General features: G+C 70.3%; 52 protein-coding genes (2 of these 52 cut by a window edge). 27 read left to right on the top strand and 25 right to left on the bottom strand.

The window, feature by feature from the left end; all coding sequences use genetic code 11:
* The 4 genes from AAHG03_RS13680 to AAHG03_RS27095 form a co-directional block, all read left to right on the top strand.
* Positions 1-601 carry the 3' portion of a sensor histidine kinase gene (locus AAHG03_RS13680; RefSeq protein ID WP_342151220.1) on the top strand. 1130 nt of this gene lie to the left of the window's left edge, so only the last 601 of its 1731 coding nucleotides appear in the window; the start codon falls outside the window, past its left edge; its stop codon occupies positions 599-601.
* A 48-nt stretch (positions 602-649) separates the two neighbouring features.
* Positions 650-2293, top strand: coding sequence for a B12-binding domain-containing radical SAM protein (locus AAHG03_RS13675; RefSeq protein ID WP_342151219.1), 1644 nt, complete (start codon positions 650-652; stop codon positions 2291-2293).
* 10 nt (positions 2294-2303) lie between these two features.
* Positions 2304-2576, top strand: coding sequence for a type II toxin-antitoxin system ParD family antitoxin (locus AAHG03_RS13670; protein ID WP_342151218.1), 273 nt, complete (start codon positions 2304-2306; stop codon positions 2574-2576).
* Positions 2577-2672: 96 nt separating this feature from the next.
* Complete coding sequence (locus AAHG03_RS27095) at positions 2673-2879, top strand: type II toxin-antitoxin system RelE/ParE family toxin (RefSeq protein ID WP_412759746.1); 207 nt, start codon at positions 2673-2675, stop codon at positions 2877-2879.
* 11 nt (positions 2880-2890) lie between these two features.
* On the opposite strand, the gene AAHG03_RS13660 is transcribed toward AAHG03_RS27095, so the two are convergent.
* Complete coding sequence (locus AAHG03_RS13660) at positions 2891-3133, bottom strand: hypothetical protein (RefSeq protein ID WP_342151216.1); 243 nt, start codon at positions 3131-3133, stop codon at positions 2891-2893.
* 561 nt (positions 3134-3694) lie between these two features.
* Between AAHG03_RS13660 and rplJ the strand changes: the two genes are divergently transcribed.
* The 4 genes from rplJ (at position 3695) to rpoC (ending at position 13421) form a co-directional block, all read left to right on the top strand.
* Complete coding sequence (gene rplJ, locus AAHG03_RS13655; RefSeq protein WP_091951031.1) at positions 3695-4213, top strand: 50S ribosomal protein L10; 519 nt, start codon at positions 3695-3697, stop codon at positions 4211-4213.
* Between the two features lie 60 nt (positions 4214-4273).
* Positions 4274-4651: a 50S ribosomal protein L7/L12 gene (gene rplL / locus AAHG03_RS13650; protein ID WP_342151215.1), complete on the top strand. Its 378-nt coding sequence runs from the start codon at positions 4274-4276 to the stop codon at positions 4649-4651.
* Between the two features lie 262 nt (positions 4652-4913).
* Entirely contained in the window at positions 4914-9041 is a 4128-nt protein-coding gene (gene rpoB / locus AAHG03_RS13645; RefSeq protein ID WP_342151214.1) for a DNA-directed RNA polymerase subunit beta, read from the top strand.
* 162 nt (positions 9042-9203) lie between these two features.
* On the top strand, positions 9204-13421 hold the full coding sequence (rpoC, locus tag AAHG03_RS13640; protein ID WP_342151213.1) for a DNA-directed RNA polymerase subunit beta': 4218 nt from the start codon (positions 9204-9206) through the stop codon (positions 13419-13421).
* Positions 13422-13659: 238 nt separating this feature from the next.
* Here rpoC and AAHG03_RS13635 read toward each other — a convergent pair whose 3' ends face one another.
* Complete coding sequence (locus tag AAHG03_RS13635) at positions 13660-14769, bottom strand: polyamine ABC transporter substrate-binding protein (protein WP_342151212.1); 1110 nt, start codon at positions 14767-14769, stop codon at positions 13660-13662.
* Positions 14766-15125 carry a RidA family protein gene (locus AAHG03_RS13630; protein WP_056237534.1) on the bottom strand — a complete coding sequence of 120 codons (360 nt, stop codon included), beginning with the start codon at positions 15123-15125 and terminating at the stop codon, positions 14766-14768. Before AAHG03_RS13630 ends, AAHG03_RS13635 begins: the two co-directional genes overlap by 4 nt.
* Before the next feature lie 254 nt (positions 15126-15379).
* Here AAHG03_RS13630 and AAHG03_RS13625 point away from each other — a divergent pair, with 254 nt between their 5' ends.
* Entirely contained in the window at positions 15380-15649 is a 270-nt protein-coding gene (locus AAHG03_RS13625; RefSeq protein WP_342151211.1) for a GlsB/YeaQ/YmgE family stress response membrane protein, read from the top strand.
* A 104-nt stretch (positions 15650-15753) separates the two neighbouring features.
* On the opposite strand, the gene AAHG03_RS13620 is transcribed toward AAHG03_RS13625, so the two are convergent.
* The 5 genes from AAHG03_RS13620 to AAHG03_RS13600 form a co-directional block, all read right to left on the bottom strand.
* Complete coding sequence (locus AAHG03_RS13620) at positions 15754-15987, bottom strand: YgaP-like transmembrane domain (protein WP_091951019.1); 234 nt, start codon at positions 15985-15987, stop codon at positions 15754-15756.
* Between the two features lie 76 nt (positions 15988-16063).
* Positions 16064-16696, bottom strand: a complete 633-nt coding sequence (locus AAHG03_RS13615) for a glutathione S-transferase family protein (RefSeq protein WP_342151210.1) — start codon at positions 16694-16696, stop codon at positions 16064-16066.
* A gap of 105 nt (positions 16697-16801) precedes the next feature.
* Positions 16802-17083: a hypothetical protein gene (locus AAHG03_RS13610; protein ID WP_412759745.1), complete on the bottom strand. Its 282-nt coding sequence runs from the start codon at positions 17081-17083 to the stop codon at positions 16802-16804.
* Positions 17084-17303: 220 nt separating this feature from the next.
* Positions 17304-17684, bottom strand: a complete 381-nt coding sequence (locus AAHG03_RS13605) for a DUF6481 family protein (protein ID WP_342151209.1) — start codon at positions 17682-17684, stop codon at positions 17304-17306.
* 250 nt (positions 17685-17934) lie between these two features.
* Positions 17935-18144 carry a cold-shock protein gene (locus tag AAHG03_RS13600; protein ID WP_056238742.1) on the bottom strand — a complete coding sequence of 70 codons (210 nt, stop codon included), beginning with the start codon at positions 18142-18144 and terminating at the stop codon, positions 17935-17937.
* Between the two features lie 528 nt (positions 18145-18672).
* Here AAHG03_RS13600 and AAHG03_RS13595 point away from each other — a divergent pair.
* On the top strand, positions 18673-19188 hold the full coding sequence (locus AAHG03_RS13595) for a peptide deformylase (protein WP_342151208.1): 516 nt from the start codon (positions 18673-18675) through the stop codon (positions 19186-19188).
* A 260-nt stretch (positions 19189-19448) separates the two neighbouring features.
* A complete protein-coding gene (locus tag AAHG03_RS13590) occupies positions 19449-19814 on the top strand; it encodes a hypothetical protein (protein WP_342151207.1) in 366 nt (121 codons plus the stop codon).
* 29 nt (positions 19815-19843) lie between these two features.
* Here the strand turns inward: AAHG03_RS13590 and AAHG03_RS13585 are convergent, their stop codons facing one another.
* Positions 19844-20767 carry a manganese catalase family protein gene (locus AAHG03_RS13585; RefSeq protein WP_342151206.1) on the bottom strand — a complete coding sequence of 308 codons (924 nt, stop codon included), beginning with the start codon at positions 20765-20767 and terminating at the stop codon, positions 19844-19846.
* Positions 20768-21029: 262 nt separating this feature from the next.
* On the opposite strand from AAHG03_RS13585, the gene AAHG03_RS13580 reads away from it, so the two are divergent.
* A complete protein-coding gene (locus AAHG03_RS13580) occupies positions 21030-22772 on the top strand; it encodes an L-lactate permease (RefSeq protein ID WP_342151205.1) in 1743 nt (580 codons plus the stop codon).
* 80 nt (positions 22773-22852) lie between these two features.
* Here the strand turns inward: AAHG03_RS13580 and AAHG03_RS13575 are convergent, their stop codons facing one another.
* Positions 22853-23272, bottom strand: coding sequence for a DUF983 domain-containing protein (locus AAHG03_RS13575; RefSeq protein WP_342151204.1), 420 nt, complete (start codon positions 23270-23272; stop codon positions 22853-22855).
* A 177-nt stretch (positions 23273-23449) separates the two neighbouring features.
* Here AAHG03_RS13575 and AAHG03_RS13570 point away from each other — a divergent pair, with 177 nt between their 5' ends.
* From AAHG03_RS13570 to AAHG03_RS13560, 3 genes are all read left to right on the top strand, one after another.
* Positions 23450-23980, top strand: coding sequence for a GNAT family N-acetyltransferase (locus tag AAHG03_RS13570; protein WP_342151203.1), 531 nt, complete (start codon positions 23450-23452; stop codon positions 23978-23980).
* Between the two features lie 171 nt (positions 23981-24151).
* A complete protein-coding gene (locus tag AAHG03_RS13565) occupies positions 24152-24805 on the top strand; it encodes a response regulator transcription factor (protein WP_342151202.1) in 654 nt (217 codons plus the stop codon).
* Between the two features lie 135 nt (positions 24806-24940).
* A complete protein-coding gene (locus tag AAHG03_RS13560; protein WP_342151201.1) occupies positions 24941-25438 on the top strand; it encodes a hypothetical protein in 498 nt (165 codons plus the stop codon).
* Here the strand turns inward: AAHG03_RS13560 and AAHG03_RS13555 are convergent.
* Positions 25414-26262, bottom strand: coding sequence for a LysR family transcriptional regulator (locus AAHG03_RS13555; protein WP_342151200.1), 849 nt, complete (start codon positions 26260-26262; stop codon positions 25414-25416). The genes AAHG03_RS13560 and AAHG03_RS13555 overlap by 25 nt on opposite strands.
* Positions 26263-26360: 98 nt before the next feature.
* Here AAHG03_RS13555 and AAHG03_RS13550 point away from each other — a divergent pair, with 98 nt between their 5' ends.
* Positions 26361-26765, top strand: a complete 405-nt coding sequence (locus AAHG03_RS13550; protein ID WP_342151199.1) for a tautomerase family protein — start codon at positions 26361-26363, stop codon at positions 26763-26765.
* 11 nt (positions 26766-26776) lie between these two features.
* Here the strand turns inward: AAHG03_RS13550 and AAHG03_RS13545 are convergent, their stop codons facing one another.
* A complete protein-coding gene (locus AAHG03_RS13545) occupies positions 26777-28642 on the bottom strand; it encodes an ABC-F family ATP-binding cassette domain-containing protein (protein WP_342151198.1) in 1866 nt (621 codons plus the stop codon).
* Positions 28643-28936: 294 nt separating this feature from the next.
* Here AAHG03_RS13545 and AAHG03_RS13540 point away from each other — a divergent pair, with 294 nt between their 5' ends.
* The 3 genes from AAHG03_RS13540 to AAHG03_RS13530 all read left to right on the top strand — a co-directional run bounded on the left by AAHG03_RS13540 (position 28937) and on the right by AAHG03_RS13530 (position 33284).
* Positions 28937-30163 carry an acyl-CoA dehydrogenase family protein gene (locus AAHG03_RS13540; RefSeq protein ID WP_342151196.1) on the top strand — a complete coding sequence of 409 codons (1227 nt, stop codon included), beginning with the start codon at positions 28937-28939 and terminating at the stop codon, positions 30161-30163.
* Positions 30164-30455: 292 nt separating this feature from the next.
* Positions 30456-32420, top strand: a complete 1965-nt coding sequence (mutL, locus tag AAHG03_RS13535) for a DNA mismatch repair endonuclease MutL (RefSeq protein WP_342151195.1) — start codon at positions 30456-30458, stop codon at positions 32418-32420.
* A gap of 33 nt (positions 32421-32453) precedes the next feature.
* Entirely contained in the window at positions 32454-33284 is an 831-nt protein-coding gene (locus AAHG03_RS13530; protein ID WP_342151194.1) for a Uma2 family endonuclease, read from the top strand.
* Positions 33285-33290: 6 nt separating this feature from the next.
* Here AAHG03_RS13530 and AAHG03_RS13525 read toward each other — a convergent pair whose 3' ends face one another.
* Entirely contained in the window at positions 33291-33428 is a 138-nt protein-coding gene (locus AAHG03_RS13525) for a hypothetical protein (RefSeq protein WP_342151193.1), read from the bottom strand.
* 79 nt (positions 33429-33507) lie between these two features.
* Here AAHG03_RS13525 and AAHG03_RS13520 point away from each other — a divergent pair, with 79 nt between their 5' ends.
* Together AAHG03_RS13520 and AAHG03_RS13515 are read left to right on the top strand one after the other, a co-directional pair.
* Entirely contained in the window at positions 33508-33840 is a 333-nt protein-coding gene (locus AAHG03_RS13520; RefSeq protein WP_342151192.1) for a cupin domain-containing protein, read from the top strand.
* 111 nt (positions 33841-33951) lie between these two features.
* Positions 33952-36180 (top strand): glycosyltransferase family 2 protein, encoded by a 2229-nt coding sequence (locus tag AAHG03_RS13515; protein WP_342151191.1) that lies wholly within the window; start codon positions 33952-33954, stop codon positions 36178-36180.
* Between the two features lie 7 nt (positions 36181-36187).
* Here the strand turns inward: AAHG03_RS13515 and AAHG03_RS13510 are convergent, their stop codons facing one another.
* Positions 36188-37081, bottom strand: a complete 894-nt coding sequence (locus AAHG03_RS13510; protein WP_342151189.1) for a LysR family transcriptional regulator — start codon at positions 37079-37081, stop codon at positions 36188-36190.
* 114 nt (positions 37082-37195) lie between these two features.
* On the opposite strand from AAHG03_RS13510, the gene AAHG03_RS13505 reads away from it, so the two are divergent.
* Both AAHG03_RS13505 and AAHG03_RS13500 read left to right on the top strand, forming a co-directional pair.
* The gene (locus AAHG03_RS13505) at positions 37196-37411 is read left to right on the top strand and encodes a hypothetical protein (protein WP_342151187.1); all 216 of its coding nucleotides are present in this window, start codon (positions 37196-37198) and stop codon (positions 37409-37411) included.
* Positions 37412-37663: 252 nt separating this feature from the next.
* Positions 37664-38416, top strand: coding sequence for a sulfite exporter TauE/SafE family protein (locus tag AAHG03_RS13500; protein ID WP_342151186.1), 753 nt, complete (start codon positions 37664-37666; stop codon positions 38414-38416).
* A gap of 15 nt (positions 38417-38431) precedes the next feature.
* Here the strand turns inward: AAHG03_RS13500 and AAHG03_RS13495 are convergent, their stop codons facing one another.
* The 4 genes from AAHG03_RS13495 to AAHG03_RS13480 form a co-directional block, all read right to left on the bottom strand.
* The gene (locus AAHG03_RS13495; protein ID WP_342151185.1) at positions 38432-39226 is read right to left on the bottom strand and encodes an AprI/Inh family metalloprotease inhibitor; all 795 of its coding nucleotides are present in this window, start codon (positions 39224-39226) and stop codon (positions 38432-38434) included.
* 11 nt (positions 39227-39237) lie between these two features.
* Positions 39238-40209, bottom strand: coding sequence for a 2-hydroxyacid dehydrogenase (locus AAHG03_RS13490; protein ID WP_342151184.1), 972 nt, complete (start codon positions 40207-40209; stop codon positions 39238-39240).
* A gap of 288 nt (positions 40210-40497) precedes the next feature.
* Positions 40498-42438 (bottom strand): AI-2E family transporter, encoded by a 1941-nt coding sequence (locus tag AAHG03_RS13485; RefSeq protein ID WP_342151183.1) that lies wholly within the window; start codon positions 42436-42438, stop codon positions 40498-40500.
* A gap of 214 nt (positions 42439-42652) precedes the next feature.
* Entirely contained in the window at positions 42653-43045 is a 393-nt protein-coding gene (locus tag AAHG03_RS13480; protein WP_342151182.1) for a response regulator, read from the bottom strand.
* 129 nt (positions 43046-43174) lie between these two features.
* Between AAHG03_RS13480 and AAHG03_RS13475 the strand changes: the two genes are divergently transcribed.
* Together AAHG03_RS13475 and AAHG03_RS13470 are read left to right on the top strand one after the other, a co-directional pair.
* On the top strand, positions 43175-44563 hold the full coding sequence (locus AAHG03_RS13475) for a pentapeptide repeat-containing protein (protein ID WP_342151181.1): 1389 nt from the start codon (positions 43175-43177) through the stop codon (positions 44561-44563).
* Positions 44564-44574: 11 nt separating this feature from the next.
* Positions 44575-46950, top strand: coding sequence for a hybrid sensor histidine kinase/response regulator (locus tag AAHG03_RS13470; protein WP_342151180.1), 2376 nt, complete (start codon positions 44575-44577; stop codon positions 46948-46950).
* 4 nt (positions 46951-46954) lie between these two features.
* Here AAHG03_RS13470 and AAHG03_RS13465 read toward each other — a convergent pair whose 3' ends face one another.
* From AAHG03_RS13465 to AAHG03_RS13455, 3 genes are all read right to left on the bottom strand, one after another.
* Positions 46955-47179, bottom strand: a complete 225-nt coding sequence (locus AAHG03_RS13465) for a hypothetical protein (RefSeq protein WP_342151179.1) — start codon at positions 47177-47179, stop codon at positions 46955-46957.
* Between the two features lie 231 nt (positions 47180-47410).
* On the bottom strand, positions 47411-48100 hold the full coding sequence (locus AAHG03_RS13460; protein ID WP_056238620.1) for a DUF1013 domain-containing protein: 690 nt from the start codon (positions 48098-48100) through the stop codon (positions 47411-47413).
* A gap of 482 nt (positions 48101-48582) precedes the next feature.
* Positions 48583-49464, bottom strand: coding sequence for a LysR family transcriptional regulator (locus AAHG03_RS13455; protein WP_342151178.1), 882 nt, complete (start codon positions 49462-49464; stop codon positions 48583-48585).
* Positions 49465-49600: 136 nt separating this feature from the next.
* Between AAHG03_RS13455 and wrbA the strand changes: the two genes are divergently transcribed.
* Entirely contained in the window at positions 49601-50200 is a 600-nt protein-coding gene (gene wrbA / locus AAHG03_RS13450) for an NAD(P)H:quinone oxidoreductase (protein WP_342151177.1), read from the top strand.
* Between the two features lie 264 nt (positions 50201-50464).
* Here wrbA and AAHG03_RS13445 read toward each other — a convergent pair whose 3' ends face one another.
* Positions 50465-51451, bottom strand: a complete 987-nt coding sequence (locus tag AAHG03_RS13445; RefSeq protein WP_342151176.1) for an L-threonylcarbamoyladenylate synthase — start codon at positions 51449-51451, stop codon at positions 50465-50467.
* A gap of 200 nt (positions 51452-51651) precedes the next feature.
* On the opposite strand from AAHG03_RS13445, the gene AAHG03_RS13440 reads away from it, so the two are divergent.
* Positions 51652-53415 carry an acyl-CoA dehydrogenase gene (locus AAHG03_RS13440; protein ID WP_342151175.1) on the top strand — a complete coding sequence of 588 codons (1764 nt, stop codon included), beginning with the start codon at positions 51652-51654 and terminating at the stop codon, positions 53413-53415.
* Between the two features lie 196 nt (positions 53416-53611).
* Here AAHG03_RS13440 and AAHG03_RS13435 read toward each other — a convergent pair whose 3' ends face one another.
* From AAHG03_RS13435 to AAHG03_RS13425, 3 genes are all read right to left on the bottom strand, one after another.
* Positions 53612-54460, bottom strand: coding sequence for a TetR/AcrR family transcriptional regulator (locus AAHG03_RS13435; RefSeq protein ID WP_342151174.1), 849 nt, complete (start codon positions 54458-54460; stop codon positions 53612-53614).
* 71 nt (positions 54461-54531) lie between these two features.
* A complete protein-coding gene (gene proC / locus AAHG03_RS13430) occupies positions 54532-55359 on the bottom strand; it encodes a pyrroline-5-carboxylate reductase (RefSeq protein WP_342151173.1) in 828 nt (275 codons plus the stop codon).
* A 31-nt stretch (positions 55360-55390) separates the two neighbouring features.
* On the bottom strand, positions 55391-55682 hold the 3' portion of the coding sequence (locus tag AAHG03_RS13425; protein WP_091941058.1) for a type III secretion system chaperone family protein. It continues 215 nt past the right edge of the window; only the last 292 of its 507 coding nucleotides appear in the window; its start codon lies off the right edge, out of view; it ends in the stop codon at positions 55391-55393.

Raw genomic sequence — 55682 nt, 5'->3', positions numbered from 1 at the left:
CCACCGGGTGAAGAACACGCTCGCCACCGTGCAGTCGCTCGCCCGCCAGTCGCGCGGGGGCGAGGAGCAGGTGGTGCAGTTGGAGAACCGCATCCTGGCGCTCTCCAAGACCCACGACCTGCTGACGCGCCGCGACTGGACCCGCGCCCCCCTGCGGCAGGTGCTGGAGAACGAACTCTCGCCCTACCGCTCGGGCGAGGACCACGTGACGCTCATCGGCGAGGAGGTGGAGCTGCCGCCGCGCTACGTGCTCGCGCTCGGCATGACGGCGCACGAACTCACCACCAACGCCGCCAAGTACGGCGCGCTCTCCACCGACGAGGGCCGCGTCAGCGTGACGTGGCGGGTCGGCCGCGGCGAGTCGGGCCGCGAGCGCCTGCATATCGAGTGGCGCGAGACGGGCGGGCCGCCGGTCTCCCAGCCCCGCCGCCGCGGCTTCGGCAGCCGCCTCATCACCGGCGGCATCGCCCGCGAGCTCGACGGCGACGTGCGGCTCGACTTCGCCCCCGAGGGCCTGCGCTGCATCATCGACGTGCCGCTGGAGTGCGAGGCGGCCCCGCCGATCGCCTTCGTCAGTCCAACGCGCCGCACCGCAACGTGACGCCAAAGGGGGGAGGCCAACGCCTGCGGCTGTGCTAGATAGGGCGCCATGCGTTGCACCCTCCCCATCTCGTCCCGCCGGCGCATCCTCTGCGTCTTCCCCGCCTACACGCCGTCCTTCGGGACGTTCTCACACGCCTACCCGTTGATGGGCGGCGTGAAGGCGTTCATGCCGCCCCAAGGCCTCCTCGTCATCGCGGCCTACATGCCCGAGACCTGGGAGTGCCGCTTCGTCGATGAGAACATCAAGCCGGCCTCCGCGGAGGAATTCGCCTGGGCCGACGCAGTGTTCGTCTCCGGCATGCACATCCAAGAGGGCCAGATCCACGACATCGGCCGCCGCGCGCACGCCGCCGGCAAGGTCGCGGTGCTCGGCGGTCCCTCCGTCTCCGGCGCTCCCGAGAAATACCCGGATTTCGACTATCTCCATGTCGGCGAGATCGGCGACGCCACCGACCGCCTGATCGAGATTCTGGACCGCGACCTGTCGCGCCCGGACCAGCAGGTGGTGCTCGACACCAAGGACCGGCTCGCGCTCGCCGACTTCCCCGCGCCCGCCTACGAGGCGGTGCCGCTCAAGCGCTACCTGATCGGCTCGCTTCAGTTCTCCTCGGGCTGCCCCTATCGCTGCGAGTTCTGCGACATCCCGCAGCTCTACGGCCGCCAGCCGCGGCTGAAGTCGCCGGAGCAGATGTGCGCCGAACTCGATCGGATCGTCAGCCAGCCCGGCCATCCGGCGGTGGTCTACTTCGTCGACGACAACTTCATCGCCAACCGCAAGGCCACCCGCGAGATGCTGCCGCATCTCGTGGAATGGCAGAAAAAGAACAACTACCCGCTCCAGTTCGCCTGCGAGGCGACGCTGAACATGGCCAAGCAGCCCGAGATCCTCGAGCTGATGCGGCAGGCCAACTTCATGACCGTGTTCGTCGGCATCGAGACGCCGGAGGCGGACGCGCTCAAGGGCATCGACAAGACCCACAACGCCGCCGTGCCGATGTACGAGGCGATCGCGACGCTCAACTCCTACGGGCTCGAGGTGACCTCGGGCATCATCCTCGGGCTCGATTCCGACACCGACAAGTCGGAGCAGAACCTGATCGACTTCATCGACAAGTCGGCGATCCCGGTGCTGACCATCAACCTGCTCCAGGCGCTGCCGAAGACCCCGCTGTGGGACCGGCTGGAGCGCGAGGGCCGGCTCCTGCACGATGCCAGCCTCGAATCGAACGTGCTGTTCAAGCGCCCGCACGACACCGTGGTGGCGAGCTGGCGCCGCGCCATCGCCCACGCCTACGGGCCGGAGAACCTGTTCGAGCGCTTCAAGCACCAGTGCGACGTGACCTACGGCAACCGCATCGTCACGCCGACCGCGGGCAAGCTCACCTTCACCAACCTGCGCCGTGGCCTGATCCTCGGCTTCAATATCATCACCCGGGTCGGGATCTTCTCGGATTACCGCAAGCCGTTCTGGCGCGCGGCGGGGCATGCCCTGCGAAAAGGTCAGATCGAGGCGGTGTTCAACATGGGCTTCGTCGCCCACCACCTGATCCGCTTCACCCGCGAGGCCCTGCGCGGCGAGCACAACGCCTCGTTCTACGCCGCCAAGGCCGCCGAGCAGGAGGCCGCACGCCAGCGCAGCTGGTGGGAGAACACCCGGCGGAAGTTCACGCCGGAGCGCGAAGCGGCGTGAGGAGGACGCGATGACGGAGGTCGATCTCGGCAGCCATTTCGACGGCTTCGTGCGCGAGCAGGTCGCCAGCGGCCGGTTCCGAGACGCCTCCGACGTCGTGCGGGCCGGCCTCGACCTTCTGGAACGGCGGGAGCGGGACCGGGCGGCACATCGGGCAACGCTCGAACGGGAATTGGCTGCCGCCTACGACGATCCATCTCCCGGTTTGAGCATCGACGAGGTGTTCGACCGGCTCGAACGTCGACATGCAGCCCGCATGGCTGCGGCCTCCGATGCCCCTTGAGATCGACTTCCGCGAACAGGCGATCGGCGATCTCGAACGGCTCTACGACCACATCGCGCAGGACGATCCCGGACGCGCGCGGGCCTTGTTGGCCGCATCCGGGATCGATGCACCCGCCTCGCCGATTTCCCCGATGTCGGTCGGCGGCGGGACGACATACGGCCGAACCTGCGCCTCGTCGCCTTCGAGCGTCGCGTCATCATCGTCTACGCCTTCGACGCAGCCCGCTTGCGAATCCTTTGCATCTTCTACGGCGGACGCGATGTGGAGACCTTGCTCGCCGAGGGCGCTGCGGACGACTGAGCCGGCGGGCGTCACCCGAGCGTTTGCTCGGCCTCCGCCAGCACTTCCGCCTTCACATCCCACAAGTACCGCGTCAGCCGCGCCTGCGCGGCCGGGTCGGCGCACTGGACCCAGAAACTCGCGCTGCGCACCGCGGCCCCGAGGCCGCGCAGCACGTCTTCCGCCGGGCCCGCCGCGGCGCGCTCCGAGGGGCTTGCGAGATGGCGCAGGCCGGCAGGCGTAGCGATGACGATGGCAACGGTGGCGGGCGTCATCGGGGCAGCGTAGTCCGCTCCGCGGCAAGAGGAAAAGCGGGGCGATGCCGCAGCCATGATGTCTGTTGCCTGCGGCGGAAAAGTCGCGGGCTGGGGCGGAGCAAGGGCTTGGCAAGGGGCTTGCACGCCGCTATAGACCGCGCTCCTATCAATTCACCCATTGGATAAGGGATCGGCCGATCGGTCGGTTTCCATTCGAGATGTCGCTCGGGCAACCGGGCGGCGATGGCCGGAAGGGTCTTCGGGGCATCCCTGCCGCGGAGCCTTCGTCCGGCCATGTCCTGTCCGAGACTGCAGGCGCCGGGCGACCGGCTTAATCGGCGACAGCCTGCACAGACGGGGAAGACCGAATCTTTGTCAGTCTCGCCGGGGCGCCCTTCAGCGCCGCGGAGAGACTTCGGTTTGAACCAATCTCACCTGCGAGGTGCCAGCCGGCGCTTCAAGGGGACAGGGCCGTGAGACGTCGCCCGCGACGGATCCGGCTTCGCGCCAGATCCGTGGCCGGGCGGCATGTGCAACCGGCGGACCCGTTCCGGGTTCCGCCAACCGGAGAGAGCACCAGTGGACAGGACAGCTAAAGCTGATCTCGTCTCGACGCTCAACGGCGTGTTCACCACGAACGCCGTCGTCGTCGTGGCCCACTACAAGGGCCTCACGGTCGCCGACATGCAGAAGCTGCGCGCGCAGATGAAGCAGGCCGGCGCCACCGTGAAGGTCGCCAAGAACCGGCTCGCCAGCATCGCTCTCGATGGCACGGACGTCGCCTCCATCAAGCCCCTCCTGAAGGGCCCGACCCTGCTCGCCTATTCGAGCGATCCGGTCGCGGCCGCCAAGGTTGCGGTGGACTTCGCCAAGACGAACGACAAGCTCGTGATTCTCGGCGGCGCCATGGGAACGACTGCCCTGAACCCCGACGGCGTGAAGGCTCTGGCCACCCTGCCGTCCCTCGACGAACTGCGCGGCAAGCTCGTGGGCCTCATCCAGGCGCCCGCGACCAAGATCGCCCAGGTCGTCAACGCGCCGGCGGCCAAGCTCGCCCGCGTGTTCGGGGCCTATGCCAAGAAGGACGAGGCGGCCTGAGCCGTTTCATCCCCTCGCAAAACCATCCGTTCGAACCGATATACCTGAAGGAACACGCACATGGCTGATCTCGCCAAGATCGTCGAGGACCTCTCCTCGCTGACCGTTCTCGAGGCCGCCGAGCTCGCCAAGCTCCTCGAAGAGAAGTGGGGCGTCTCCGCCGCTGCCGCCGTCGCCGTCGCCGGCCCGGCTGCCGGTGGCGCCGCTGCCCCGGCCGCCGAGGAGCAGACCGAGTTCACCGTCGTCCTGGCCTCGGCCGGCGACAAGAAGATCGAGGTCATCAAGGAGGTCCGCGCGATCACCGGCCTCGGCCTTAAGGAAGCCAAGGACCTCGTCGAGGGCGCGCCCAAGCCCGTCAAGGAAGGCGCGACCAAGGACGAGGCCGAGAAGCTCAAGGCCCAGCTCGAGAAGGCCGGCGCCAAGGTCGAGCTCAAGTAAGACCACGATGGGCCGCCTCCGGCCCATCACCGCACGGAAGGTTCTGTCGAGCCTTCCGTGACCGGAGCCCGCGGGTCCTCACCCGCGGGCTAAGGTCGCTTCTACGGCAAGCGATCGGCGGACCCCGGATCAGGTCCGCGGCGAGGGCGGGAATTTTTGTTACGGGGCAGGCGGTCCGGCGGGACGCGTCTGCCGGTCCGGCGCGGGAGGCGATCAGCCTTCCCCGGGCAACCAGGACGCGGGAATGGTGGAGCGAGGTCTCATGGCCAACACGCTGGTCGGTCGCAAGCGCATTCGCAAGTTCTTCGGCAAGATCCGGGAAGTCGCCGAGATGCCGAACCTCATCGAGGTTCAAAAGGCGTCCTACGACCAGTTCCTGATGGTGGACGAGCCGGAGGGCGGGCGCGGCGACGAGGGCCTGCAGAGCGTCTTCAAGTCGGTCTTCCCGATCTCCGACTTCGCCTCGACCGCTCTGCTCGAATTCGTCCGCTACACCTTCGAGCAGCCGAAATACGACGTCGACGAGTGCCGCCAGCGCGGCATCACCTTCGCGGCCCCGCTCAAGGTCACGCTGCGCCTCATCGTGTTCGACGTGGACCCGGATACGGGCGCCAAGTCCGTCAAGGACATCAAGGAGCAGGACGTCTACATGGGCGACATGCCGCTCATGACGGACAACGGCACCTTCATCGTCAACGGCACCGAGCGCGTCATCGTCTCGCAGATGCACCGCTCGCCGGGCGTGTTCTTTGACCACGACAAGGGCAAGACGCATTCGTCCGGAAAGCTGCTGTTCGCCGCCCGCATCATCCCGTATCGCGGCTCCTGGCTCGACGTCGAGTTCGACGCCAAGGACATCGTGCACGTGCGGATCGACCGTAAGCGCAAGCTGCCGGTCACCTCGCTGCTGTTCGCGCTCGGCCTCGACGGCGAAGAGATCCTCTCGACCTTCTACAACCGCGTGGAATACGTCCGCGACGGCGCCGACTGGCGCGTGCCGTTCGATGCCGAGCGGCTGAAGGGCTTCAAGGCCTCGGTCGATCTCATCGACGCCGATTCCGGCGAGGTGGTGCTGGAGGCTGGCAAGAAGCTCAACGCCCGCAATGCCCGCCTCATCGGCGAGAAGGGCACCAAGTTCCTGCGTGCGACCGACGAGGATCTCGTCGGCCAGTACATCGCCGAGGACCTCGTCAACATGAAGACGGGCGAGATCTGGGCCGAGGCCGGCGACGAGATCTCCGAGAAGATGCTCAAGGCGCTCGAAGAGGTCGGCGTCACCGAGCTGCCGGTGCTCGACATCGACCACGTCAATGTCGGCCCCTACATCCGCAACACGCTGGCCGTGGACAAGAACGCGGCCCGCGAGGGTGCGCTGTTCGACATCTACCGTGTCATGCGCCCCGGCGAGCCGCCGACGCTCGACACCGCGGAGGCGATGTTCCACTCGCTGTTCTTCGACGCCGAGCGCTACGACCTCTCGGCGGTCGGCCGCGTGAAGATGAACATGCGCCTTGACCTCGACGCCGCCGACACGGTGCGGACGCTGCGCAAGGAGGACATGCTGGCGGTCGTCAAGGCGCTGGTGGACCTGCGCGACGGCAAGGGCGAGATCGACGACATCGATCATCTCGGCAACCGCCGCGTCCGCTCCGTCGGCGAGCTGATGGAGAACCAGTACCGTCTGGGCCTCCTGCGCATGGAGCGCGCCATCAAGGAGCGCATGTCGTCGGTCGATATCGACACGGTGATGCCGCAGGACCTCATCAACGCGAAGCCCGCCGCGGCCGCGGTGCGCGAGTTCTTCGGCTCGTCGCAGCTGTCGCAGTTCATGGACCAGACCAATCCGCTCTCCGAGGTGACGCACAAGCGCCGCCTGTCGGCGCTCGGCCCGGGCGGTCTGACCCGCGAGCGCGCCGGCTTCGAGGTGCGCGACGTGCACCCGACGCATTACGGCCGCATCTGCCCGATCGAGACGCCGGAAGGCCCGAACATCGGCCTCATCAACTCGCTCGCGACGTTTGCCCGCGTGAACAAGTACGGCTTCATCGAGACGCCGTTCCGCAAGGTGAAGGACGGCGTCGTGACGAACGACGTGTCTTACCTCTCGGCGATGGAGGAGGCGAAGTACTACGTCGCCCAGGCCAACGCGCAGATGGACGCCGACAAGCGCCTCACCGAGGAGCTGGTGGTCTGCCGCCGCGCCGGTGAAGTGATCGTCGTCGGCCCCGAGCGCGTCGACCTCATGGACGTGAGCCCGAAGCAGCTCGTGTCGGTGGCCGCGGCGCTGATCCCGTTCCTCGAGAACGACGACGCCAACCGCGCCCTGATGGGCTCGAACATGCAGCGCCAGGCGGTGCCGCTGGTTCGCGCCGACGCGCCCTTCGTCGGCACCGGCATGGAGGCCGTGGTCGCCCGCGATTCGGGTGCCGCCATCGCGGCGCGCCGCTCCGGCATCATCGATCAGGTGGACGCCACCCGTATCGTCATCCGCGCCAACGAGGAGACCGACCCGACCAAGCCCGGCGTCGACATCTACCGCCTGCAGAAGTTCCAGCGCTCCAACCAGTCGACCTGCATCACGCAGAAGCCGCTGGTGCGCGTCGGCGAGCAGGTGAAGAAGGGCGAGATCATCGCCGACGGTCCCTCGACCGAGTTCGGCGAGCTCGCGCTCGGCCGCAACGTGCTCGTCGCGTTCATGCCGTGGAACGGCTACAACTTCGAGGACTCGATCCTGCTCTCCGAGCGGATCGTGAAGGATGACGTGTTCACCTCGATCCACATCGAGGAATTCGAGGTGATGGCCCGCGACACCAAGCTGGGTCCGGAGGAGATCACCCGCGACATCCCGAACGTCTCGGAAGAGGCGCTCAAGAACCTCGACGAGGCCGGCATCGTCTATATCGGCGCCGAGGTCCATGCGGGCGACATCCTCGTCGGCAAGATCACGCCGAAGGGCGAGAGCCCGATGACGCCGGAGGAGAAGCTGCTCCGAGCCATCTTCGGCGAGAAGGCCTCCGACGTGCGCGACACCTCTCTGCGGGTGCCGCCGGGCGTCACCGGCACGATCGTCGAGGTCCGGGTGTTCAACCGCCACGGCGTCGACAAGGACGAGCGCGCCCAGGCGATCGAGCGCGAGGAGATCGAGCGTCTCGCCAAGGACCGCGACGACGAGCAGACCATCCTCGACCGCAACACCTACGCGCGTCTGGCCGACGTGCTGATCGGTCAGTCGCCGGTCGCCGGCCCGAAGGGCTTCCGCAAAGACACCACCCTGACGCGGGAGATCATCAACGATTATCCCCGCTCGCAATGGTGGCAGTTCGCCGTGGTCGAGGACCGTCTGATGACGGAAATCGAGGCGATGCAGAAGCAGTACGACGAGTCGAAGAAGCGACTGGAGCAGCGCTTCCTCGACAAGGTCGAGAAGCTGCAGCGCGGCGACGAGCTGCCCCCCGGCGTCATGAAGATGGTCAAGGTCTTCGTGGCGGTGAAGCGCAAGATCCAGCCCGGCGACAAGATGGCCGGCCGCCACGGCAACAAGGGCGTCGTGTCGCGCATCGTGCCGATCGAGGACATGCCGTTCCTCGAGGACGGCACGCATGCCGACATCGTGCTCAACCCCCTCGGCGTGCCCTCGCGCATGAACGTCGGCCAGATCCTCGAGACCCACCTCGGCTGGGCGGCTGCGGGTCTGGGTCGCAAGGTGTCCAAGGCGGTCGATGCCTATCTGAAGACGCAGGACATCGGCCCGCTGAAGGAGGAGATGAAGGCGATCTACTCCCCGGCCGAGCTGGAGGGCCTGTCGGACGAGGATCTGGCGGAAGCCGGAAACAACGTGCGGCGCGGCGTGCCGATGGCGACCCCGGTGTTCAACGGCGCCAAGGAAGCCGACATCGAGACGATGCTGGAGATGGCCGGGCTCGACCGCTCGGCGCAGTCGACGCTCTACGACGGGCGCACCGGCGAGCCCTTCGACCGCAAGGTCACCATGGGCTACATCTACATGCTGAAGCTCCACCACCTCGTGGACGACAAGATCCACGCCCGCTCGATCGGCCCCTACTCGCTCGTCACCCAGCAGCCGCTGGGCGGCAAGGCGCAGTTCGGCGGCCAGCGCTTCGGCGAGATGGAGGTCTGGGCGCTGGAGGCCTACGGCGCGGCCTACACGCTGCAGGAGATGCTGACGGTGAAGTCGGACGACGTGGCCGGCCGCACCAAGGTCTACGAGGCGATCGTGCGCGGAGACGACACCTTCGAGGCCGGCATCCCCGAGTCGTTCAACGTGCTCGTCAAGGAGATGCGCTCGCTCGGCCTCAACGTCGAGCTCACCTCCTCGAAGCGGGACGCCAGCAACGACCAGATCGAGCCGCCGGCCGAGGCGGCCGAGTAAGCCGAACGACACCTCCCGCGGCGGCGATGAGCCGCCGCGGTCGAGCCGGGAGGGGCAGGGCCTCCCGACGACGGCCGGCGGTGCCCGCGAAGGCGCGGTGCATCAAAAGATTTCAGTCGCGATCGCCCAGGCGCGGGGCATCGTGCGAGCAAGGAGCGGATCATGAACCAAGAGGTCATGAACCTTTTCAACCAGCAGGCCCAGCCGCAGAGCTTCGACCAGATCAAGATCTCGATCTCGTCGCCGGAAAAGATCCTCTCGTGGTCCTACGGCGAGATCAAGAAGCCCGAGACGATCAACTACCGTACCTTCAAGCCCGAGCGCGACGGCCTGTTCTGCGCGCGCATCTTCGGACCGATCAAGGACTACGAGTGCTTGTGCGGCAAGTACAAGCGCATGAAGTACAAGGGCGTCATCTGTGAGAAGTGCGGCGTCGAGGTCACCCTCGCGCGCGTCCGGCGCGACCGCATGGGCCATATCGAGCTGGCCGCCCCCGTCGCCCATATCTGGTTCCTGAAGTCGCTGCCGAGCCGCATCGGCCTGCTGCTCGACATGGCCCTCAAGGACCTCGAGCGCATCCTCTACTTCGAATCCTACGTCGTCATCGAGCCGGGCCTCACCCCCCTCAAGGAGCGTCAGCTCCTGTCCGAGGAAGAGTACCTGCGCGCGCAGGAGGAGTACGGCGAGGACTCGTTCACGGCGATGATCGGCGCCGAGGCGATCCGGCGCATCCTGATGGAACTCGACTTGGAGGGCATCGCGGCCTCGCTCAAGGAGGAGATCGCGACGACGACCTCCGAGCTGAAGCCCAAGAAGCTGATGAAGCGCCTCAAGATCATCGAGGCGTTCCAGATGTCGGGCAACCGGCCCGAGTGGATGATCCTGACGGTCGTGCCGGTGATCCCGCCGGACCTGCGCCCGCTGGTCCCGCTCGACGGCGGCCGCTTCGCCACCTCCGATCTCAACGACCTGTATCGCCGCGTCATCAACCGCAATAACCGCCTCAAGCGGCTGATCGAGCTGCGCGCGCCGGACATCATCATCCGCAACGAGAAGCGCATGCTTCAGGAAGCGGTGGATGCGCTGTTCGACAACGGCCGCCGCGGTCGCGTCATCACGGGCGCCAACAAGCGTCCGCTGAAGTCGCTCGCCGACATGCTGAAGGGCAAGCAGGGCCGCTTCCGCCAGAACCTGCTCGGCAAGCGCGTCGACTACTCGGGCCGCTCGGTCATCGTGGTCGGCCCGGAGCTGAAGCTGCACCAGTGCGGCCTGCCGAAGAAGATGGCTTTGGAGCTGTTCAAGCCGTTCATCTACGCGCGCTTGGACGCCAAGGGTTTCTCCGCCACGGTGAAGCAGGCCAAGAAGCTCGTCGAGAAGGAGAAGCCGGAGGTTTGGGACATCCTCGATGAGGTGATCCGCGAACACCCGGTGATGCTCAACCGCGCGCCGACGCTCCACCGGCTGGGCATCCAGGCGTTCGAGCCCAAGCTGATCGAGGGCAAGGCGATCCAGCTCCACCCGCTGGTCTGCGCCGCGTTCAACGCCGACTTCGACGGCGACCAGATGGCCGTGCACGTGCCCCTGAGCCTCGAGGCTCAGCTGGAAGCGCGCGTCCTGATGATGTCGACCAACAACATCCTGCACCCGGCCAACGGTCAGCCGATCATCGTGCCGAGCCAAGACATCGTGCTCGGCCTCTACTACCTGTCGATCGTCGCCGACGGCGCGGTCGGCGCGCACATGCCCGGCGACAAGAACAACCCGATGCAGGGCGTGTTCGGCGATATCGGTCAGCTCGAGCACGCGCTCGCGGCCAAGACCGTCTCGCTGCACTCCAAGATCAAGTGGCGCTGGCGCGGCCTCGGCCCCGACGGCGAGCCGGTCTCGCGCATCTACGACACCACGCCGGGCCGCGTGATCCTGTCGGGCGTGCTGCCGATGCACCCGAAGGTGCCCTTCGACGTCGTCAACAAGCTGATGACCAAGAAGGAAATCTCGGCGATGATCGACACCGTCTACCGCCACTGCGGTCAGAAGGAGTCGGTGATCTTCTGCGACCGCATCATGGCGCTCGGCTTCAGCCACGCCTTCCGCGCCGGCATCTCGTTCGGCAAGGACGACATGGTCGTGCCGGAGAACAAGTGGTCGATCGTGGACGACACCCGCGCGCTGGTGAAGGACTACGAGCAGCAGTACAACGACGGCCTGATCACCCAGGGCGAGAAGTACAACAAGGTGGTCGATGCCTGGGCCAAGTGCTCGGACAAGCTCGCCGCCGAGATGATGGGCCGGATCTCCGCCGTCCAGAAGGACGACAAGGGCTCCGACAAGCAGATCAACTCGATCTACATGATGAGCCACTCCGGCGCCCGCGGTTCGCCGGCGCAGATGAAGCAGCTCGCGGCGATGCGCGGCCTCATGGCCAAGCCCTCGGGCGAGATCATCGAGACTCCGATCATCTCGAACTTCAAGGAAGGCCTCGACGTTCTCGAATACTTCAACTCCACCCACGGCGCCCGCAAGGGCCTCGCGGACACGGCGCTGAAGACCGCGAACTCGGGGTATCTCACCCGCCGCCTCGTCGACGTGGCGCAGGACGCCGTCATCCGCGAGACGGATTGCGGCACCACCAACGGCATCAAGATGCGCGCCATCATCGATGCCGGCCAGGTCGTGGCCCCGCTCGCCATCCGCATCCTGGGCCGCGCCACGGCCGAGGACCTGATCGCGCAGGACGGCAGCGTCATCGTCAAGACGAACGAGACGATCGAGGAGAAGCACCTGCCGGCCATCGCCGCCGCGGGCATCCAAGAGGTGAAGATTCGCTCGGTGCTGGTCTGCCAGACCAAGAGCGGCGTCTGCGCCACCTGCTACGGGCGCGACCTCGCCCGCGGCACGCCCGTCAACATGGGCGAGGCCGTCGGCGTCATCGCGGCGCAGTCGATCGGCGAGCCGGGCACCCAGCTCACCATGCGCACCTTCCACATCGGCGGCGCGGCGCAGATCGCGGATTCGTCCTTCGTCGAATCGAGCTTCGAGGGCACGATCAAGATCCGCAACCGGTCGCTGGCCAAGAACTCCGACGGCGACCTCATCGCCACCGGCCGTTCGGTGGCGGTGGTGATCGTGGGTCCGGACGGCACCGAGCGGGCGGTCCACCGCCTGCAATACGGCGCCAAGGTGCGGGTCGACGAGGGCGACACGATCAAGCGCGGGCAGCGGATCGCCGAGTGGGATCCCTACACCCGTCCGATCGTCGCCGAAGTCGACGGCATCGTCGGCTACGAGGATCTGAACGACGGCCAGTCGATCACCGAGACGACCGACGAGTCGACCGGCATCGCCAAGCGCGTGGTCATCGACTGGCGCGGTTCCTCGCGCACGTCCGACCTCAAGCCGGCGATGCTCGTGCTCGACCGCGACGGCAAGCCGATCAAGCTGCCGCGCGGCTCGGACGCCCGCTACTTCCTGCCGGTCGATGCCATCATCGGCCTCGACCCGGGTGCGAAGGTGAAGGCCGGCGACGTGCTCGCCCGCGTCTCGACCGACTCGGCCAAGACCCGCGACATCACCGGCGGTCTGCCGCGGGTGGCGGAGCTGTTCGAGGCCCGTCGTCCGAAGGACGCGGCGATCATCGCCGAGAAGTCCGGCTCGATCGCCTTCGGCCGCGACTACAAGAACAAGCGCCGGCTCACGCTGACGCCGCATGACGGGTCCGATCCGGTCGAGTACCTGATCCCGAAGGGCAAGCACATCCACCTTCAGGACGGCGACGTGGTCGAACTCGGCGACTACATCGTCGACGGCAACCCGGCGCCGCACGACATCCTGGCGATCAAGGGCGTGGAGGAGCTCGCTGCCTACCTCGTCAACGAGATCCAGGAGGTCTACCGGTTGCAGGGCGTGTCGATCAACGACAAGCACATCGAGGTGATCGTTCGCCAGATGCTGCAGAAGGTCGAGATCACCGACGGCGGCGACTCGGACATCCTCACGGGCGACCAGATCGACCGTACCGAGCTGGCCGACTTCAACGAGAAGCTGCTCGCCGAGGGCAAGAAGCCGATCCAGGGCGTCCCCGTCCTGCTCGGCATCACCAAGGCGTCGCTGCAGACGAAGTCGTTCATCTCGGCGGCCTCGTTCCAGGAGACCACCCGCGTCCTCACCGAGGCCGCGGTCAACGGCAAGGTCGACACCCTGGAAGGCCTCAAGGAGAACGTCATCGTCGGCTCGCTCATCCCAGCCGGTACCGGCTCGCTCGCGGCGGACATCCGCTCCATCGCGCGCCGCCGCGACAGCCTGATCCTGCAGCAGCGCTCGTCCGAGAACGCGGCCAACGCCGCCAACCTCAGCGAGCTGCCCCCCGCGGCGGCCGAGTAATCGGCCGCTCCTTCGGGATCGCGACAGCAAACGAAAAGGCCCCCGGCTCGCGAGAGCCGGGGGCCTTTTCGTTCAAGAAGCCACCTCGATCCCAACCATCCCCTCATCCTGAGGTGCCCGCGCAGCGGGCCTCGAAGGAGGGCTCCAGCGAATCGCGCGATCTCTGGAGCCCTCCTTCGAGGCTCCGCTTCGCTCCGCACCTCAGGATGAGGGGGAGGGGTGGGATATCGGGCGGTGTTCAGCGGCCCGTCCGCACCCGCGTCCAAGCCCGCGTGACGAACCGCTGCGTCGTGTCGTTCCACGCCGTGTTGGTGGAAAGCCGCTGCATCGTCGCCTCGTCCGGGTAGATGCCGGGGTCCTTCAGGATCTCCGGCCGCACGAACTTCTGCGAGGGCAGGTTGCCGTTGGCGTACGACACGAAGTTGGTGTTGGCCGCCGCCACTTCGGGGCGCATCATGTAGTCGATGAAGGCGTAGGCCTCCGCCGGATGGCTCGCGTCCTTCGGGATCGCGAAGGCGTCGAACCACATCAGCGTGCCCTCCTTCGGGATGAAGTAGGCGATCTCGACGCCGTTCTTCGATTCCTCGGCCCGCTTCTTGGCCTGAAGCACGTCGCCCGAATAGCCGACCGCGAGGCACAGGTCGCCGTTGGCGAGCCCGTTGACGTATTCGGACGAGTGGAATTTCCTCACCGACCCGCGGACCTTGTAGAGCGCGTCGGTCACAGCCGTGATGTCGTCCCAGCGCTTGGAATCGACCTTGTAGCCGTAGAACGGCAGGATCGACGGGATCAGGTCCTCGGGGGAATCGAGGAGCATGACGCCGCAATCCTTCAGCTTGGCCATCGCCCCCGGGTCGAGCACGAGGCTCCAGCTGTTGAGCGCGCGGGTCTGCCCCAGCCGCTCGCGCACCGCCGCGACGTTCACGCCGAGCCCGGTCGTGCCCCACATGTAATCGACGGCAAACGTGTTGCCGGGGTCGTAGGCCTGCAGCCGGTTGGCGATCTCCGGCCAGACGTTCTTCAGGTTCGGGATTTTGGTCTTGTCGAGCGGGAGGAACACGCCGGCCTTGATGAGGCGCTGCAAGAACGGGCCTGAGGGCACCACCACATCGTAGCCGGACTTGCCGGCCAGGAGCTTCGTCTCCAGCACCTCGTTGTTGTCGTAGGTGTCGTAGACGACCTTGATGCCGGTCTCCTTGGTAAAGTCTTCCAGCACCTTCGGGTCGATATAGTCCGACCAGTTGTAGATGTTGACGACGCGCTCCTCCGCCCGCGCGCCGCCGGCCACGAGGAGGGAAAGGGCAGTCAGTGCCGCCAAGAACCCTTGCAGGAGGCTCCGCCGGATCACGGCTCGCCTCGCGCGGCCACCACCACGATCTCGACGAGGTATTCGGGCGCGGCGAGCTTCGCCTCGACGGTGGCGCGCGCCGGCGGGTTCTCGCGATCGACCCAGGCGTCCCAGGCGGCGTTCATCTCGGCGAAGGTGGCGATGTCGGCAAGATAGATCGTGGTCGAGAGGATGCGGGACTTGTGGCTGCCGGCCTGCGCCAGCAACCGGTCGATCTGCTCCAGCACGGCTTGCGTCTGCACGGTGACGCCGTTGCCGACCGGGTCGGCGGCCACTTGGCCGGCCAGGAACACGAGCCCGCCATGGGCGGCGCCCTGGCACATGCGGGGTCCGGTCTCGTAGCGCTCGATGGTCATGATGTCGGCGATGGCCTCGGTTCAGGGAAAATGCCCGGACCCTTCTGCCGCCGGGAGCGGTTCCCCGTAAAGGCCCCGCGTTTTTTGCTGCACCGCGCGCGACTTGAGGCAACCGCCCGCTCCGCTCGCGCGTTTGTCACCCGATAACGGCCAAGGCTCGGCGAAGGACACGGCCCCCAGCCCGTCCGCCCCTGTGCCCCTGCCTCGATCAACCCTCGATTCGGCAAGCTTCCCAAGCTTTTGAGAGGTCGGACATGAGCATTCTCTGGACCATCATCATCGGCTTCGTCGCCGGCGTGATCGCGAAGTTCATCATGCCGGGCAACCGGTACGAGCCGTCGGGCTTCATCATGACGACGATCCTCGGCATCGTCGGCGCCGTGCTCGCGACCTTCATCGGTCAGGCGATCGGCTGGTACGGCCCCAACGAAGGGGCCCGCTTCATCGGCTCCATCGTCGGCGCCTGCGTCGTGCTCGCGATCTACGGCTTCATCGCCGGCCGCACCAGCAACCGCACCTACTGATCCCATCTCGGCTCCGCCCCGCGGCGGAGCCGAACCGTACTGGCTTAAGAGAAAGGGGCGCCCCGCGAGGAGCGCCCCTTTCTCGTTGTGGTGTGCCGAAGGCGTCAGGCGAGGCGGTCGTGATCGCCGTGGGTGAGCGACTTGACGGCGCAGTGGCCGGTGGCGCCGCGCACGGCGAGGCCGACGCCGACCACGAGGGCGGCCAGCGACAACCACTTGTTCGGCCGCGGCTGGGCGGCCGCCGCCGCGATGCCGAGCCCGAGCGCCACGGACACCGCCCGCTCGGTCATGCTCAGGTTCGGCGTGCCGCTGAAGATGTCTTCGATCATCTCGTTCATGGTCTTATCCGCATCCTCGTTGGGTCAGGATTCGCGGGGCGAACGCGGCGGCGGCGCGGGCGTTCCGGCGGAGCAGCTATGACGCGGCCTGCTGCGCCAGGAGCCCGTCGTCGATCTCCCGCGCCCGCACGGCCGCGGGCCGGGCGGCGTGGCGGTCGGCATAGGCCTCGAAAGCCGGGCGCCGGGGAAGCGTGCCGAACTGCATGCCCCAGCCGAGATGCGACGCGAGATAGAGGTCGGCGGCGCTGAAGCGCTCGCCCGCGACGAATTTCCGGTCCGAGACCGCGCCTTCGAGCGTGTCGAGCACCGCCTCCAGGCTGCCGTAGCCGACCATGCCGCGCATCCGTGGATCGTCCGGCACGGTGACGCCGAGCACCTTGTTGGTGACCGCCGCCTCGACCGGGCCGGCGCAGAAGAACAGCCAGCGGTAATACGCGCCCCGTGCCGCCGGCTCCGGCGCCAGCCCCGCCTCGGGGCAGGCATCGGCGAGATAGGCCAGGATCGCCGCGCACTCGGTCACCACCGTCGCGCCGTGGGTGAGCGCGGGCACCTTCCCCATCGGGTTGATCGCCCGGTAGGCCTCCGCCTTCATCGCCGGCCCGAAGCCGACGAGTTCGGTGCGGTAGGGCCGGCCCACCTCCTCCAGCATCCACCGCACGATCCGGCCGCGGGACATCGGCGAGGTGTAGAACACGAGGTCGTCGGTCATGGCGCGCTCCGGCAGGCGGGCGGCCGTTCTACCGCCGCGGATTCCGGCGTGGAAGCGGGCGCGGGCCGTGACGTCCCGAGACCGGACCCGAGTCGATCGTCCGGATCAGCGGTGGCGCCGGCGGCGCTGGCTCTTCTTCGTCGGAGCGGCCTTGCGCTGCATGCAGGAGGCCCAGATCCGGCGGCCGATCTCGTGCAGGCCGAGATTGAGCGGGTCGGGCGCCGAAAACACCTGCGCCTTCGCCTCGCTGCGGCAGAAGGCGTCCTCGGCGCTGCGGATCGGCGGCTCGGCGCGGGCCCCCGTCGCGATCAGCGACAACCCGGCCGCGGCCGACAGCAGGGCGAGCTTCCCGGCCCGCTCACGGGCGATTCGCCGGATGGTTGGCAAAGCGATCCTCCCCTCGTCACGGTGTGATCCGCGTCGTTGGGGGAAGTGGTGCCGACAAAGCCCGGCCTTGCCAAGCGCCGCCGGGCGAAATCCCGAGGAGATTGCGTAGTTTGCCCAGAGGTTCGCGGCGCCTCGCGCCGTTGTGTTCGGGCCAAAAGAAAACGCGCCGGGCTCGAAGCGTCCGGCGCGTGCGATCGTGTCGGTGGGTAAGAACCGCCCGTCAGCGGCGGATCTTCACCTTGGCCTTGCGGGCCGCGTAGCGGGCGTCGCGGGCGGCCTTCTTCTCGGCGGCTTCCGCCGCCTTGCGCTCGGCCGTCGCGGCGGCCTCGGCGGCCTCGCGGGCGATCTGGGCGGCGAGTTCCGCCTCCTCGCGCAGGCGCTTCTCTTCCGCCGCCTTGCGCTCGGCCTCGATGCGGGCGCGCTCACGCTCGCGGGCCCGCTCTTCGCGGGCGCGGGCGACTTCGGCGCGGGCCTGGGCCTTGGCGACCAGTTCCGGATCGTCCGACGGCGGACGGGCCTTGAATTTCTCGAGCAAGGCTGCCTTGGCAGCCTGGGAGTTCTGACGACGATCCTCGAAGTTCCTGAAGTCGAATGCGCTCATATGGCCTTTCTCGTGTGGTGGTCGGGCCGGCCGCCGGATGGCTCGTGCGTTCCGTCAGGAACGCACGAATCGGGTTGTGGGACCGGGCGGCCGGGACTCGGCGCGAGCCTTATGCAACCGGCGCAGTGGATGCACCAGTGCGCCGCAACACGCAACAGAGTCGGAAGGTTCCGTGCGCGGCTCCGATAACATTTTCAGCGCTGTTGCGGCAAATCTTCGGTCATCGTGAATGCCGCAGCGCCGTCGGACCTCAGGACGCCTGGAGGTTGATCGCCGCCGGCTTGCCGCTGCGACGGTCGTTCTCGATGTCGAACGTCACCTTCTGGCCCTCGGCGAGGCCGCGCAGGCCCGCCTGCTGGACGGCGGAGATATGGACGAACACGTCCTTGCCGCCGTCGTCGGGCTGGATGAATCCGTAGCCCTTGATCTCATCGAACCACTTCACGGTGCCGTTGCTCATGCGGGTCTCTCCTTCCCCGTCGTCGGGGTCCGCACGGGTTGCGTCCCGGCCTCAAGGCCGTCCCGATCGTCGAAGCGAGCGAGGGGAGTGGTGCCGGAGCCGCATCCCGTTCGGGATATCGGGACGGTCTCGCAAAGACCGACCTTCGATCGACGGGGCAAACGTATGATCGAAGAGGCAAACCTGCAACCCGGCCGAAGGTTTCACAGCCGGGCGGGCGTTCTTCGTCGCGGCGCAACCTTGGCCGTAGACGGCGGGATCGTGCGCGGGCCGGGGCCATGACACGAAAGACCGGCTTGGCGACCTACCATTTCTTATGGTGAAGCCTGCCTCGGCACCACCGCTACACCGATTCGCAACAACCTTTGCTGTTCTGCGTGCCGGCCGACGCGAGAAACGTCCCACGCCCGACGCATGGGGCCCCCTCGGCGGGCGCCGAATGGGTCGGCGGCGAAGTTAAGAAAAATTGTGTCGCGGCGCGCCGTGGGGGATGGCTCGTCCCGACCTTTTCCGGCACCGGAACCCGCCATGCCCGTCCGCCCGCTCGTCTTCCATCCCGATCCGCGCCTGAGCCGCCCGGCCGCGCCGATGACCCTGTCGCCGGAGGCCGTGCGCGCGCTCGCCGACGACGTGCTCGACACGCTCGGCGCGGTCGGGGCGATGGGGCTCACCGCCCCGCATCTCGGCGTCCCCGAGCGGATCGTGGTGATCCGCCTCCAGCCGGACGAGCCGGCCGCGACCTATGTCGATCCGGTGGTGGTCTGGGCCTCCGACGAGCGCGCGGCGCACCCGGAGGGCAGCGTCTCGATGCCCGGCGTGATCGAGCCGGTCGAGCGGCCCGCCCGCGTGCGGGTGCGCTACCGCGACCTCGACGGGGCGGAGCGGGAGGAGGAAGCCGAGGGCCTGCGCGCGGCCTGCCTCCAGCACGAGATCGACCAGCTCGACGGCGTGTTCTGGACCGAGCGCCTGACCCGCTTGCGCCGCGACAAGGCGCTCAAGCGCTTCGCCAAGCTGAAGGGGCAGGCGGGGCGGAAGGGGACGTGAGACGGTCTTCGGCGAACTCTCTGCGCCGTCATTCCGGGTCGCCGAAGGCGAACCCGGAATCCACGACTGGCCGCGACAGTTCGATTGCGACCGGGTATCCCGCATCACGGGTGGATTCCGGGTTCCGCTGCGCGGCCCCGGAATGACGGCGGAGGGTTATGGGCAGAAGGAGGGTGCGGGAGCGCACCGGGCCGATGGGCGGCGTCATCCGACCTGGATCGCGGCGTGGTAGGTGAAAGCGATCGTCCGGGATTTTTCCGATGCGCCGCTCCCTGCCCCTTCTGGCCCTCCTCGCCGTGACCTGCGCCGCCGCGCAGGGCGCGCCCGCCAAGGCGGCGTCCGAGCCGGTGATCGGCTGCACGTCGCTGGCGAACCTCCGCAGTCTCCTGCGCGACACCAAGGGCGACGCGGCCGCGGCGCTGGCGACGATCCGCGATCCGAAGTCCGATCTCGGCTGCAGCACGGTCGAGCGCGCGAGCGTGACCGAGATCACCGACCACGCCGCGCTCGGCGGACGCGCCTACGATTGCCTCGCCCTCAAGGGCACGGCGGTCTGCCACTGGGTGGTGGCCGGCAGCATGGCGCCGCCCGAACCGAAGGCAGCGCCGGCCAAATCCAAGAAATAGCCGGGGAGGGGGCCTCCCCGGCGTCGGTGTCAGCGGGCCTTCTTGGTCAGCTTCTGGGCGATCTCGAACATCTCTTCCGGCGCGTAGTCCGGCGTGAAGGCCGAGGGAACGCCGGTGAGCTGGTGGATCTTGCCGCCGTCCGGCATGCCCTCGACCACCTCCAGCTCGCCCGGCGGATCGCCCGGCAGCGCCTGCTCGCCGTTGCCCCAGAGGCCCGCGATCTCGCGGTAATCCTTCGGGCTCCACGTGTAGAGCCGGCGGTGCGAGCCCTCCGCCAGGTACTTCTGACTCTCGGGAATCTTCGAGAGATCGATGTTCGGGGTCGGCAGGAATTTCTCGATCTCGACGCCGGTGATCTTCTTCAGCGCGAGCGCGTAGGCGTGCGCGTGGACCGAGCCGCGCACGAGCAGATAGCCGCAGACCTCGCGGCCGGTCGGGTCGGTCAGCGTCTCGTAGACCCTGAGCTTGTGCAGCCGCGCGCCGCATTCGAGGTGGAAGTTGTGCAGCAGGTCGACGACGACGTTGCCGGTCGAGGTGATGAAGTCGTTGTTCCACGAGGCGCCGTTGCTGTTGATCGGCGCCGCGCCGCCCCCGCCCGAGAGGAAGGCGGCCGCGAGGCGGATGTCCTTCATGTCCTCGAACGGCGCGCCGGAGATGTCGCCGCCGTCGCCCGTATCGCCGTCGTTGTCCGGGCCGTTGTTGAGCATGGCGACGCCGTTGCTGACGAGCTCGACATGGCCCAGCTCCTCCGCGGTGATGCTGGCGACCAGGCTGTAGAACGGCTTGAGCTTGTCCTTGCTGCGGAAGTTGAAGCTCTGGAACATATAGTTCCCCAGCGTCGACATCTCGCCGTACTTGCCGCCGAGCAACTCCTGCAGCGCGGCCGCCGCGTTGGGATCGCGACGCTTGGGGGCGGGCAGTTCGGCCTGCAACTGATCGACGCGCATGAACATGGCAGAAGGCTCCTTCGCCGTCGCGATCCGTGAGGGGTCGCGATCTGGGAATCCCCTTGGGAACCCCACCCGAAGGCGCCCGTATCCGAGCCGCCGGACGATTTACGCAGGTTAACCGCGTGCCCCGGCCCTAACCTGTTGCAAGGTCACGACACTTCCCCTGGATACATGATACCGCGCGTTGAGCGGACCAGACGGCTCTGCTAGCACCCTCCGACAAGGTCGGGACGAAAAGATCCCGGCACGGAGGAGGGCAACGCCCGTGACACCCTGGAATCAAGTCTACGACCCATTCGGGAATCAATGGGTCTCGACCTTCGTGGCCTCGCTGCCGGTCATCGCCCTGCTGGGCATGATCGCCAGCGGTAAGATCAAGGTCCACATCGCCGCCGTGCTGGCGCTGGTCGTCGCCTTCCTCGTGGCGGTGGTGGCCTTCGGCATGCCGACCGACCTCGCGGTGCGCGCGACCATCCTCGGCATGGTCACGGGCATGTTCCCGATCGGCTGGATCATCCTCAACGTCATCTTCCTCTACCGCCTGACGGTGGAGAAGGGCTGGTTCGGCACGCTCCAGCAATCGGTCGCGGGCATCACCGAGGACCGGCGCATCCAGCTCCTGCTGGTGGCCTTCGCCTTCGGCGCCTTCTTCGAGGGCGCGGGCGGCTTCGGCACCCCGGTCGCCGTCACCGGCGCCATCCTGATCGGTCTCGGCTTCTCGCCGCTGGCCGCTTCCGGCCTCTCGCTCATCGCCAACACCGCCCCCGTCGCCTACGGCGCGCTGGGCGCTCCCGTTCAGGGCCTTGCCTCGGTGACGGGCTACGATCCCTACGTGCTCGGCGCCATGATCGGCCGGCAGCTGCCGTTCTTCTCGGTGATCGTGCCGTTCTGGCTGATCTGGGTGTTCGCGGGCTTCCGCGGCATGATGGCGATCTGGCCGCCGATCGCCGTCTGCGGCATCTCGTTCGCCGCCGCGCAGTTCCTGATCTCGAACTACGTCAACCCGTGGATCGTCGATATCGGCGCCTCGCTGGTCTCGATGGCCGCGCTCGTCGCCTTCCTGAAGGTGTGGCGCCCGGCCCAGGTGTGGACCTCGCCGGCGCTTCGCGGCCACGACCCGTCCCTCGGCTACGGCGAGCCCCGTCCGGCCTCGCTGGGTGCCGGCGTGCCGAGCGACCTGCCGAAGGTCAACCTCGGCGGCCGCACCGCCACCTCGCAGGAGATCTTCATGGCTTGGCTGCCGTGGATCATCCTCTCGATCATCGTCGCGATCTGGGGCACCGGCTGGTTCAAGGACCTCGTCAACCCGAGGTTCTCGTGGAAGTACGAGGTGCCGGGCCTGCACAACATGATCATGAAGGTGCCGCCCGTGGAGGCGAAGCCGAAGGCCGAGGCGGCGATCTTCAACTTCACCTACATGTCCTACACCGGCACGGGCGTGCTGTTCGCCGCGATCATCTCCGGCTTCATCATGCGCTTCTCGCCGGTGCGTCTGATCACCGCCTATTTCGAGACGATCTGGGTGCTGCGCTACTCGCTCATCACCATCGCGGCGATGCTGGCGCTGGGCGTCCTCACCCGCTACGCGGGCGTCGACGCCACGCTCGGCCTGGCGTTCGCCGGCACCGGCATCCTCTACCCGTTCTTCGGCACCCTGCTCGGCTGGCTCGGCGTGGCGCTGACGGGGTCGGACACCGCCTCCAACGTGCTGTTCGGCGGCCTGCAGCGGATCACCTCCGAGCAGCTCGGCCTGTCGGGCATCCTGATGGCCTCGGCGAACTCCTCCGGCGGCGTGATGGGCAAGATGATCGACGCGCAGTCGATCGTCGTCGCCTCGACCGCCACCGGGTATTTCGGCCAGGAGAGCAAGATCCTGCGCTTCGTGTTCTGGCACTCGATCGTGCTGGCCTGCCTCGTCGGCGGCCTCGTGATGCTCCAGGCCTACGTCTACCCGTTCACCGAGATGGTGATCCACCCGCCGGCCGGCCTCGCCCCCGCCGCGCACTGAGCCGGACGGGAACGACCCGCTAACAAGAAGGCCCGCCCCGTTACCCACGGGGCGGGCCTTCTTGTTCAAGTCCCAAGAAATCAGGCCGGGCCGGACGAGTCCGGCCGCGCGGGTGCCGCCGGGGCGGGGCGGGCCAGCCGCCCTTCCGCCGCCCGGTGGATGTACTGGCTCGCCACCAGCCAGCCCTTGAAGAAGCGCAAGGGGAGCGTGCAGGTGATGAGCACCACGGGCAGCGTCAGCACGAAGTGCAGCCAGACCGGCGGGTCGTAGGTCAGCTCCAACCACAGGCCGAAGGCGACCGCGGGGATCGCCGTCGTCATCATCACGAAGAAGGCCGGGCCGTCGGCGGGGTCGGCGAAGGAGAAGTCGAGCCCGCAATTGTCGCAAGCCGGCGCGACCTGCAGAAACCCATTGAACAGGTGGCCGCGGCCGCAGCGCGGGCAGGCGCTGCGCATGGCGCAGGACAAGGGCGACTGGGCGGTGAAGGCTGGATCGGGCATCGGACCTCTCTTCGCACGGGCAACGGGATGCGGCGGCGATGGTTCGCTCCCATCGCGAGCCCGCGACATCCCGGCAAGGGCCGGACGGACCCGGCTGGTATACGTCACCGGGCTGGGATTAGACCCGCGTCTCTGGACGTGCCTTTCCGTCCCGCCGCACGCGCCCACATGCCAAAAATGTGGTTCCGGCGCGCCCGTCCCGAAAGTCTGCTCGACCTGCCGCGGATCGAGACCGAGCGGCTGGCGATCCTTGCGCTGGAGCGGGCCGACGCGCCGGCCCTGCACCGCCTCACCGACGATCCGGCGATCACCAGCGCCATCGACTTCCTGCCCGATCCGTTCACGCTGGCCGATGCCGAGGGGCTGATCGCGGGCGGGCGGCACGGGCGCGACCGCTTCCTCGGGGCGTGGCTGCGGGAGGACGGGACGCTGGCCGGCGTCGTCGGCGCGCATCTGCGCGGGGAGGGCGCGATCGAGATCGGCTACTGGATCGGCGGTGCGGCCCGCGGGCGCGGCTTCGGCGCCGAGGCGGTGGGCGGCGTGCTCGGCCTCTTGCGGACGCGCTTTCCCCGCCGGGCGATCCTGGCCGAGTGCCGCCCCGGCAACGTCGCCTCCTGGGGCCTGCTGCACAAGCTGGGTTTTCGCGACACAGGCTCGGAGGGACACCGTCCGGGCCGGCGCCAGCTCGTGTGGGAGGGCGGCGCGTGATTGGACGAAAGCACGGGCAGCCAGCTCTACCGAATTACCCTAGGATTCGGGACTGAGACCGGGCCGTATCGGCCCACCGGAAAGCGTGACCCTGCTATGATGGCCAGCGCAGCAACCGATCCGGCCCATGACTCTGCCCATGGGCTCGCCCCGCGCGTGGGAGAGAGTACCTTGCGGCTCCTTCTCGTCGACGACCACCCGCTGTTTCGCGAGGCGCTGGCGAGCGCCATCGCCCTGGCCTTTCCCGGCGCCGAGCTGCACGAGGCCGACGGCATCCGCGGCGCCTGCGACATCCTCGACCGCAACCCCGCGATCGACCTGACGCTGCTCGACCTGACGATGCAGGGCGTGGCCGGCTTCGACGGGCTCGTCACCATCCGCACCCGGTTTCCCCGCGTGCCGATCCTGATCGTCTCGGGGCTGGAGGAGCCGCGCATCATGCACGAGGCCGTGCGCCACGGCGCGGCGGGCTTCGTGCCGAAAGCCGTCGACAAGGCGACGCTGACGCGGGCCATCTCCGAGGTGCTCGGCGGCGCCCTGTTCATGCCGGCCGATCAGGTGCCGCCGGCGCCGGCCCGCCCCAACAGCAGGAAGCCGCCGCTGGCCGAGCGCGTCGCCCGGCTGACGCCGCAGCAGATGCGGGTGCTGACGATGATCCGCCAGGGCAAGCTCAACAAGCAGATCGCCCACGAGCTTCAAGTCGGCGACTCGACCGTGAAGGCCCACGTCTCCGAGATCCTGCGCAAGCTCGAAGTCATCAGCCGCACCCAGATCGTGATCGAGACCGCCTATCTCGATTTCGACCAGACCGGCGGAGGGTTTTGAGCGGCCGCCCGGCCGGACGCGAGCGTTCGCAACCGATCGGCAGGCCGGCCCGCACGGGATCGAACGAACGAAAAAATCCGGTCGCCGGACGGCCTTCGATGCAGGATAGTGCCGTCGTCTGGTGAGGGGCGTGACATGGCCGAAGACGACGCAGCCCCATCCGCGACCGGCCCGGCGGAGGGTCCGCCCGCGGCCGTGACGCTCGCGGACTCGCTGATGCGCGAGGAAGGCTGGGGCCCGGCGCAGTTCGGCCGGGAGGGGCCGAACCCGCCCTACCTCCGCATCGGCGGGCGGCTGCGCCTGTCGCTCTCGGCCTACGAGCCGTGCTTCGCCGCATTCCACCGCGACCGCGGGCCGTTTCGCGCCAAGGTCGGCATGGCGGCGCATCTGGCGAAGTACGACGCCCTGATGGTCGATCCGATCGCCTTCGAGGAATGCTTCGGGGCGGGCGAAGGCAACGAGACGGTGTTTCCCTTCGGCGCGTGGCTCGCCGTCCGCCGGGTCGGCTTCGGCGGGTTGGCGCTGTGGGGCAAGCGCCAGGGCGCCGTGACCCTGCCGCTGGAACCGCTGACGGTGGCCTCCGCGATCTGGCTGCGGCGAGCGCCGCTTCAGGCCCCGCGCAACATCGACTGAACCGCGGCCTCCAGCGCACGGGCCGCAGCCGCCGCGGCCGGGGAATGGGCGCGGGCGAACATCACGATCTCGGAGGGCGGCAGCACCGGGAGATCGTAGCGGGCGCCGACATCGCTCATCCGCCCGGAGGCGACCGCGCCCATCGGCGCGATCCCGAGGCCCGCCCGCACCGCCGCGACGAGCGCGCTGCACGAGCCGCCGACGAAGGCCTCGCGCCAGGGCCGGTGAGCGGCATCGAGATGGCGCACCGCCATCGAGCGCACGCCGCAATGGGGCCCGAGGGTGACGAGGGGAACGGGCCGGTCCGGCGCGACGACATCCTCCTCGGTGGCGCGCCAGCCGAGCGGGTCGAGCCCCAGCACCTCGCCGTCGGCGCCGCCGGCCTCGCGCCGGATGATCACGGCATCGAGTTCGCCCTCGTCGAACGCCGTGCGGATCGGCTGCGACAGGCCGAGGCGCAGTTCGACCGCGCTGCGGTGGGGCAGCGCCGCGCGCACGTGCCGGATCACGTGTTCCAGCCCGGTGCCGAGCGCATGGTCGCTCGCCCCGATGACGAGGCGCACGCTCGGCGCGTCGTCGAAGCGCGTCGCCTCGTCGTGCGCGGCCATCAGGGCGCGGGCCTTGGCCAGGAAGGCCAGCCCGTCCTCGGTCGGGCGGACGAAGCGGGGCGTGCGCTCCAGCAGTTTGCGGCCGAGCGCGGCTTCCAGCGCCTTGATGCGGGCGCTGACCGCCGGCTGCACCGTGCCGGCGGCCTCCGCCGCCCGGGTCAGGTTGCCGAACTCGACCGCGAGGATGAACAGGCGCACCGAAGCGAGATCGAGCATGATACGAATTCGCTATGATGACGAGAGTCGATCATAGCGTTCCGCGTGGATGTCGCAAAGGCCAGATTGTCCCTGCCAACGACACGCAGGAGGCTCCCATGCCGATGATCATCGTCCGCTACGTCACCCCCACGCCCCGCCCTGAACTCCGCGCCCAGATCGCTGAACTCGCTTCGCGGCTGGGCTCCGAAAAACTCGGCAAGGACCGGAGCGTCACCGCGATGCTGATCGAGGAGGCCGACCCGAAGGGCTGGTTCATCGGCGACAGGAACCCGACCGACGAGGGCCTCTCGGCCTTCTGGATGGACTTCAAGATCACGGTCGGCACCAACACCAAGGACGAGACGACGGCCTTCGTGAGGGCGGCGTTCGAGGGCATGGAGGCCCTGCTCGGGCGGCTGCACGAGGAATGCTACGTGCTGGTCCACGCCGCCGACGGCGACGCCTACGGCTATGGCGGGCGCACCCAGAACGGCCGCTGGGCCGCCTCGCATCCGGGCTGAGGGGCCGCGCCCTACGCCGCCCCCTCGATCTCCCCGCTCACCTCCAGCCACTCCTCCTCGGCCTTGGCCAGCGCGTCGGCGGCCTCGGCCCGCATCCGGGCGAGGTCGCCGGCTTTCGCCGCGTCCTTGAGGAAGGCGGTGCCGTCGGCGAGTGCCGCGTCGATCTTCTCGATCGCCCCCGAGAGCTTGGCCATCCGCGCCTCGATCCCGTCGAGCCGCTTCTTCAGCGGCGCGAGCGCGGCCCGGCGCTCGACCGCGGAGCGGCGCGCCTCGGCCTTCTGACCGCCGGTCCCCTCCGAGCCCGCCTCCGTCCGCTCCGGGCCGGCGAGCACGAGGCGGCGGTAATCGTCCATGTCGCCGTCGAAGGTCTTCACCGAGCCGTCGCGCACCAGCCAGAGCCGGTCGGCGCAGGCCTCGATCAGGAAGCGGTCGTGGGAGACGAGGATCACTGCGCCCTCGTAGTCGTTGATGGCCTCCACCAGCGCCTGCCGGCTCTCGATGTCGAGGTGGTTGGTCGGCTCGTCGAGAATGAGCAAGTGCGGCCCGTCGAAGGCGGCCAGCCCCATCAGCAGGCGGGCCTTCTCGCCGCCCGACAGCTTCTCGACCGGCGTGTCGGCCTTGGTCGCGGGAAATCCCAGCCGCGCGGCGGCCGAGCGCACCCGCGCCTCGGGCGCGTCGGGCATCCGGTCGCGCACGTGGGCCACCGCGCTCTCGGAGGGGCGCAGCTCGTCGAGCTGGTGCTGGGCGAAATACGCCACCTCCATCTTGGACGAGCGCTTCATCTCGCCCGCGAGCGGCGGCAGCCGCCCGCCGATCAGCTTGCAGAAGGTCGACTTGCCGTTGCCGTTGGCGCCCAAGAGCGCCACCCGGTCGTCGGGGGCCAGACTCAGGTTGAGCCCCGATAGCACGATGCGCTCGCCGTAGCCGGCCTGGACCCGCTCCATCGCGACGATCGGCGGCGAGAGCGGCTTTTCCGGGCTCGGCAGATGGATCACCGGCACGTCGTCCTCGATCAGCGCGGCGATCGGCTCCATCTTGGCGAGCCGCTTCATCCGCGACTGGGCTTGGCGCGCCTTGGTTGCCTTGGCCTTGAACCGGTCGATGAAGCTCTGGAGATGCGCCCGCTCGGCGTCCTGCTTCACCTTCGCCTTGGCCTGGAGCACCCGCTTCTCGGCGAGCTGGCGCGCGAAGGAGGTGAAGCCGCCGCGGTAGATCGTCAGCTTGCCGCGGTCGAGATGCAGGATGTGATCGACCGAGGTGTCCAGCAATTCGCGGTCGTGGCTGATGATGATCGCCGTGCGGGGGTACTTTTCGAGGTAGTCGTAGAGCCAGAGCGTGCCCTCGATGTCGAGGTAGTTGGTGGGCTCGTCGAGGAGCAGCAGGTCGGGCTCGGAGAACAGGACGGCCGCGAGCGCAACCCGCATGCGCCAGCCGCCGGAGAAGTCCGAGCAGGGGCGGGCTTGCGCCGCCGCATCGAACCCGAGTCCGTGCAGGATCGCCGCCGCGCGGGCCGGGGCCGAGTGGGCGCCGATATCGACGAGCCGCGTCTCGATCTCGGCGCGGGCCACGCCCTCCGCGGTCTCGGCTTCGCGCATCAGCCGGGCGCGCTCGGTGTCGGCGGCGAGCACGACCTCGTGCAGGGTCTCGGGGCCGGCGGGCGCTTCCTGCGCCACCGCGCCGATGCGCATGCCCTTCGGCACCGAGACCGCGCCGGTGTCGGTCGGCAATTCACCCAGGATCGCCCGGAACAGGGTGGTCTTGCCCGCCCCGTTGCGGCCCACCAGCCCGACCCGGGCGCGGTCGGGGATCGCGAAGGTGGCGGAGTCGAGGATGACCCGCTCGCCGATGCGGTAGGAGAGATCGTTGACGCGCAGCATGGCCGCGTTCTGAGGGCGGGCGGGGGCGAGCGCAAGAGCAACGCGCTCTCCTCCCCCGGACCTCGGGCTTGCCCGAGATCCGCACCTTGCTTGCCCAGATCGGGCAGGCCCGATCTGGGTGGGGAGGAGCCGGAGGTGGGGGTGGTGCCGGATGTGGCTCGGCGGTGCCTTCTGCACCACCCCCACCCCTGCCTCCTCCCCGCAAGGGGGAGGGGAATTCGCGGGCAGCGCGAACGTTTTGCCGACTTGAGCGTTCGGTTCCCGCGACCAAACTATGCCGTGGGAGGGTGGACGATGGGCAAGCCCGAGATGATGGAGCCGCGCCCGCCGGAACTGCTCTCGCCCTGGCGCACAGAGCACCGCGTCGCCCTCCAGGAAGAGGCGCGCAGCTTCGCCCGCGACGTCATCCTGCCGCTCGCCGACGAGCTCGATCCGCAAAAGGGCGAGATGCCCCGCTCGCTCATCGACCAGATGGCGCAAAAGGGCTGGTTCGGCATCACGATTCCCGCCGAGTACGGCGGCATGGGGCTCGGCGTCTTCGAATACTGCCTGATCTCGGAGGAGCTGGCGCGGGCGTGGCTCTCCACCGGCTCGATCCTCGCCCGCGGCCAGGGGCTCGGCACCCAGACGATCGACGACGACCGCCGCAGGGCGCTGCTCGGCCAGTCGGCCCGCGGCGCATGGATCGGCTCGATCGCGCTGTCCGAGCCCACCGCCGGCTCGGATCTCGCCGGGGTGCAGACGCGGGCCGTGCGCGAGGGCGACCATTGGTATCTCACCGGCACCAAGCGCTGGGCGGGCTTTGCCCAAGGCGCGGACTTCATCGAGGTTCTGGCCCGCGTGCGCGACCCCAAGCCCGGCGAATCGCGCTCGGCCGGGCTCGAACCCTTCCTCGTGGTGAAGGAGCCCGGCACCTTCCCCGAGGGGATGCAGGGCACGGTGATCGACAAGATCGGCTACCACGGCTTCCTCACCTTCGAGCTGAAGCTCGACCGGGTGCGGGTGCCCGAGCGCGACCGCCTCACCGGCCTCTACGGCGACGAGGGGGCGGATGCGGATGCCGGCGGCTTCGCCTCGGTCCAGCGCGGCCTCAACATCGCCCGCGTCCACACCGCGGCCCGCGCCGTGGGCGTGGCGCGGGCCGCGGTCGAGGATTGCACCGCCTACCTGCAGGAGCGCGAGCAGTTCGGCCGGCCGATCGGCCAGTTCCAGGCGCTGCGCTTCGCGCTGGCCGACATGGCGGCGGAGGTGGCGCAGGCCCGCGCCTACTGGCAACAGGTCGCGCACCTGCTGGACGAGGGCCTGCCCGCAGAGAGCGAGTCGGCCGCGGTGAAGTTGCTCGCCACCGAGATGGCCGTGAAGGTGACGAACCAAGCGATGCAGCTGCACGGCGGCAACGGCTACACCACCGAGCGCCGGATCGAGCGCTACTGGCGCGACGCGCGGCTCACCACGATTTTTGAAGGCACCAGCGAGATCCAGCGCCGCATCATCAGCGACCGGATGCTGCCGCGGGGGTGAGGCGACGGGGCGCGGGTCGAGGCGGTTCACGCTATCTGCCGCTTGATCCTCCACCGTCGTTCCGGGGCCGCGCAGCGGAACCCGGAACCCACCCGTGATGCGACGCCGAACGAACCGTCGCGGCCGGTCGTGGATCCCGGGTTCCGCTGCGCGGCCCCGGGATGACGGGCGTTCAGGATGTCCGTCATTGCGCCTCTTGGGATGCCGCCTCGATTCGAGTGTCGAACCCCGAGTGAGAACGGGCCTCGGCGCCTATCGGCGACCACGGCAGGCGCCTATATTCGGTCAAGAAATGTCCGCCGCCTCCGCCCTCCTGCCGCCGCGTGCCGGCGTCCGCCGGCTCGACCCGATCCTGGTCGATCGCATCGCCGCGGGCGAGGTGGTCGAGCGGCCGGCCTCGGCCGTCAAGGAACTGGTCGAGAACGCCATCGATGCGGGCGCCCGCGCGGTCGAGGTGACGATCGAGGCCGGCGGGCGGCGCCTGATCCGCGTCGTCGATGACGGCATCGGCATGGGGGCCGAGGATCTGGCGCTCGCGGTCGAGCGCCACGCCACCTCGAAGCTCCCCGACGGCGACCTCACCCGGATCGGCTCGCTGGGCTTTCGCGGCGAGGCCCTGCCCTCGATCGGCGCCGTCTCGCGGCTCGCCATCACCTCCCGCACCGCCGAGGGGGAGGGGGTGAGCCTCACGGTCGAATCCGGCCTCAAGGGCCCGGTGCGGCCCGCGCCCGCCGCGCGCGGCACCCGCATCGAGGTGACCGACCTCTTCGCCGCGACCCCGGCCCGGCTGAAATTCCTCAAATCCGACCGGGCCGAGACCGCGGCGGTGGCGGAAGTGCTGCGGCGCCTCGCGGTCGCCCAGCCGCAGGTGCGCTTTACCCTGCGCACCGAGAGCGGCAGCCCGACCGTGTTCCCGGCCGAGGCCGAAGTGAACGAGGCCGCCACTTTACGCCGGCTCGGCAGCGTGCTCGGGCCGGATTTTCCGGCCAATGCCGTGCCGTTGTCGATGGCCCGCGAGGGGTTTTCGCTGGAAGGCCATGTCGGCCTGCCGACCTTCCACCGCGGGGCCGGCACCCACATCCACTTCGTCGTCAACGGCCGCCCCGTGCGCGACCGGCTGCTGCTCGGCGCCGTGCGCGGGGCCTACGCCGACACCATGAGCTCCGACCGCCATCCGGTGCTGGCGCTGTATCTCGCCTGCGAGCCCGGCCTCGTCGACGTCAACGTGCATCCGGCCAAGACCGAGCTGCGCTTCCGCGAGCCGGGGCTGGTGCGCGCGCTCGTCGTCAGCGCGATCCACGAGGCCCTGCGCCGGGCAGGCGCCCGCTCCTCCACCACCGGCGCGCGCGCCGCCCTCGACGCCCTGCGGCCAAGTGTTTCGGGGATCGGCGGCCCCGTGGGGGAGGGGCGCTTCACGGTCCATACGGGGGCGGCCGCCCCGAGCCTGATGCCGCGCCCGGCCCGCACCCTGTTCTCCGGCCCCTCGCTCGCCGCCCCCGCGGGTTGGCGCGCGCCCGCGCCCGCGATGCCCGACCGGTCGGGCTTCGCCGAGACGCCGCAGGCGGCGTTCGCTCACGACTTCGCCCAGCCGGACCTGCCCCCTGCTGCCGACCTGCGGCCGGAGGCCGGGGCGGAAGAGGCCGACGCCCATCCGCTCGGCGCGGCCCGTGCCCAGATCCACGGCACCTACATCGTGGCCCAGACCCGCGACGGGATCGTGCTGGTCGATCAGCACGCCGCCCACGAGCGCCTCGTCTACGAGCGCCTGAAGGCCGAGCGGGCCGGCGGCGGCGTGGCGTGCCAGGGTCTGCTCATCCCCGACGTGGTCGAGATGGCCCCGGACGCCGCCGACCGCCTCGTCGAAGCCGCCCCCGAACTGGAGCGGCTCGGCCTGTCGCTGGAGGCCTTCGGCCCCGGCGCGGTGCTGATCCGCGCCGTCCCTGCCGCGCTCGCGGGCGGCTCGGTCAAAAACCTCGTCCTCGACGTGCTCGACGCGTTGGAGGCCAGCGGCGTCGAGGAGGGCGGCCCGGCGGGCGCGGGCGATCCCGATCCGGTCAGCCGGCGCCTCGACGCGCTCCTGTCGCGCATGAGCTGCCACGGCTCGATCCGCGCCGGACGCCGCCTCAAGCCGGAGGAAATGAACGCGCTGCTGCGCCAGATGGAGGCGACGCCCCTCTCCGGCTCGTGCAACCACGGCCGCCCGACCTTCGTGAGTTTGGGATTGGCCGACATCGAGCGGTTGTTCGGGCGGCGCTGAGCCCGTTTAATGGCGCGTCTCCGGAGCCCCGCCATGCCGCTTGCGTTGCGCGACGCCTTCATCGACCTGGAGCAGTACGAGCGCCTCTGCGCGGCGGCGGGCGAGGGCGAGCGGCTCGAATATCTCGACGGCGAAGTCGTGCGGATGATGGTCGGCGGATCGACCGCGCATCACGCCCTGACGCGCCGCCTCGACGGCCTCATCGCCGACCGCCTCGCCCCCGGCGGCCCGTGCGCCGTGTTCCGCGAGACCATGCGGCTCGAGGCCGGCACCGCGCGGTTCTATCCGGACGTGTTCGTGGCCTGCGGCGCGGGCGTCGCGCCCGATGCCGAGACGCGGGGCGTGCCCGGCGCCACCGTCATCCTGGAGGTGCTGTCGCCCTCGACCGAGCGCTACGACCGCGGCCGGAAATGGCTCCGCTACCAAAGCCTGCCCGACCTCCGGCACTTCGCCCTCGTCGCCCAGGACCAGTGCCGGATCGAGGCTTTTCACCGGCAGGCGGCCGGATGGCACTACGAGCTGCTCGTCGGGCCGGACGCCGTGCTGCGGCTCGAGGCCGTCGGGGTCGAGCTGCGGCTCGGCGAGGTCTACGCGGTCCTGCCCGCTTTGGCCGCGGGCGCCGACGACCGGCCGGCGCAGGCCGCCTTCACGCCGGCCCAGGTCGCGAGCATCGCCGCGATGAGGGGGCTTCCCGTGTCGGGCGAGATCGAGGCGCTGCTCGCCGAGTTGGAGCCCGACGCGTGCGCGGCGGCGGTCGCCGCCCTCGTGGCGGGCGACGGCGTGGGGGGATGGGCCGCGATCCTGCCGGAGCGGCTGCACGCGCGCTTGAATGCACGCCCCGACGACGCGTCCGAGCGCGGGTGAGGCGCCTCACGCGTCCCCGTCGTCCTGCGCGGGCTTCGGCTCCGGCGGCAGCCGCGGCGGCGGCACCCGGCCGGGGCTCGGCGGGGTCGGCAGGCCGGCATCCGGATCGGCGGGCGGGGGCGGCGGGGGATCGGTCTCGGGCATGGCGCGGCGTCCCTTGAAGCTTTGGCGTATCGGTCAACGCCGCGGGGCCGGCATCGGTGGCATCACGGGGGTGAGGCGGATGAGCGAGGACGTGCCCAACCTGTTCGCCGGCCTGCCGCCGGAGGGCGCGCCCGCGGAGACCTTCGCCACGCTTGTTTCCGCGCCGGGCGCCCGGATCGAGCGGATCGTCTCCCGCGGGCAGGCGAGCCCGCCGGGCTTCTGGTACGACCAGGAGGAGGACGAGTGGGTCGCGGTGCTGGCCGGCGCCGCCACGCTCCGGTTCGAAGACGCGCCCGAACCGCTTCGTCTGGCGCCCGGCGACCACGTCTGGATCGCGCGCAATCGCCGCCACCGGGTCGAGGCGACCGCCGATCCGACGATCTGGCTCGCGGTTCACCTCGCGAGCGGATAGACAATCGTCCTGGATATGAAATCCAGGACGATTGTCTAAGTTTATGCGCCGCATCGGCTTTTTTCCGAAAGCCGTTGCCACCTTTCGGGCCGATGCTCTAACCCAGCCGGCATGATCGCCTGCCATATCCAACCGAAGGGACAGCTGGAGCCGGAGGGCGAGGGCCTGTGGCGCTCGACCGGGGCCGATCCGCAGTTCCGCCTGACCCGCCCCGGTGGCGGGCGGCTGTTCCGCTTGCGCCTGAAGGGCGGCTGGGTGCGGCTGCGGCTCGATCTCGAACCGCTCGGCACCACCAAGCTCGTCCCGCTGCTCTACGTCGATGACGGGTCGGGCTTTCGCGAGGACCGCGCGCTGCGCCTCGAACTTCGCGAAGAGGGCGGGATCGACGATCTCGTGCGCCTGCCGCGCCGGGTGCGGGGCTTGCGCCTCGATCCACTGGCCGCGAGCGGGCGGTTCCGGCTGTCGCGCGCCAGCCTCGAACCCCTGAGCGGGCCCCGCGCCGCACTGAGTATCGCCCGGCGGCTTCTGGCGCGGTTGGCCCCGGACGAGCGCCGCCCCGCCGCCCTGATCCCGCGGCTGGCCCGCCTCGCCCGGTCGCGCCCGCCCGCCGCCCTGTGGCGGGAGTTTTGGGAGAGCGCCCGGCCGCGCCCGGCGTCGGCCTCCTACGCCGCCTGGATCGAGCGGGTCGAGCGGCCGGCCCTGCCGAGCGCGCCAGCGATGCGCGCGGCGATCGAAGGCTTCGCGATCCGCCCCCGCATCTCCATCGTCATGCCGGTCTATAACACGCCCGAGCTCTATCTCGCGGCAGCGCTCGCCAGCATCCGGGCCCAGAGCTACCCCGACTGGGAGCTGTGCCTGTGCGATGACGCCTCCACCGCCCCCCACATCGCCCCGATGCTGGGGCGGCTGGCGGCCGAGGAACCGCGGGTGCGCCTGCATTCGAGGGAAAAGAACGGCGGCATCGTCGCGGCGAGCAACGACGCGCTGGCGCTGGCCACCGGCGACTGGCTCACCCTGATCGACCACGACGACACGATCCCCCCCCACGCCCTCTTCGCCCTGGTGGCGGCCCTGAACGCGGCCCCGGAAACCGACTTCGTCTATTCCGACGAGGACAAGATGACGGTGGACGGCGAGCGCTACGAGCCGTTCTTCAAGCCCGACTGGTCGCCCGAGACGCTGGAGGCCTGCATGTACACGGCCCATCTGGCGCTCTACCGGCGGGACATCGTGGGCCGGATCGGCGGGTTCCGCTCTGAGTGCGAGGGCGCGCAGGATTACGACTTCGTCCTGCGCTACACCGAGCACGCCCGCCATGTCCGCCACGTGCCGCAGGTTCTCTACCACTGGCGGGCGATCCCCGGCTCGACGGCGCAGGCCATGGACAACAAGGGCTACGTGGTCGCCGCCGCAATCCGCGCGCTGGAGGATCGGGCGCGCCGCACCGGCGGGCTCGACACCGTGCGCCCCACGGCGTTCGCCGGCAGCTTCCACCTGCGCCGCGTGCTCAAGGAACGCCCGCCCGTCTCGATCGTGATCCCGACGGCGGGGCGCGACAGCGTGGTGCGGGGGGAAACGGTCGATCTGCTCGCCGCCTGCCTCGCCAGCATCCGGGGCACCAGCACCTACGAATCCATCGAGATCGTCGCGGTCGACAACGGCGACCTGCGGCCCGGCACGAAAGCCGCGCTCGAGCGCCACGGCGCCCGCGCGGTGACGTGGGCGCGGCCCGAATTCAACGTCGCGGCCAAGATGAATCTCGGCGCCCGCGCAGCCACCGGCGACGTGCTGGTCTTCCTCAACGACGACGTCGAGGTCATCACGCCGGACTGGATCGAGGCGATGCTGGCGTTGCTCGCCATCCCCGGCGTCGGCGCGGTCGGGGCGAAACTTCTGTTCGAGACCGGCGAGCTGCAGCATGTCGGCGTCAGCGTGATCGACGCCACGCCCGACCACCCCCGCCGCACCTACCCGCGGGAAGACCCCGGCCACTTCTTCTCGACCGCGGGCAACCGCAACTACCTCGCGGTGACCGGCGCCTGCGTGATGGTGCGGCGCGCGGACTTCGAGGCGATCCAGGGCTTCGACGAGGGATTCGCGGTCAACTACAACGACGTGGACCTGTGCCTGCGCCTCTACGAGCGCGGCTTGCGCAGCGTCTATTGCGCGGAAGCCGAACTCTACCACTACGAGAGCCGCAACCGCGCCCGCACCGTCGATCCAGCCGAGCACGCCGCTTTTCGGGCACGCTGGGCGGCGAAGATTCCGCGCGATCCCTATTACGGCGAATGGTTCGAGGCGCTGCCGCCGACCTTCGAGCTCGACCCGGCGCGGTTCTGACGCGGCCTCAGCCCGCGGCTTCCGCGGTCAGGTGATCCACCAGCTGGCGCGCATGCGCCGGCAGTGCGGAAAACCGGCGGGCGGCGAGGACGAGGCGGCGGCAGGCCCAGGGGTCGCTGAGCGGCACGATGCGGATGCCCGCCGTCTCGACGGCGCGCACGGCGACCGCCTCCGGCACGATGGCGATGCCGACGCCGCGGGCGACCATGCGGCAGACCGCGTCGAGCCCGCCGAGCCGCACCCGCAGCTTGAACGGGCGGCCCGCCCGCGCGGCGTGGCCGGCCAGATAGGTCTGGAGCGAGCGGCTGTGGCTCAGACCCACGAACGGCTCGTCCAGCACCTCCCGGAGCGCGACCGCCGCCCGCGCCGCCAGCGGATGGCTCTCCGCCACCACGACGACGAGCCGGTCGGGGCGCAAGGGTCGCGTCTCCAGGTCGGCGAGTTCGGTGGTGTCGGCGACGATGCCGAGGTCGGCGAGGCCGCCTGCCACCGCATCGACGGTCTCGCGGCTGGTGCGCTCCTCCAGATCGATGTCGATGCCAGGGTGCGCCGCGAGGAAGTCGGACAGAACCTCCGGCAGGAAGGCCGCGACCGCCGCCGTCACCGAGAGCAGGCGCACATGCCCGCGCAGGCCGCGGGCGTATTGGCCGAGTTCGCCGCGCATCTGTTCGAGTTGCGCCAGCACCGTGCGGGCATGGTGCGCCACCGCCTGCCCGGCCGGCGTCGGGCGCACCCCGCGGGGCAGGCGCTCCAAGAGCGGCACGCCGCCGTCGAGTTCCATCCCGCGGATGCGCTCGCTCGCCGAGGCCAGCGCGAGACCCGCCCGCTCGGCGCCGCGGGTGATGCTCTCGGCCTCGACCACGTGCAGGAACAGGCGGAGATCGGTGAGATCGAAGCGCATCGGGCCATGGTCCGACGCCTGGAGCGCGGCCGCAAGTGCCTTCGGCTGAGCCGAAGGCTGAATGGGGCGAGTTCCGCATTGTGACGGGCGCCGGCTCCGCCGAAGTTTCGGCCCATGGCACGGCAGGCACACACCCTCGTCCCGGGACGAACCCTTCTGGAGAGCACCGCGATCGTCCTCGCGGCGCTCCTCGCCCTCGTGGCCTTCGCGACGCGCTCCGACGCGGGGCGCGGCTGCGCCGTCCCGGCCCACCTCATCGAGCCGCCGGCGGCTGCGGTCAGCACCGATCCGGAGGTCGATTTCCGGGACGCGCTGCTCGTCGGCGACTGATTTTTTGTGACTTCAACGCCCCGGCCGACGACAGGCTCTCCCCGTCATTGCGAGGCGGAGCCGAAGCAATCCAGCGCTCCGCATCGTCAGGACAGGGCGTCCGCTGAGCCGCTGCGTCGGCACGGTTCCACCATCTCCGGCACCCGCGCGCCCTGGATTGCTTCGGCTTCTCCTCGCAATGACGGCGCGGGTGTCACACGCCGCCCGGCGCGCCCGACCCTCCACGACGACCCACTGGCCCGAAACGAAAAAATGACCTTCCCCCTCGATCCCTCGGCGCTCGCCATCGCGGCCTTCGCCTTTCTGCTGGCCGGCTTCGTCAAGGGCGTGGTCGGGCTCGGGCTGCCGCCCGTCGCGGTGGGGCTGCTGAGCCTCGTCATGACGCCGGCGGAGGCCGCCGCGATCCTCGTGGTGCCGGCCTTCGTCACCAATGTCTGGCAGTTGGTGGCGGGGCCGCGCTTCGGTGCGCTGGCGAAGCGGCTGTGGCCGCTGCTGGTGGCGAGCACGCTGACGACGCTCGCGGCCGGCGCGCTGCTGCACGGGCGCTACGGGCGCGAGGCCACCATCGCGCTGGGGATCGCCCTGATGATCTACGCCGCCTACGGGCTCGCCGCCCTGCGGCTGACCGTGGCGCCCGCCACTGAGCGCTGGCTCGCGCCGATCATCGGCGGGGCGACCGGGGTGGTGACGGCGGCGACCGGCGTGTCGTCGTTCCCGGCCGCGCCCTATCTCGGCGCGCTGGGGCTCTCCAAGGACGACCTGATCCAGGCGCTCGGCCTGTCCTTCACGGTCTCGACCATCGCGCTCGCCGTGGCGCTCACCGGGACCGGGGTGCTGGGGCCGAAGATCGCGGGCGTGTCGCTGCTCGCGCTGCTGCCCGCCCTCGGCGGCATGTTCGTCGGCGGCTGGGTGCGCGGCCGGGTCAGCGAGCCGGTCTTCCGCAAGGTCTTCTTTGTCGGCCTGCTCGGGCTCGGGGCGCATCTGGCCGCGCGGGCGGTTTTTTGAGGCTTGGGTTGAGCGTTACGGCTCGACCTTCCTGAGCACGAACGTCACCCCGACATCGGGGTCGCGGCGCCAGCGGCCGTCGGGGAGGGCGATGAGGTTGACCGCGTGGCCGCGGCGGGCCTTGAGGGTGAGGAGGCCGGAGGCGAAGCGCCAGGTCGCGGGGTCGAACACCGTGATCCCGCTGTCGCGGCAGCCGGGCAGGAGGCGCACCGGCGCTTCCTTGGCCGCGGCGTCGGGGGGCGCCAGTTCGAGGCGGCAGACGTCCTTTTGCGTGGCGCGGTCGAGGGCGTAGAGGCCCGGCGCCGGGCCCTCCGGCGGGGGCGCGGGGGCGGCGGTCGGTTGCGGCGCTGCGGCGGGTTCGGGCGCGGGCGGCGTGTCGGAGGCCGGGCGCATGGCGGCGATCTGGAGGGGGACGAGGCTGTAGCGCTCGCCGTTCCCGGCGGTCGCGCCGAGGCTGCGGCCGTCGGGCTCGCGGGCGAAGCTCAGGATCGGCCGGACGTTGGTGTCGACGAGGCGGATGCCGTCGTCGGCGTAGAGCCAGCCGGCGATCCCGGCCATCACCGGCAGCGCCCGGCGGCAGCCCGCGGGGAAGCGCACGATCCGGCCGGCCGGGCCGCTGTCGGCCGAGAGCGTCAGCACGCAGCGCCGCTGCCCGCCCGCGATGGCGAGGTCCCAGCTGCCCGCCGCCCCGGCCACGGTGTCGGGCAGGGTAGCCGGCATGCTGCTCTGCGGGGGCGTCGTCGCCTCCTGCGCGGCGGCGGCGAGCGGCAGGAGGACGGCGAGGGCGAGGGTGGCGGGGCGCGGCGGCACGGAAACGAACCTCATCGTGCGCGCAGGCCCGGCGTCTCGGGAACGGGGGTCAGCGGCGCCCGACCCTCGAACCACGCGAACAGGTTGTCGGTCAGGAGCCGGCCCATCGCCGCCCGCGTATAGTGGGAGCCGGAGCCGACATGCGGCAGCAGCACGGTGTTGTCGAGGGCGGCGAGCGCGTCCGGCACGTGCGGCTCGTTCTCGAACACGTCGAGCCCGGCGCCGAGGATGGTGCCGGCCTGCAATGCTGCGGTCAGCGCCGCCTCGTCGATCAGGCTGCCGCGGGCGATGTTGATCACGATGCCGTCCGGCCCGAGCGCGTCCAGCACCGCGGCATCGACGATGCCCTTCGTGTCCGGCCCGGCAGGGGCGGCGACGATCAGGATGTCGCTCGCTTGCGCCAGCCCGATTAGGCTGTCGTGATAGGCGTAACCCACGTCCTGCGGCGTGCGGCCGTGATAGGCGACGCTCACGCCGAAGGCTTCGAGCCGCGTCGCGATGGCCCGGCCGATCCGCCCGAGGCCGAGGATGCCGGCCTTGCGCTCGCGCAGGCTCGTCGTGAGCGGAAAACTCGCCTGCCGCCAGCGGCCCTCGCGCAGGTAGCGGTCGGCCTGCGGGATGCGCCGCACGGTCGCGAGCAGCAGGCCCAGCGCGAGGTCGGCCACCTCGTCGGAGAGCACGTCGGGGGTGTGGGTGACGACGATCCCGCGGCGGGCGGCCTCCCTCACGTCGATGGTGTCGTAGCCGACGCCGAAGCTCGACACGATCTCGAGGTTCGGCAGCCGCTCGAACAGGGCGGCATCGATCGGGCTCATCGCGCCGACGGCGAGCCCGCGGATGCGCGGGCCGATCTCGGAGAGGAAGGCGTCGCGGTCGGGCGCCTCCTCCAGCCGGTGCAGGCGGAAGCGGTGGCTAAGCCGCTCGGCCACGTCGGGCCGGGTCTGGCGGATCAGTAGGATCTCGGGCGTGTCGTCGGCTGTCACCCTGGCGTCCTCCCGCCTTTTTCACGAGTCCTGCCGGAGTATCGTCGCGCCGGGCGGCGGTCCAGCGGATCGGGCGGCGGGGCTGTTGGTGCAGGGTGACAGGCGCGGCCGGATTGTGCGCCGGCCGGTTCTGACGACCTCTCGCCGTCATTCCGGGGCCGCGAAGCGGAACCCGGAATCCACCCATGATGCGCGGTGCCCGGTCGCAATCGACCTGTCGCGGCCAGTCGTGGATTCCGGGTTCGCCTTCGGCGCCCCGGAATGACGGTGGGGTTGTCGTCGGCAGCCCTACTCCGCCGCCCGCCGCATCGGTTCCGGCGCGGCCCGCGCCTGCTCCAGCGCGGCCCCCAGGGCGTCGCCGAGCGAGGTGACGAGGCGGTCGGCGGCGATCTGGCGGCGCAGGCGCCCGAGGGAGGCCGGGTCGCGCTCGCGCCAGAAGCCGACCATCACGCTCACCCCCGGCACCGCCTGGCGGGCGCGCCGCAGCGTCAGGCGGATCTGCGAGAGGCTGATCGGGTCGAGATAGGAGAAGCAGATCAGCGCCGGCCGCTCCTCCGGGCTCAGGGCGCGCAGCGCCTCCTGCGACACCGCCCGCGCGGCGAGGCCGTGGCGGGTCAGCGTCTGGGCGAGCATCAGGGTGGCGGCCTCGTCGAAAGCGCCACCGCTCGTCACGCAGAGCACCGGGGTGGCGCCGCGCCAGCCGGGGGCGAGGTCGTCGGGGCGCAGCACGATGGCGGCGGTGCTGCGGTCCGGCCCCACGGCGGCGAAGGCGGCCTCGGCCTCGGCGCTGGCGGTCTTCTGGCGGCGACCGAGGAACGGCAGGCCGCGGGCCCGCACCTGCCCCAGCGTCTCGACGACGACACGCACGCTCGCGCCCACCTGTCCCTGGCGCGCACGGTCGAGGGTGCCGCGGGCGGCATCCTCCTGCGCCATCCGGAGCGAGGCCAGCACCACCTCGTCGTAATAGGTGACGAGCGCCCGCTCCTTCAGGAAAAGCCGGCCCTGCTCGATCGCCTCGGCCGGATCGCCCGCCAGCATGCGCTGATAAAAAATTTCCTGGGGGCCGAGCGCGGGCCGGTCGCCGAGGATCACGTCGAGGAACCACAATCGCTCGACATGACGCCCGAGCACGACGAGGCAGACGGTCAGCGGGGTGGCGAGCAAGAGGCCGATCGGCCCCCACAGGAAGGTCCAGATCGTGGCCGCCAGGATCACCGCCATCGGCGAGATGCCGGTGGAGTGGCCGTAGAGCAGCGGCTCGACCACGTGGCCGGCGATGGGCTCGACCACGACGAACAGGATCGCGACCTGGATCGCCATCGACCAGCCCGGATCGACCGCGACCGCGATGGCGAGCGGCAGCACCGCGCTGATCACCGCGCCGACATACGGCACGAACCGCGAGATGCCGGCGATGACGCCGAACAGGATCGGGCTCGGCACGCCGATGGCCCACAGGCCCACCCCGATCACGAGGCCGAAGGCGAAGTTGAGGGCGAGCTGCGCCAGAAACAGCCGGCTGAGGCGGCCGGTGGCGTCGTCGATCGCCGCCGTCGTGCGGCGCAGGTCGCTCGATCCGGCCAAGCGGATCGCGCGATTGCGCAGGTCTTCCCGCTGCAACAGGATGAAGATCGTGAACAGCAGGATCAGGCCGAACGTCGCCAGCGGATGCAGCACGCCGCCCGCGACCGAGCCCAGCGTCTTCAGCAGGCCCGAGCGGGGGGCGTGGATCTCGACCTGCATCGGCCGCTCGGCCGTGCCGAGCCGGGCATCCGCGGTCGTCTCGGGGGCGGGGGGCTGCAGCTCCTTGCCGATCTCCTCGGCCATGTCGAAGAAGCCGGAGAAGCTGTCGGACAGGCCGCCGCGCTCGGCGGTCGCCGCACGGAGCGCCGTGATCTTGTCGCGCAGGGTGATGGAGTAGCGCGGCAGGTCGGTGGCGAGCTGCGCCGCCTCGCGGGCGATCAGCCCGCCGACGGCGACGAGGATGCCGAAGGCCAGGAGCACCACGACGAGCACGGCCGCCGCCCGCGGCACCCGCAGGCGCCGGAGCGCCCGCACCGCCGGCAGCAGGACGAAGCTGAGAAGAATCGCGAGCGCCACCGGCACGAGGATGTCGCGCCCGAGATAGAGGGCGCCGGCCAGCGTCACGACCAGCAGCAGAGAGGCGAGCGCCGTCACCACCGGCAGCGCCCGCCGCATCAGGCGCGCCGTGACCGGATCGTCGCTCATCGGACCATCGCCTGCGTGCCGGGAAGAAGGGCGTTTCGGTGCGCGTCTCCCCCCCACACCCTCATCCTGAGGTGCTGCGAAGCAGCCTCGAAGGAGGGCTCCAGGGATCGCCGCGCGAGCTGGAGCCCTCCTTCGAGGCTGCGCTTCGCGCAGCGCCTCAGGATGAGGGGGTGAATGGGAGGAGGAGTGGTGGAGGCGTCTGCCCCGGCCACGCTCAGGACGCCGCCCCGATCGCCGCGCCGATCTGGCTCAGGAGTTTCGGGAAATCGATCGGCTTGGCGTGGTAGTCGTCGCAGCCGGCCTGGATCGCCTTGTCGCGGTCGCCCGACATGGCGTGGGCGGTGAGCGCGATGATCGGGATCGCGCGGGTGTCGCCGCCGGCCTTGAGGGCGCGGGCGGTGGACCAGCCGTCGAGCACCGGCAGGTTCATGTCGAGCAGGATCACGTCGGGCTGGGCCGCGCGGGCCTGCTGCACGCCGGCCTCGCCGTCATGGGCCAGCACCACCTCGTAGCCGCGGCGCTTGAGGCGGCGGGACAGGAAGTCCCAGATCTCCTCGTGGTCCTCGACCAGCAGAATCTTGCCCGACACGCCCGCCCATCCCCTCATCGCGCCGTCACCGCGCCCCGCATCAACGCGCGGAACGCCCGCCGGATCACACAATCGCCGCGGTGCAAGCGTCTCGCCATTTGGCCCCGCCTGCCTGTATCGCTCAAGGCGACGGTGCGAGGGGTGGATATGGTGCGGGACGCGGCGGTGCAACATGGCGGGCAACGTGGCGAGACCGGGGGCGATCCGCGCGTCGCCGCCCTGCTGGCGCAGCTCGGCGCCGGGGCCGCCCCCCTCGATGGCGCGGGCCGGGGCGGGCTCGCCGGGCTGCGCCTGGGCCGCGCGGCGCTCGAACCGCGCATCGAGGCGGGCGCGCCGCCCGCGTGGTGGGCAACTGACACCGGCGGGCTCGACCTCGGCGGCGCCGACCTCGGGGAAGCCGATCTCGAAGAGACCGACCTGTCGGGGGCGAACCTCCGGCGCGCCAAGCTGCCCGGCATCCTCGCCCGCTCGGCCGGGTTCGAGGGGGCCTGCCTGGAGGAAGCGGACTTTTCCGGCGCCGACCTCTCGGGGGCGCGCTTCCACGGCGTCGCGGGGGGGCAGGCGGCCTTCGGCGAGGCGATGCTGGAGGATGCCGACTTCTCCGACGCCGTGATGCGCTTCGCGAGCTTCCGGAAGGCGCTGCTCGACGGCGCGCGCTTTCCCGGCGCCGACCTGTGGGGCACCGACTTTTCCGGGGCCGACGCCGACGATTCGGTGTTCCGGTCCGCGCGCCTCGACGAGGCGAACCTGTCCGACTGCAACCTCACGGGGGCGGATTTCGAGGGGGCGAGCCTGAAGAAGGCGCGGCTGACCGGCTCGCGCCTGCGGGGCGCCAACCTCGCGGGCTGCCGCCTCGACGGGGCCGACCTGTCGGGGGCGGATTTCGCCCGCACCAGCCTCGTGCGGCTCGACCTGACCACGTGCAAGTTGCGTCACGCGCGCTTCGCCGGCGCATGGCTCGAAGGGGTGCGGCTCTCGCACGAGCAGCTCGGCGGCTGCGTCGGCGAGGAGGCGGCGGGCGAGTACGAGGCGGCGCAGGCGAGCTACCTCGCGCTGGAGCGCAACCTCCAGAGCATCGGCAGCCATACGGGGGCGAGTTGGGCCTACAAGCGCGGGCGCCGCATGGGCCGGCGCCATGCCGGCCAGCAGGCCCACAAGGCCTTTTCCGCACGCGATCTGCGCGGCACCGTCACCCACGGCTATCGCTGGATCGCCGACCGCTACGTCGAGTGGCTGTGCGATTACGGCGAGAGCCTGTCGCGCATCGCCCGCGCCTTCGCCATCGGCATCGTCCTGTTCGCGGTGGCCTACGGGGCGACCGGCGGCCTGTCGCGGGAGGGCACGGATGTCCCGACCTACAACCCCCTCGACCTCGTCAGCTACAGCGCCCTCAACATGCTCACCGCCAACCCGCCGGAGATCGGGGTGAAGCCGGACGGGCGCATCACCAACCTGCTCGTCGGCGTGCAGGGCGCCGTCGGCATCGTGCTGATGGGCTTGTTCGGCTTCGTGCTCGGCAACCGGCTGCGGCGGTAAGGGGACGGACGATGGAGAACACCACCGTGAGCGCCCACGCTGCCCCGCCGAGCGAGGCCGATTTCCGCAACCTCGCCGACGCGCTGCCCCAGCTCGCCTGGATCGCCGACGGGGCGGGCAACCTGTTCTGGTACAATCGCCGCTGGTACGACTATACCGGCACGACGCCCGCCGAGATGGCCGATGCCGGCTGGCGCAAGCTGCACCACCCCGACCATCTGGAGCGCGCCGCCGCGCGCTTCTCCGCCTGCATCGCCGCGGGGCAATCCTGGCAGGACACGTTCCCCCTTCGCGGGAAGGACGGGCGATACCGCTGGTTCCTGTCGCTCGCCGAACCCGTGCGGGGCCCCGACGGCACGGTCGAGCGCTGGTACGGCACCAACACCGACGTGACCGAGACGCGCGAGGCGCAGGAAGCGCTGCGCCTCTCGGAAGAGCGCTTCCGCGCGCTGATCGACGCCTCGGCGGCGGTGATCTGGAACACCACCGCGGAGGGCGAGCTGATGCCGCCGCAGCCGCGCTGGGCCGCCTACACGGGGCAGAGCGAGGAGGCCTATCAGGGCTGGGGCTGGGTCGATGCGGTCCATCCCGAAGACCGCGCCAGGGCCGCGGAAGTCTGGGCCGAATGCGTCGAGCAGGTGCGGCCCTACGCGGTCGAGTACCGGCTGCGCCGCCACGACGGAGAATGGCGCGACACCGAGGTGCGCGGCGTGCCGGTGCTGGCCGAGGACGGCGCGATCCGCGAATGGGTCGGGCTCAACATCGACATCACCGTGCGCAAGGAAGCGGAGGCCGAGGCCGAGCGCGCCCGGGCGGCGGCAGAGGCCGCCAACCTCGCCAAGAGCCAGTTCCTGGCCAACATGAGCCACGAACTGCGCACGCCGCTCTCGGCGGTGATCGGCTATTCCGAGATGCTCGGCGAGGAGCTGGAGGATCTGGGCCAGGCCGAGCTGCTGCCGGACCTGCGCAAGATCGAATCTTCCGCCCGCCATCTCCTCGGGCTCATCAACGACGTGCTCGACATCTCGAAGATCGAGGCCGGGCGCATGACGCTCGCCGCCGAGACCTTCGACGTGGCGAGCCTCGTGGACGACGTGTCGGCGGCGACGCAGAGCCTGATCGCGAAGAAGCGCAACCGCTTCCGCCTCGATCTCGGACCCGATCTCGGCGCGATGCATCAGGACCAGCTGAAGCTGCGCCAATCGCTGATCAACCTGATCGGCAACGCCGCCAAATTCTCGGAGGACGGCGACATCGCGCTCACGGTCCGCCGCAGCAGGGGGGAGGGCGCCGACTGGCTGACGTTCGCCGTCTCCGACACCGGCATCGGGCTCACCGAGGAGCAGATGGGCCGGCTGTTCGAGCGGTTCTCGCAGGCCGACGAATCGACCACGCGCCAGTTCGGCGGCACGGGGCTCGGGCTCGCCATCACCCGCGCCTTCTGCGAGCGGATGGGCGGGGCGATCGATGTCGCCAGCACCTACGGGAAGGGCGCGACCTTCACGATCCGGCTGCCCGCCGAACTGGCTTTGCACGAGGAGGAGGAGGCCGCCGAGAGCGTGGCGGCGCGCGTCCACGAGATCACCGAGGGCGAGGCGCATCTCCACGACGTGGTGCTGCTGGTGGACGACGACCCCGCGGCCCGCGACCTGCTCCAGCGCTTCCTCGAACGCGAGGGGTTCCGGGTGCGCACCGCCAACGACGGCCGGGCCGGGCTGACGCTCGCCCGCGCACTCAAGCCGCGGGCGATCCTGCTCGACATCGAGATGCCGCGCATGGACGGCTGGGCGGTGCTGCACGCGATCCGCACCGATCCCGACATCGCCGAGACCCCGGTGATCATCACCAGCGTGGTCAACGAGTTCAGCCTCGCCCACGTGCTCGGCGCCACCGACTACCTCGTCAAGCCGGTCGATTGGGGGGCCCTCAAGGAGGCGATGGAGCGCTACCGCCCGACCGAACACGAGGGCAGCGTCCTCATCGTCGACGACGACCCGGACGCCCGCGAGCGGATGCGCCGCACGCTCCAGCGCGAGGGCTGGCAGGTGCGCGAGGCGGAGAACGGCGCGCAAGGCCTCGACAGCCTGGATGCGGCCCGCCCGAGCCTGATCCTGCTCGACCTGATGATGCCGGTGATGGACGGCTTCGCCTTCCTGCGCGCCTTGCGCGGGCGCCCCGACGGCAACGTGCCGGTGGTGGTGCTGACCGCTAAAGAAATCACGCCTTCCGAGAAGGAGAGCCTCGGGCGACAAGCCGACCGGCTGATCGTGAAGGGCTCGATGAGCCTGGCCGAAATCGGCCGACAGCTGCGCGACCTCTACGCCCGCACCGACCGCACGCCGCTGCCGGGGGAGATCCAGGGGCTGATCGAACGGCTGCCCTCCTGACGGCTCAGCCCCCCGGCCGCAGCCGGTCCGCCGGCTCGGCCTCGGCAGCGAGGCCGGTGAGCGCGCGGACCATGCCCTGCATCACCCGGCGCGACATCATCACGCCGACCGTCCGACAATCGGCGCCCTCGAACTTCACCACGACGGTGTCGCCGCCGTCGATGAGTTCGACATCGACGAATGCTTTGGTCGATAAGAGACACAATTCGTCGGACAATCTCGCGAGCATCGTCAACCCCGGTCCCGAGATCGGCTTTTCCGAGCGTTGCAATCCCCGCGAGGGGGGCGCTCGCCGATTCTTGCGAAATGTCTATCGGCAATCCCTTGCCAAATTCTCCCTGGCGCGGCGTCTTCGCAGGAATTGCGCGAAAATTCTTGAAATTTTCAAACGAAGAAGGCCTCCCGCTCAAGAGCAGGAGGCCTCGCTTCTCATCAAATGATGCTTTTGGAGGCGCCAGACCTAGTCCTCGTCGTCCTCGTCGATGCGGCTCATGCCCTTGAGCTTGGCGAAGACGGCATCCGCATTGAGATCCTCGTCCTCGGCCTCCTCGGCTGCCGGGGCGGTCGAGACCTCGGTCGGCAGGAGCTTGGCGCCGCCGTCCGGCTGGACCACCGCCGGGCGGTCCTTGGCGGCGCGCTGCACCTCGAAGTCGAGGTCGATCTGCGAGCACAGGCCCAGCGTCACCGGATCGAGTGGCGAGAGCTGGCTCGAATTCCAGTGGGTGCGCTCGCGGATCTGCTGGATCGTCGACTTGGTGGTGCCGACGAGCCGGATGATCTGCGCGTCCTTCAGCTCCGGATGGTTGCGGATCAGCCAGAGGATGGCGTTCGGGCGGTCCTGGCGGCGCGACAGCGGGGTGTAGCGCGGGCCCTTGGTGGTGCGCTTGACCTCCGGCAGCTTCACCTTCGAGACCGCGACCTTGAGCTTGTAGTTCGGGGCGCGCTGCGCCCGCTCGATCTCGTCGCGGGTGAGCTGGCCGGTGGTGATCGGATCGAGCCCCTTGATGCCCGCCGCGACCTCGCCGTCGGCGATGCCCTTCACCTCCAGCGGGTGCAGCTTGCAGAAGTCGGCGATCTGCTCGAAGGCCAGCGAGGTGTTCTCGACGAGCCACACGGCGGTCGCCTTGGGCATCAGCGGACCTTGGGACATCGGGCAAACTCCAGACGGTGTCGTTCGGGGCGTCGCGCCAGGGGAGCGGAAACGGGCTTCCCGCGACCTCCGGCTTGAAGCCCGGAGGATCCCGTGTCGCGATGAATGAGGGGATGACGGGCTTATACAGGGGGAAGCGCCCCTGGCGCAATTGTATTCACCCGTCTCTGGGTTGGCCTCAGTCGCCGGCGCCCGCATCCGCGGGCTTAGGCTTTCGCTCCGCTCGACGCCTCGGCTGAAAGCCGAGGCCGCTCAAGCGCGGCGCTCTTCGCGCCGGGCCATACGGATTCCTCTTCCGCCCTCCCATCCATCCCCCTCATCCTGAGGTGCGGAGCGAAGCGTAGCCTCGAAGGAGGGCTCCAGTACGCGCGCGATCCCTGGAGCCCTCCTTCGAGGCCGCTGCGCGGCACCTCAGGATGAGGGGGAGGGTGGGACGAGCGACGGGCGCCCTCTATCGAAAAACCAGCGCGGCTTCCGCCCCATCAAAAAACCTTTCCGCCCCGCCCCTCCAGCCCCGCTCGCAGCGGCGCGATCTCGGCCGCCGTGTGCTCCAGAAACGCGCGCACCCGCACCGAGCGGCGCAGGTCCGGATGGGTCAGGAGCCAGAGGTCGGCCGCCAATTCCGGCTCCGGGCCGGAGAGGCGACGCAGGGCCGGATGGCGGTCGGCGACGTAGCAGGGCAGTGCCCCGATGCCGATGCCCGCGGCCACCGCCTCGCACAGGCCCTGCACCGAGTTGAGCCGCAACGCCACCCGCTCGGGCGCGGCCCGCGCGGCGACGAAGCGGGCGAACAGGCCGCCCGCCACGCCCTCGTCCGGGCTGACCCAGAGCGGGTCCGCCGCAGGCTCCGCCCCGGCCGGGCCGTAGACCGCCCAGGCCACCCCCGAGAGGCGGCGCCCGACGAGGTTGTCCGGCGGCTCGCGGGTGGCACGCAAGGCCACGTCGGCGTCGCGCCGCGACAGGTTCAGCGCCTCCTCCGACACCACGAGATCGAGCAGCACCCGCGGATAGAGCCCGCGGAAGCGGGCGAGCATCGGCATCAGCAGATCGACCGCGAGCCCCGCGGGTGCGGTGATCCGCAAGCTCCCCGAGGGCACCGAGGCGCGGTCCGCCACCTCGCGGTCGAACCGGGCGGCCTCCTCCTCCATCCGGCCCGCGGCAGCGACCATCGCCTCGCCCGCGGGCGTCGGCACGTAGCCGGAGCGGTGGCGCTCGAACAGGCGCGCGCCGAGCCCCGCCTCCAAGGCCGCGAGCCGCCGGAAGGCGGTCGAGGGGTTGATGCCGAGCTGGCCCGCGGCCGGCGCCAGGGCGCCGCGCTCGGCGATGGCCCGCACGAGGCGGAACTCGTCCCACGCCACCGCCACCGCTCGCCTCTCCTTGCATCGATGCAAGGATGATCTTGCAGATCGGGGCATTTCTGCAAGCGGGGTAAACCGCCATACTCTGCCCATCGAAAAGGGGCCGCGGGCACGCGGGCCGTCAAGACGGGACGTTCGAGCGATGGCAAAGGTTCTGGTTCTCTACTACTCGTCCTGGGGTCACGTGGAGCGGATGGCGCAGGCCGTGGCCGAGGGCGCCCGCGAGGCCGGGGCCGAGGTCGCGGTCAAGCGCGTGCCCGAGCTGGTGCCGGAAGAGGTGGCCCGGCAGTTCCACTACAAGCTCGACCAGCAGGCGCCGGTCGCCACGGTCGAGGAGCTGGCCGATTACGACGCGATCATCTTCGGCACGCCGACCCGCTACGGCAACATGGCCTCGCAGATGAAGCAGTTCATCGACCAGACCGGCGGCCTGTGGGCCAAGGGCGCGCTGGTCGGCAAGGTCGGCTCGGCCTTCACCTCCACCGCCTCGCAGCACGGCGGCCAGGAGACCACGCTGACGAGCTTCCACACGGTGATGTTCCACCACGGCATGGTGGTGGTGGGCCTGCCTTACAGCTTCAGCGGTCAGAACGGCGTCCAGCAGGTGAAGGGCGGCTCGCCGTACGGCGCCACGACCATCGCCGACGGCGACGGCTCGCGCCAGCCGAGCGAGGTCGAACTCGACGGCGCCCGCTACCAGGGCCGCCACGTGGCCGGCATCGCCGCCAAGCTCGCCGGCTGACTTTTTTCGGGGTCGGTGAGGCGAGAGTCCCACCCCTTCCCCTCATCCTGAGGTGCTGCGCAGCAGCCTCGAAGGAGGGCGCGAGAGGGAAGGGGGTTTTCCCGCGTTCCCGCAACGGCTTGCACGACGCGCAAGAAAAAAGGCTCGGATTGCTCCGAGCCTTGAAGGGAAAAGGCCATTGGGGGCTGAACTGGCCTTCGTGATCGGACAATGCGCTCGGGCCCGGTCGGTTCCGAGGAATCTGCCGAATCTGCGAAAAAGATTTCAGCGCGGCGCGGCGGCCCGGCGCAGCCGGTCGTTGATCGCCTCGCCGAGGCCCGCGTCCGGGATCGGCGCGACCGCGATCACCGCCGCGCCCGAGGCGTCGAGGCGGCGCAGCGCCGAGAACAGCCGGGCGGCGGCCTCTTCCGCGTCGCCCGCCTCGCTCAGGGTCTCGACGGCGCGGGCCTGCGCCAGCCCCTCGGGCCGGAAGGCGCCGAACAGCAGGGCCGCCTCGCCGGGGGCGATCTGGGTCACGTCGAGCCGCACCGCCGCCCGCGGGGCGTAGTGCGAGGCGAGCAGGCCCGGGCCGACCGGGCGCGATCCCGGATCGTCGTCCGTCTCCGGCGAAAAACCCAGCACGGCGGCGATGGCCTCGCGGGTCGCGCCGCCCGGCCGCAGCAGCCGGGGCGGGCCGCCGAGGCAGGCGACGACGCTCGACTCGACGCCGACCGGGCAATCGCCGCCGTCGAGCACGGCGGCGATGCGCCCGTCGAGGTCGGCCAGCACGTGGTCGGCACTCGTCGGGCTCACCCGCCCCGAGCGGTTGGCCGAGGGCGCCGCCACTGGCCGCCCGACCCGCGCCAGGAGGTCGCGGGCGATTCCATGGCCCGGCACCCGCAGCGCCACGCTGTCGAGCCCGGCGCGGGCCAGCTCGCAGACCGTGCCGCCGGGCGCCGCCGGCACCACCAGGGTCAACGGCCCCGGCCAAAAGCGTTTCGCGAGTTTTCGGGCGTGCGCGTCGAACACGCCCTCGGCCATCGCCGCGTCGAGCGTCGGGAGGTGCGCGATCAGCGGGTTGAAGCTCGGGCGCGCCTTGGCGGCGTAGATGCCGGCCACCGCCGCCGGATCGGTGGCGTCGGCCCCCAACCCGTAGACCGTCTCGGTCGGCAGCGCGACGAGCCGCCCGGCCGCCAGCAAGGCGGCGGCCCGTTCGAGGCCGGCCGCGTCGGCGGGCAGGCGTTGCGTCGCGGTTGACGGGAATCCGTCCATGTCGGAGGGGAAACGATCTCGTGTCGGGGATCAGCGGCCCTGGAGCCGTCCGACCTGATTGCATCAGGCCGGCATCTCTAGGTCACTGTTTTGCCGCGCATTCTTTCGACGAACCGGCATCCACTTCGTCGGAATGCGCTCTAGCCCTCCCCGGTGCGAGCCGTCAAACGGCAAGCGCCGCCAGCACAGGTTCACGCCCCATGACCTACCGCGCCCCCTTCGAGGAGATGGCCTTCGCGCTCCGCCACGTCGCCGGGCTCGACGCGGTGCTGACCCAGAGTGGAACGGACCTCGCCCCCGAGGACGCGGTCGCGATCCTGGAGGAGGCGGGCCGGTTCGCCGGCAACGTGCTCGCGCCGTTGAACCGCGCGGGCGACCGGCACGGCACGCCGTTCGCGGAGGGCCGCGTCACCACCCCGCCGGGCTGGCGCGAGGCGTATCGGGCCTTCGTCGCGGGCGGCTGGAACGGCGTGCGCGCCGCGCCCGAACATGGCGGTCAGGGCCTGCCGCACCTCATCGCGGCGGCGTGCACAGAGTTGTGGAACGGAGCCAACCTCGCCTTCGGCATCGGCCCGCTGCTGACGGCGGGCGGCATCGAGGCGCTCGCCGCCCACGGCTCGGACGCGCTGAAGGCCGGCTACCTCGAAAAGATCGTGTCGGGCGAGTGGACCGCCACGATGAACCTGACCGAGCCGCAGGCCGGCTCGGACCTCTCGGGCCTGCGCACCCGCGCCGAACCGAACGGCGACGGGAGCTATAAGATCACCGGGTCCAAGATCTACATCAGCTACGGCGAGCACGACCTCACCGACAATATCTGCCATCTCGTGCTCGCCCGCCTCAGGGACGCGCCCGCGGGCACCCGCGGCATCTCGCTGTTCCTCGTGCCGAAGCGGCTGCCGGACGGTTCGCGCAACGATCTTCGCTGCTCGGGCGTCGAGCACAAGCTCGGCATCCACGCCTCGCCCACCTGCTCCATGGCCTTCGGCGATGGCGGCGGGGCCATCGGCTGGCTGATCGGCGAGGAGAATCGCGGCCTGGCCTGCATGTTCACGATGATGAACGCGGCCCGGCTCAATGTCGGCCTCCAGGGCGTCGGCGTGGCCGAGGCCGCGACGCAGAAGGCGCTCGACTACGCCCGCGAGCGCCGCCAGGGCCGGGCGCCGGGCGCGGCGGTGCCCGTCAGCGCCATCGCGGCGCATGCCGACGTGCAGCGCATGCTCCTGACCATGAAGGCCTACACCGCGGCGGCCCGCGGCCTCTGCTATCTCACGGCCCAGGCGCTCGACGCCGCCGACGGCCCGGAGGGGAGGGCGGCCCACGACCGCGCCTCGCTGCTGACGCCGGTGGCCAAGGCTTTCGCCACCGACATCGCCAACGAGGTGGCGGCGCTTGGGCTTCAGGTGCACGGCGGCATGGGCTTCGTGGAAGAGACCGGCGCGGCCCAGTTCCTGCGCGACGCGCGCATCCTCGCCATCTACGAGGGCACCAACGGCATCCAGGCGATCGACCTCGTGACCCGCAAGCTGCCGCTGAACGGCGGCGCCACGGTCGGCGCCCAGATCGCCGCGATCCGGCGGGTGGCGGAAGGCCTCTTGAAGGACGGCCAACCCGGCTTCGGCCACGCCGCCGCGCGGCTGCGCGAGGGGATTTCCAGCCTCGACCGCGCCACCGGCTTCCTGCTGAAGGCTTTGGGCTCGAACCGGCCGCAGGACGCGCTGCCCGGCGCGACGCCGTATCTGCGCCTGTTCGGCCTCGTGCAGGGCGCGGCCTGCCTCGCGCAAGCCGGGCTCGCATCGAGCGCGGCCATGAGGGCCGGCGAGACCGATCCGGCGCACGCCGCCCGCATCGCGCTCGCCCGCTTCTTCGCCGAGAACCTGCTGCCGGCCACTTCCGGCCTCGAACAGGCGATCCTCACCGGCGGGAGTTTTGCCGACGACCCGGCCTTCGCGCTGGCGGGGTAGGGGGCCTGATCCTCACATCCCACCCACCCCCCTCATCCTGAGGTGCTGTAGCGAAGCGGAGGCCTCGAAGGAGGGCTCCAGGGATCGCGCGGCGGGCTGGAGCCCTCCTTCGAGGCCCCTTGCCGAGGCAAGGGGCACCTCAGGATGAGGGGGTTGGATGGGAGCGGGCAGGGGCCGGTGTGCCCGGCCCCTGCCGTCAGATCGCCGCCGCCGGGTCCTCGTCGGCGCTGCGCTCGCGGTGCTCGCGGCGGGGGCGGCGCTCCATCAGGGCGCGGCCGATGGCGCGGAGCGGCGCGGTGAGGCGGCGGGCGTCCTCGGCGCGCTCCATGAAGGTCTCGCCGCGGCGGATCTCCCGGTCGAGCTTGGCCATGGTGCGGGCGAGCGCCGGATCGTCGTCGTCGAGCCAGACCTCGACGGTGCGGGCGAAGGCCACCACCGTGCCCTGGATCTTGACCCGCCCCAGCGGCCCCTCGGTGTCGATCCCGGCCGCGGCCAGCATGTAACGGTGCGAGTTGAGCGCCACGCCGTTGAGCGCCAGCATCGACAGTGGATCGCCGCGCAGGGCGAACGCGATGCGCCGCAGGGCCGGCTTGTAGGGCGTCATCGCGTCGAGGCGGCGCATCAGCACGTCGAACAGGCGCTCGCGGGCCGGCTCGTCGGCCAGATCGCTGGAATCGTCCTTCAGCACCGCCCGGTCGATGATCCGCGACAGGCCGCCGAGCACCGCGCCCTTCGACGGGAACAGCTCGCGCAGTTCGGCGAGCGACAGGTCGGCCTCGCGGGCGATGTCGCCGATCTCGATGTCGTTCCAGGGCTGCTCGGCGGCGAGCCGCATCAGCGCCTCGACCGCGGCCTCGCGCGGGTTCGGCTTGGCGTGAGCCTCGTCGTGATGGGACTCGGCGTGGGAGGCCGCCTCGGACGCGGCGGTCTGCTTGGCCTTGCCGGTCCTGGCGCCGGCCTTGCCGCCAGTCTTGGCCCCGGACTTCGGGGCACCGGATTTGGGCTCGCCGGTCTCTTCCAAGGGATCAGGCAAGGGATCGGACATGGGATCAAGCTCCGTGATTCGGTTTGCCCCCCATGTAGGTGCGCGTTCCCAGCCTTGAAGCGTTGTCCGGCTCACCCGGACAATTCGCCCGCCCGGCGCTTGTTGGCCTCGACCGCCTCGCGCAGGAGATCGGGCAGGCCGCCCTCGCGCATCAGCACGCCGAGCGCCGCCGCGGTGGTGCCGCCGGGCGAGGTCACGTCCTTGCGCATCTGCTCCGCCGAGCGCGGGTCGGCATCGAGCAGCGCGCCCGCGCCCGCCACCGTGGCGCGGGCGAGGCTTTGGGCGAGTTCGGCCGGCAGGCCGGCGGCGATCCCGGCCTCGGCCAGGGCTTCCGCCATCAGAAACACGTAGGCCGGCCCGGAGCCCGAGACGGCGGTGAGCGCGTCGATCAGGGCCTCGTCATCGAGCCACGCGACGATTCCCGCGCTGGCGAGCAGCGCGTCGGCGGCGGCACGCTGAGCCGCATCGACCTCGGGGCTCGCCACCGCGCCGGTGGCGCCGCGGCCGATGCTGGCGGGGAGGTTCGGCATCGCGCGCACCACCGCGCGGGCGCCGGGCAGGCGGCGCTTCAGGTCGGCGACGGTCTTGCCGGCGAGGATCGAGACGACGAGCGTGGCCTGCGTGATCCAGGGGCCGAGCGCGGGCGCCGCGGCGTCCAACCCCTGCGGCTTGAAGCCGAGCACCAGGGTGCCGGCGGGCTCAGGGCTGTCCGGGTTGAGCCGGATGCCGCGCGTCGCGCAGAGTTCGGCGATCTCGGGGGAAGGCTGCGGATCGACGATGATCGTCGCATCGGGCGCGAGCCCGCCCGCGAGCCAGCCCTGCAACAGGGCGCCGCCCATCTTGCCGGCGCCGACGAGGACGAGCGGGGAGGGGAGGGTCGAGAGGGGCGTGTCCGTCATGCCCCCTCGATCCCACCGGATCGGAACAGGATCAAGCCTCGCCTTCGGTCTCGAACAGCACCGCGTCGAGGGCCTCGCGGGCGGACTTGCCGGCCCAGAGCACGAACTGGAACGCCTGATAGTAGCGCTCGCAGGCGTCGGTGGAGGCCTTCATCAGCGCCGCGCACTGGCCTTGCGTCGGGGCGAGCCCGTCGTTGAGCAGGAGCGAGTGGCGGAACATCACCACGCTGTCGGACGACCACAGATCGAAATGGCCGATCCAGAGCTGCTCGTTCACCAGCGAGACGAGGCGCAGCATCTCGGCGCGGCGCCGCTCCGGCACC

Source organism: Methylorubrum subtropicum, assembly GCF_038442325.1.
GTDB lineage: Bacteria > Pseudomonadota > Alphaproteobacteria > Rhizobiales > Beijerinckiaceae > Methylobacterium > Methylobacterium subtropicum.
The sequence above is the reverse complement of the archived record's forward strand: the minus strand, read 5'-3'. Positions and strand labels throughout refer to the sequence as shown.

Excerpts from the sequence above, each read along its gene's own strand:
- AAHG03_RS13675 (WP_342151219.1), top strand. The coding sequence starts at position 650 with ATGCGTTGCACCCTCCCCATCTCGTCCCGCCGGCGCATCCTCTGCGTC.
- AAHG03_RS13670 (WP_342151218.1), top strand. The coding sequence starts at position 2,304 with ATGACGGAGGTCGATCTCGGCAGCCATTTCGACGGCTTCGTGCGCGAG.
- AAHG03_RS13660 (WP_342151216.1), bottom strand. The coding sequence starts at position 3,133 with ATGACGCCCGCCACCGTTGCCATCGTCATCGCTACGCCTGCCGGCCTG.
- rplL (WP_342151215.1), top strand. The coding sequence starts at position 4,274 with ATGGCTGATCTCGCCAAGATCGTCGAGGACCTCTCCTCGCTGACCGTT.
- rpoB (WP_342151214.1), top strand. The coding sequence starts at position 4,914 with ATGGCCAACACGCTGGTCGGTCGCAAGCGCATTCGCAAGTTCTTCGGC.
- rpoC (WP_342151213.1), top strand. The coding sequence starts at position 9,204 with ATGAACCAAGAGGTCATGAACCTTTTCAACCAGCAGGCCCAGCCGCAG.
- AAHG03_RS13630 (WP_056237534.1), bottom strand. The coding sequence starts at position 15,125 with ATGACCATCGAGCGCTACGAGACCGGACCCCGCATGTGCCAGGGCGCC.
- AAHG03_RS13625 (WP_342151211.1), top strand. The coding sequence starts at position 15,380 with ATGAGCATTCTCTGGACCATCATCATCGGCTTCGTCGCCGGCGTGATC.
- AAHG03_RS13620 (WP_091951019.1), bottom strand. The coding sequence starts at position 15,987 with ATGAACGAGATGATCGAAGACATCTTCAGCGGCACGCCGAACCTGAGC.
- AAHG03_RS13615 (WP_342151210.1), bottom strand. The coding sequence starts at position 16,696 with ATGACCGACGACCTCGTGTTCTACACCTCGCCGATGTCCCGCGGCCGG.
- AAHG03_RS13605 (WP_342151209.1), bottom strand. The coding sequence starts at position 17,684 with ATGAGCGCATTCGACTTCAGGAACTTCGAGGATCGTCGTCAGAACTCC.
- AAHG03_RS13600 (WP_056238742.1), bottom strand. The coding sequence starts at position 18,144 with ATGAGCAACGGCACCGTGAAGTGGTTCGATGAGATCAAGGGCTACGGA.
- AAHG03_RS13595 (WP_342151208.1), top strand. The coding sequence starts at position 18,673 with ATGCCCGTCCGCCCGCTCGTCTTCCATCCCGATCCGCGCCTGAGCCGC.
- AAHG03_RS13590 (WP_342151207.1), top strand. The coding sequence starts at position 19,449 with ATGCGCCGCTCCCTGCCCCTTCTGGCCCTCCTCGCCGTGACCTGCGCC.
- AAHG03_RS13585 (WP_342151206.1), bottom strand. The coding sequence starts at position 20,767 with ATGTTCATGCGCGTCGATCAGTTGCAGGCCGAACTGCCCGCCCCCAAG.
- AAHG03_RS13575 (WP_342151204.1), bottom strand. The coding sequence starts at position 23,272 with ATGCCCGATCCAGCCTTCACCGCCCAGTCGCCCTTGTCCTGCGCCATG.
- AAHG03_RS13570 (WP_342151203.1), top strand. The coding sequence starts at position 23,450 with ATGTGGTTCCGGCGCGCCCGTCCCGAAAGTCTGCTCGACCTGCCGCGG.
- AAHG03_RS13560 (WP_342151201.1), top strand. The coding sequence starts at position 24,941 with ATGGCCGAAGACGACGCAGCCCCATCCGCGACCGGCCCGGCGGAGGGT.
- AAHG03_RS13555 (WP_342151200.1), bottom strand. The coding sequence starts at position 26,262 with ATGCTCGATCTCGCTTCGGTGCGCCTGTTCATCCTCGCGGTCGAGTTC.
- AAHG03_RS13550 (WP_342151199.1), top strand. The coding sequence starts at position 26,361 with ATGCCGATGATCATCGTCCGCTACGTCACCCCCACGCCCCGCCCTGAA.
- AAHG03_RS13545 (WP_342151198.1), bottom strand. The coding sequence starts at position 28,642 with ATGCTGCGCGTCAACGATCTCTCCTACCGCATCGGCGAGCGGGTCATC.
- AAHG03_RS13540 (WP_342151196.1), top strand. The coding sequence starts at position 28,937 with ATGGGCAAGCCCGAGATGATGGAGCCGCGCCCGCCGGAACTGCTCTCG.
- mutL (WP_342151195.1), top strand. The coding sequence starts at position 30,456 with ATGTCCGCCGCCTCCGCCCTCCTGCCGCCGCGTGCCGGCGTCCGCCGG.
- AAHG03_RS13530 (WP_342151194.1), top strand. The coding sequence starts at position 32,454 with ATGCCGCTTGCGTTGCGCGACGCCTTCATCGACCTGGAGCAGTACGAG.
- AAHG03_RS13525 (WP_342151193.1), bottom strand. The coding sequence starts at position 33,428 with ATGCCCGAGACCGATCCCCCGCCGCCCCCGCCCGCCGATCCGGATGCC.
- AAHG03_RS13520 (WP_342151192.1), top strand. The coding sequence starts at position 33,508 with ATGAGCGAGGACGTGCCCAACCTGTTCGCCGGCCTGCCGCCGGAGGGC.
- AAHG03_RS13515 (WP_342151191.1), top strand. The coding sequence starts at position 33,952 with ATGATCGCCTGCCATATCCAACCGAAGGGACAGCTGGAGCCGGAGGGC.
- AAHG03_RS13510 (WP_342151189.1), bottom strand. The coding sequence starts at position 37,081 with ATGCGCTTCGATCTCACCGATCTCCGCCTGTTCCTGCACGTGGTCGAG.
- AAHG03_RS13505 (WP_342151187.1), top strand. The coding sequence starts at position 37,196 with ATGGCACGGCAGGCACACACCCTCGTCCCGGGACGAACCCTTCTGGAG.
- AAHG03_RS13500 (WP_342151186.1), top strand. The coding sequence starts at position 37,664 with ATGACCTTCCCCCTCGATCCCTCGGCGCTCGCCATCGCGGCCTTCGCC.
- AAHG03_RS13485 (WP_342151183.1), bottom strand. The coding sequence starts at position 42,438 with ATGAGCGACGATCCGGTCACGGCGCGCCTGATGCGGCGGGCGCTGCCG.
- AAHG03_RS13480 (WP_342151182.1), bottom strand. The coding sequence starts at position 43,045 with ATGAGGGGATGGGCGGGCGTGTCGGGCAAGATTCTGCTGGTCGAGGAC.
- AAHG03_RS13475 (WP_342151181.1), top strand. The coding sequence starts at position 43,175 with ATGGTGCGGGACGCGGCGGTGCAACATGGCGGGCAACGTGGCGAGACC.
- AAHG03_RS13470 (WP_342151180.1), top strand. The coding sequence starts at position 44,575 with ATGGAGAACACCACCGTGAGCGCCCACGCTGCCCCGCCGAGCGAGGCC.
- AAHG03_RS13465 (WP_342151179.1), bottom strand. The coding sequence starts at position 47,179 with ATGCTCGCGAGATTGTCCGACGAATTGTGTCTCTTATCGACCAAAGCA.
- AAHG03_RS13460 (WP_056238620.1), bottom strand. The coding sequence starts at position 48,100 with ATGTCCCAAGGTCCGCTGATGCCCAAGGCGACCGCCGTGTGGCTCGTC.
- wrbA (WP_342151177.1), top strand. The coding sequence starts at position 49,601 with ATGGCAAAGGTTCTGGTTCTCTACTACTCGTCCTGGGGTCACGTGGAG.
- AAHG03_RS13445 (WP_342151176.1), bottom strand. The coding sequence starts at position 51,451 with ATGGACGGATTCCCGTCAACCGCGACGCAACGCCTGCCCGCCGACGCG.
- AAHG03_RS13440 (WP_342151175.1), top strand. The coding sequence starts at position 51,652 with ATGACCTACCGCGCCCCCTTCGAGGAGATGGCCTTCGCGCTCCGCCAC.
- AAHG03_RS13435 (WP_342151174.1), bottom strand. The coding sequence starts at position 54,460 with ATGTCCGATCCCTTGCCTGATCCCTTGGAAGAGACCGGCGAGCCCAAA.
- proC (WP_342151173.1), bottom strand. The coding sequence starts at position 55,359 with ATGACGGACACGCCCCTCTCGACCCTCCCCTCCCCGCTCGTCCTCGTC.